This is a genomic window from Variovorax sp. Soil_C_12, assembly GCF_057657375.1.
The window spans coordinates 1-57671 of sequence record NZ_JBDGIO010000024.1; the positions used below are offsets into that span (position 1 = coordinate 1).

Sequence of the window (57671 nt, forward strand, 5' to 3'; positions counted from 1 at the left end):
ATGCCACCGGCTACGAGCGCGAGCTGGTGGTGGGGCAGTGGGGCCTGATCCCCTGGTTCGCCAAGGAGCCGAAGCTCACCTACCCGACGAACAACGCCCGCAGCGAGGAGCTGGCGGAGAAGGCCAGCTACAAGGACCCATGGAAGCGGGGCCAGCGCTGCATCATCCCGGCCATGAGCTTCGACGAGCCGTATTGGGGCCCCTTCGAACAGCCGTTCTCAAAGTGCGAGTGGTGGCGCTTCCGCCGCGCGGATGGCGCGCCCTGGGGCCTGGCCGGCCTCTGGAACGTCTGGACGGACAAGGCCACGGGCGACACGCACGAGAGCTACACCATGCTCACCCTCAACGCGGACGCGCACCCGCTCATGGGCCGCATGCACAAGCCCGAGGTGCACCCGGAGACGAAGCAGGTGCTGCCTCTCGAATTCCAGGACAAGCGTTCGGTCATCCCGATCGAGGCCGGCGACTTCGACCAGTGGCTTGAAGGGACCGTCGATCAGGCGCAGTTGCTGCTCAAGCTGGCGCCGGCCGAGATCTTCGACGCCGGCCCGGCGCCGCCGGATCCGCCCCGCTCACCGAAGCCAAAGCCGTCGCGGGCCAGGCCGAAGGAGCCGCCGGCGGCCGAAGAGCCTTCTCTGTTTTAGCGCCCTGGCCGGCCAGTAGGCCGTCGCGACGCGCGCCTCAGTGAACCCGCGTATCCGCCGGCTCTGGATCGTTGACTGCGAACACCTCCACCCAGCCTTCGAAGATCGCGTTGGGATTGCAGGTGCAGGGGGCGGCCGCACCGCCGCAGTCGCATCCGCCCTCAGTGACGACGTCGGAGGGGCGGTCCGGGTGGTCTTCGCAGACCCAACCCGAGCCAAGGCACTGGGCGCACTTCATTGGCGATTGGAACCTGGATACCCCGCGAGATACTTGCGCACCGCATCGACAGAGTGGCCCACGGCCATCACTGCGAAGCGGAGCTGATCCTCGGAGCACCCAAGGCTCATGGCCCAGTCGCGCACTTCGTAGTCCTGCTCGAGCGAGATTAACTTCCGGTCGCTGCCGATGCTTGGGTCGTCAGGCATGGTGATCTCCGTTCTGGTCTGCGCCGAGGGTTGCACGCCGACTGTAGGATGGCCCCCAGATCGAATCGCGGCACATGCCCACAGCAACCGCCGCTGGATTTGCTATTGAAGCGTCCTGCGCGGCAGTTCGATGGTGAAAACGCATCCGACGCCAGGTACGTCCCGCACTTTCAAGACACCCCCGTCAGCCTCGACATGCCGTCGCGCGATGGAGAGACCGAGGCCAACCCCGCTCCTGTCGTTACCGACCTGCATAAACGGCTGGAAGATGTTCGTGGTCCCTCCTGGAGGAAGCCCTCCGCAGTTGTCACTGACCTCAACCAGTACGTGATCTCCCTTGGCATAGGCGCTCAGCGTGACCTCCGTATGAGGGTGGGTGAACTTGAATGCGTTATGGAGCAAGTTCACCAAGGCCGCCAAGAGCTGTTCTCGATTTCCAGAGATGCCGAGCCTGGCGTCTACGTCCGGAACTGAGAGCATGCATCCTCTGGCGCTCGCGTCCAGTGAAGCCGCATTCTTGGCCTCTGCAACGAACGATGCGAGCGAAAAAGCCTCTGCATGCGGCGCTTCGGCTGTGACTCTGACTTGCGACAGAGACAGGTTGAGCAGGGCCGCCAAAGAAGCCAGGCTCCTTTTCAACAGGGCGCCAGTTGCACCACCGATTGGAACTTGTCCCGATTCCAGTGCCTTGAACGCCAGCGTTGCGGTATGCAAGTAGTTTCGTAACTCATGCACCAGCACGCCGAGACGCTCGTTCTCATCGGCGGACTGCTGAAGGGCTACGTTTGCGTCATGCGCGGCGCCGAACTCGGTAACTGCACCGGCGATTGCGTTGTCAAGACAACGATTCAACGTGCGGAAATCATCGACGGAGAACGGGGCATCCCGCTCGACCGCAAGGTCCGTGATGGCTTGGCAGAGGTCCCCATAGGCGTGAACTACTTGGTCTAAGGTGAACCCGAGCTCCAACAGCTTCTTGCCATGCGCAGCGGCGCTCAGGCCCATCTCGGACAGAGTGGTTGCGTCTCCGCCAGCGGCACCCGAAATCCGGAAGCTCTCGCCAAGATCCCCATCGTTCTGAGCTTCCAGCGTTCTCATCAACTGGTTCAGGAACAGCGGAACTCCGTTGGCAAGCTGCGCGTCGGTTGCGTCCCGCCTGGGCCGCAGCGCAACCTTCGCCTTGCAGCGCGCGATCAACTCCTCTCGGTTGTTGGAAAGAAACTTATGCATGCGGTCCTCCGTGAGTGGCCCCGGGTCCGCGGGACGCCGAACCGTTCAGCGGAGAGAACTCGGGCCCCGAGCACCTCACGAAGCCCGTACTCCCTCCGAAGTAGGCTCGCCCGCCATCTCTGGTTCCAGACGTTGGCCTGAAGCCAAAACGGTAGCGGGTCGCCACACCTCCCGCATAGGGGCGTATTGCCGCCTGATGACATCTATGCACTATCGCATAGAAGGCGGCCGCTCGCGCCGTACGAAGTGGTGAACTACGAAGGGCCCTCCGCCAACTTTCGTTCGTGCGGAGGGCCGTCGCGGTCTCGGATTGCCGAATAGGGTGCTGCCGAAATTTCGCAGACCCAACCCGAGTTAAGGCACTTAGCGCACCGCACGTTTGGCGCGCCTCGCCGAGAGGTGCTCGCGCACCTTGTCGGCCGAGTGGCCCACGGCCTCAACGGCGGAGCGCAGCTGCTCAGGCGTGCAGCCCAGGCTGTTCGCCCAATCTCTCACCTCGTAGTCCTCTTTGAGCGAGATCAACTTCCGGTCGCTACCGGTCTTGCTGGTGTCGTCAGGCATGGTGTTCTCCCAGTTGGCACGCCGAACGTCGCCGCGCCCGCGTGGGGGGCGTGTAGGCCCCCGTCATCATCTCGCGTCGGCTTCTTCGGATTGCCAAGCGGCCGCGGCGATCCAAGATGTCGGCATGGTCGACTTCGCCACGCTCTCCCCGATGCTGCTCGACGAGCGGCCGCTCAACCTGGATGAGCCGGGCTGGATCTACGAGCTGAAGTACGACGGCTACCGCATCCTGGCCGAGTTCGGCGACGAAAGCTGCCGGCTGAAGACCCGCAACGGCGCCGACGCGTCGAAGTGGTTACCTGAGGTCTGCCAGGGGCTCGCCGAGATCGCTGGCGGCCCCTACATCACGGACGGCGAGGTGTGCGTGCTGGATGAGTACGGCCGCAGCGACTTCGACGCCCTGCAGGACCGGGCGCGCCGGCGGCGCTGGTACACCGGGGCCCGGTCGGTCGCCTACCTGATCTTCGACCTGCTGGTCGACCGCGGCACCGACATCACCGGTTGGCCGCTGGCCAAGCGCAGGCCGCACTGGACCGGGTGCTCGAGGTCCCGTTGCCGAACCTGCTGAAGGTCGGCTACTTCGAGGAGGGCGCACGCCGGCTGTTCGACGAGGCGGTGCTGCCTCTGAAGCTGGAGGGCTTGGTGGCCAAGCGCCTGACAAGAAGGGGCGCGTCGGTAACCGGGGTTTGCCAGTGCGCTTCGCGCGCATGCAGCATGAGGTGCTGGGCGTTCACGCCCTGCACGGATAGAAGTTCGTCCGAGCACTGGCCCGAACGCTCGTCACCCCGACCTCGGATCAGGTTACCGCCCATCAATTCGTTGATCAGAAAGGCTCGACAGACGAGTCCTCATAGAAGCCGACCTTCAGCAAGCACAGTTCTTGGTCCGCTTAGTGCTGAACCAGCCGTTCGATTCTCCAGAATGCTCGGCACCGTCTGGCAAGCCGGATGCTGTGGAGCTTGCCGCGTTGCGTTGGCGGCGCATCAACGGCGCCCCTTGAACCGCTACCATGGAACGCCGGAAAGCATGCTCCGATGCGAAGCTTGATTACTTTTGCGCGTCATTCTCCTTGCGCTTCGGCCCCGGCCGGGCGCTTCGCAATTTCAGAACTACGTCATCTCCCAAATTCACATCTGGGTAGTTTTCAAAAGTGCGTTTCATCAGTTCACGTAGCCAGACCACGGCAGGGTCATGGTGAAACCGCGGATGCCAATGTTGAGTCAGAGCAAAGGGCGGGAGGGAAACGGGTGGCTGTGCGATCCGCACGACCCCATGGCGCTCGAACACCTTGGCAAGTTGCAAAGGCACAGTCGCGATTAGTTCGGGATGCTGCTCCATGAGCAGCGGTATCACCAAAAAATGCGGCGTCGAAAGGAAGATATTTCGCTTGATCCCTTGCTCGTCCAGCGCGCTGTCGTATGCACCGCCTACGCCACCGCGCAATGTGACGACTATCTGCGGCATCCGCTCGAACTGCTCGAGGGTTATTTGTTCCCCTACCTCTCGATTGAGGGAACTGACGATAGTGACGAACGAGTGCATGAACAGCCGCTGCTGGAACAATCCTTCGGGCGCGGAACGGATCGATCCGATCGCCAGGTCGGCCTCCCCGGCGCCTAGTACCGACTCGATTTGCTGAATCGGCACCTGCAGTGTTTGAAGAGTGCAGTGCGGCGCCGTGCGGCGAAGTCGGCTTATCAGAGGCGGCAGGAAGACAAGCTCACCCATATCCGTCATGCATAAAGCGAACCTTCTACGGGCGCGCGACGGATCGAAGCTAGCCTCCGAAAGGATTTGCTGCCGCAAGGTGGCCATAACGCTGAGGACCGTTCCCGACATGCCTTCAGCTTTGCGCGTCGGCATCATCCCTTCCGGCGTCTTTACGAACAACTGGTCATCGAAAAATTCTCTCAGGCGATTGAGCGCATGGCTCATCGCGCTCTGCGTAAGGCCGAGCGTCTGGGCAGCGCGTGTGACGCTTCGCTCTCGAAGCATTGCGTCCAAAACGCCTAGGAGATTGAGGTCCAAGGTGTCGGGTGTATGCATGGCGTACATTCCCAAGATGCAGTGAATGATGTTTACGCATACTGCCTCCGTCCATACCATTGCGTCAAGCCGAAAACGGCGCCCACGATGGAGACAGACATGAATACACGCCAGCACATCTTCAGCAACGGCTGAAGCCCACGAGCAGGTCGCTCGACTACCCCCGACATCTTTGCGTTTAAGCCCGCTGCCGAGCACTGGGCAGTGCGCCGTGCCGCCCGCTCGGGGCCGCCGTCTACGCCAATTCAGCTGCCCTACACAAAGGAGACTTCATGTTCATTAAAAACACCTGGTACGTGGCCGCCTGGGACAAGGAAATTCCCAGCGAAGGCATGTTCTCGCGGACCATCATCAACGTGCCGGTCGTCATGTACCGCAACGCGGACAACAGCATCGTGGCACTGGAGGATAGATGCTGCCACCGTGGCGCACCCCTGTCAGTCGGTCGCCGCGAGGGAGATTGCATCCGTTGCATGTACCACGGTCTCAAGTTCGACAGCAATGGCCAGTGCATCGAAGCCCCGGCTCAGGAACGCATTCCGCCGCAAGCGAGAGTGCGGAAGTTTCCGGTGGTCGAGCAGCACCGATGGGTGTGGATTTGGATGGGCGATGCCGATCGCGCCGATTCGGCGCTGATTCCGAATACACAGTGGCTGGATCACCCTGATTGGAAGAGTCTCGACGGCTATATCCACTACGACGTCAACTACCTGCTCATCTGCGACAACCTGCTCGACTTCTCGCATCTCCCGTTTGTGCATCCGACCACGTTGGGCGGAGGCGCGGACTACGCAGCCGTCAAACCCAAGGTTGAACGCATCGACGGCGGCGTGCGGATCACGCGCTGGGCAATCAACACAGAAGCTCCGCCATTTGCCGCTGCGGTCAAGGAATGGCCCGGCAAGGTTGATCGCTGGAACATCTACAACTTCACGATACCCGCAATCCTTCTGATGGACTCGGGGATGGCGCCGACGGGTACTGGCGCTCCTGAGGGCGAGCGGGTGGATGCGGCCGAATTTCGCGGCTGTCAGGCCATTACGCCGGAAACGGAAAACTCGACCCACTACTTCTTCGCCCACCCACACAACTTTGCGATCGATAGGCCGGAGGTCACCGCGTCGATCCACCAGTCAGTGGTGGCCGCGTTCGATGAGGACCGCGACATCATCACTGCGCAACAGAGAAGTCTTGCCCTGGCGCCGGATTTCAAGATGACGCCTTTCGCCATGGACGCTGGACTTTCTCAGTTCCGTTGGGCCGTCACCAAGAAGCTCGAGGAGGAAGCCGCCGAAATGGCGCGTAAGCAAGCTTCCCCGCAAGCCGCGCCCTAACAACGGCATCCCGACAAATCCACACTTGGAGACATACATGAAGCGCTTCCTCATTCCCGCCCTCTTGACGACGACCCTGCTACCGGTAGCTGCACTGGCACAGGAGCCGTACCCGAACAAACCGCTGCGCATGGTCGTTCCCTACGCCGCGGGGGGCGCAACCGATTTCGTGGCAAGGACGATCGGCGAACGACTGGCGAAGTCGCTTGGCCAGCCGGTTGTCGTGGATAACAAGCCAGGCGCTGCTGGAGGGCTTGGCGCTGGCGAGGTGGCGCGCTCCAAGCCTGACGGTTATACCGTCCTCCTAACGATCACGGACTCGCAGATCAACAATGCGGCGCTGTTCAAGACGCTGCCGTATGACCCTCAGAAGGACTTCGCGTTCGTAACGCAGGTTGTCCGCAGCCCGGCCCTCATTTCTGTCAATGCTGAAAGCCCGATCAAGAGCATGCAAGACTTGAAGCAGCAAGTCGCCAAGGAGAAAGGCAAACTTAGCTTTGCGTCATGGGGCATCGGTGGTCTGGGCCATCTGGCCGGCGAAAGCCTCAACCGAGATTTGCAGGCTGGCATGGTTCATTCGCCCCAGCGTGGTGAAGGTCCGGTGATCACCGACCTGTTGTCAAAGACGGTTGACGTCGGCTTCTCGTCCGTGGCGAGCGCGAAGCAACACGTTCAAGCGGGGAAGCTCACCCCACTGGCGGTGTTGGGAACGGAGCGCTCCACCGCATTGCCCAAGGTGCCGACGATGCGTGAGCTCGGCTTCAAGGACCCGATCTTCGACACAAACGTATGGATCGCCGTGTTGCTCCCGTCGAAGACACCGACGCCTATTGTTAAGAAGCTCTCAGAAGAGATCCGCGCCATTGTCGGTTCGCCTGAGATCACTGCTCTCTACGTGGACCGAGGCTTTGAGGTCATGAACACGACACCCGATCAATTCGCTACGAGCTATAAATCAGAGTTCGACATCGTGACAAAACGGATCCGCGACCTCGGCATCGAAGCCCAGTAAGGAACGAGATGCAAACCGACACGCTCGCGCTCAGAGTCAGCGCGATTCGCGCAGAGGCGCGGGACGTCATGTCGATCGAGCTTCGGGACCCTGCAAGAAAGGCGCTGCCTGCGTTTGCGCCAGGCGCTCATCTCGAGATTACATTGCCACCGCGTGAAGGCGAGGCGCACGGGCTGATTCGGCACTACTCACTTTGCAATACGTCCACCGAGTGCGACCGGTACGTCGTGGCAGTGGGCCGTGCAGAGAACAGCCGCGGCGGCTCCGTGGCTATGCACGAAGTGGTGCGACTGGGCACGATCTTGACCGTTCGCCCCCCTCGCAACAATTTTCCCCTGACCGCCACCGCGGGCCACTACAGGTTCGTTGCCGGCGGCATCGGCATCACCCCAATTCTGTCGATGATCAGATGGTGCGACGCTCACGGGAAAAGTTGGTCCCTATTGTATTGCTCACGCAACCGTGCGCGAACGACGTTCTACGAAGAGTTGCGTGCGTTTGGCGATCGGGTGACATTTCACTTCGACGATGAGTCGCGTGGTCAGCACGTAGATTTCGAGCGAGCGTTGGCCGAACCCCAGGATGACGAACACGTTTACTGCTGTGGACCACGTCCTTTGATGCTGGCGGTCGAAGCCGCAGGAATGAGCCGTCCGGAAGGCAGCGTGCACTTCGAGTGGTTCACCGCCAAAGAAGTCGCGCATGCGCCCCCGGTAGCCACAGACGTGTTCGACATCGTCCTGAGGTCCAGCGGTTTGCGCCTTCAGGTGGTTCCGGAGAAAAGCATCCTTGAAACGCTGGAGGACAACGGGGTCTCCATACCGTTCTCCTGTCGCGAAGGGTTGTGCAGGACCTGTGAGACTGGCCTCTGCGGCGGCGAAGCAGATCACCGCGATTTGGTGCTTACAGAAGATGAGCGCAATGCGCAGAAATCAGTGATGGTTTGTGTCTCGCGCTCCAAGACACCAACCCTCGAACTTGACCTCTAGCGGCTTAGGCCGCTCGCGATAGACCCCAACCAACCTTGGAACCACCATGAATAAAACCAAAACGTTCGCCAGCCAGGCCGACCTAGAGGAGAAGAAAGTCACCTTCAGCCAGATCTCGGAACACGCCTGGGCCTACACGGCCGAGGGAGATCCGAACACCGGCATCATCATCGGCGACGACGCAGTGCTGGTGGCCGACACGCAGGCGACGCCTTCGATGGCGGCCGACGTGATCCGCCGCATCCGCGAAGTGACCGACAAGCCCATCAAGTACGTAGTGCTGACCCACTACCACGCAGTGCGCGTGCTGGGTGCCAGTGCCTACGAGCCGCAACAGATCATTGCCAGCCAGGACACCTACGACCTGATCGTTGAGCGCGGCGAGCAGGACAAGGCCAGCGAGATCGGCCGCTTTCCGCGCCTATTCAGCAATGTCGAGACGGTGCCTCCCGGCATGACCTGGCCCACCATGACCTTCACCGGCAGGATGACCCTGTGGCTGGGCAAGCTCGAGGTGCAGTTGCTGCAGCTCGGCCGCGGCCACACCAAGGGTGACACAGTGGTCTGGCTGCCTGGCGAAGGCGCGATGCTGTCGGGAGACCTGGTCGAGTTCGGGGCGACGCCCTATGCCGGCGACGCATATTTCAAAGACTGGCCGCAGACGCTGAACAATGTAGCCTCCCTAAAACCGAAGGCGCTGGTGCCCGGCCGCGGCGCTGCGCTGACCACGCCCGAGGCAGTGGACAAGGGCCTGACGGAAACGCGCGACTTCATCGCTGACGTCTACGCCAATGTGCAAAAGGGCGTCGCCGCCGGCAAGGACCTGAACGCGGTCTACAAGGACACCTTCGCGGCGCTCAAGCCCAAGTACGGCCACTGGGTGATCTTCGATCACTGCATGCCCTTCGACGTGACGCGCTGCTATGACGAGGTCACGAAGTACGCCGATCCGCGCATCTGGACCGCCGAGCGCGACATCGAGATGTGGAAGACCCTGGAAGGCTAGGGCCTTCACAGAACCGAAAGACAAACATGCAGCTGAACGACCTCGCGTCGGTCGGCGGGGAACCGCTCGACTATCAGAAGCTAACCTTCGATTACGTCCGCCATCCGGACCAGACGGCCACCGCGCCGGCGCGCCACCCGGTGGTGGTGGTGGGCGCCGGGCCGGTCGGCCTGGCGCTGGCAGTCGACCTCGCGCAGCAGCAGGTGCCGGTGGTGCTCTTGGACAACGACAACCGCCTGTCGACAGGCTCGCGTGCCATCTGTTTCGCCAAGCGCTCGCTCGAGATCTTCGACCGGCTCGGTTGCGGTGACCGCATGGTGGCCAAGGGCGTGTCGTGGCGGCTGGGCCGCGTGTTCTTCCGCAACGAGCAGATCTTTGAGTTCGACTTGCTGCCAGAGCAAGGGCACGAACGACCGGCCTTTATCAACCTGCAGCAGTATTACGTCGAGGGCTACCTGGCAGAGCGCGCGGCACACCTGCCGTCGATCGACATCCGCTGGAACAACAAGGTAGTCGGCCTCGAGCAGCGTGACGATCATGCAGTGCTGACCATCGAAACGCCGGACGGCAACTATCGGCTCGCGGCCGACTACGTGGCGGCCTGCGATGGCTCCCGCTCCAGCGTGCGCCAGCTCATCGGCCAGGAGAGCAAGGGCCGGGTCTTCAAGGACCGTTTCCTCATCGCCGACGTGAAGATGAAGCTCGATCGGCCGGCGGAGCGATGGTTCTGGTTCGACCCCGAATTCCACCGCAACCAGAGCGTGCTTCTGCACATGCAGCCCGACAACGTGTGGCGCATTGACTTCCAACTTGGCTGGGAGGCCGACCCGGAGCAAGAGAAGAAGCCCGAGAACATCATTCCCCGCGTCAAGGCACTGCTCGGCGAGGACGCCCAGTTCGAGCTCGAGTGGGCCAGCGTCTATACCTTTGCATGCCTGCGCATGGACCACTTCCGACATGGCCGCGTACTGTTTGCCGGCGACTCGGCGCACGGCGTATCGCCCTTCGGCGCACGCGGTGCCAATTCGGGCGTGCAGGATGCTGAGAACCTGGCGTGGAAGCTGGCGGCCGTGCTGCGCGCCGAGGCACCTGACGCATTGCTCGACAGCTACGCTACCGAGCGCGAATACGCGGCCGACGAAAACATCCGCAACTCGACCCGTGCCACCGACTTCATCACTCCTAAGAGCGAGGTGAGCCGGCTGTTCCGCGATGCCGTCCTGGAACTCGCAAAGGAACATCCGTTCGCTCGCACCTTGGTCAACAGCGGCCGACTGTCAGTCCCGGCCACGCTGTACGGCTCGCCGCTTCTTACGGCCGACGTAGATACCTTTGCTGGCCCGATGGTCCCCGGTCGAGTAGCGGCCGACGCGCCAATTTCGCTTGCCGACGGTCGCCGCGGCTGGCTGCTGCGCGAACTCGGCCGCTCCAACTTCACTGCCTTGGTGTTTGGCGATGGAGAAGATGCGGAGCGCGTGGAGCGCGTGGCGCGCGCGCTGGCGCAAACGGACATTGCTTTGCGCATCCTACGCGTGCCGCTGCAAGACAACGCGCTGGCCGCACAGCGCTACGACGCGCAGCCAGGCACCCTCTATTTATTGCGTCCCGACCAGCACGTCTGTGCTCGCTGGCGCTCCCCTTCGGAGCAGGCGCTGCGCGTCGCCCTCGACCGAGCATTGGCTAAGGAATGAAGGGACATGCCATGTTGCAGCAACAACTGATCACCGCATCCAACCTCGATGCGCCCGACGACTTCTACGAAGCGCTGATCGAGGCGCACCAAGGCCTCACGACCGAAGAGAGCCATGCTTTCAACGCCCGGCTGGTATTGGTACTAGCCAATCACGTCGGCGCGCTGTCTGTGTTGCGAGCAGCCTTCACCGCGGCGCAGCGAAGTCCGCAAAAACGCAGCGGTGACTAGCGCTTGCCCTTGAAGGGGTCTGCCGACGATCGACTGTTGAAGGTCAGTGTTCGGAGGACGGCCGCTATCGCATTGCATAGCAGCCGTTCGCGCTACGCCCTCGCGGGGCAGCAATGGGCCCAGAGCCGGCTTACAGCGGATCCCAGGATCGCCGGTGAGCGGTCATCGGGCGACAGACCTTTGAGCACTGGCTCAACTGAGAAAACCCAGGCGATGCAACCGCCGCGGCTATCGTGATAAGTCTTCCTATCGCGGTAGGCACATCGCAGCACGACAGCGCGTTCAATCATCGTCGAGCATCCGGCTGACCTTGCTGCCCAGCGCGCTTTCGGCGCGGAAGTAGCCCATCACGGTCGCCACGCTGTGATGACCGGTCATGGCCATCGTCTCGGGCAGCGACATGTTCTGCCGGCCGGCTTCCGTCACGAACCCGGCCCTGAGCGAGTGCGCAGAAAACTTCCCCTCGACCCCCGCCATCGCGCATCGCTCCTTCACGATGTCGCGCACGGCCGCAGGCGCGAGCGGCTCCCCGAGATGCCCCCCCTTGCGAATGCGACGGAAGAGGGCGCCTTCCTGGATGCCGCTGGCGACGAGCCACTCCTGCATGGCCGCAGCCGCGCTGCCCACCAGGGGTTTCACGTCCTCGGGACGCTCGGCGCCGGCCTGGTTGGTCTTGGAGTGCGTGAGCGTGTAGAGATAGGAGCGGGCGCCATCTCCGCCCACGCGCTGAAGGTTCTCGAACGTCGCCGAGGCGACCTCGGAGCGCCGTCGCCCGCCGGTGGCCCAGGCGAACAGGAGGAGGGCGCGATCGCGCTTTCCGCGCAGGGTGTCGTCGCAGGTCGCCAGTACCGCCTGCAGCGGATCCTTGGTGAGCGCGCGCTGCTTGCGCGGGCGCGCGCCGCGCTTGGCGTAGGCGCGGCGCGTCTGGGCCAGGAGCTCGCGCACCAGCGGGTCTGCGCAAGGATTCGGCGCCTTGGCCAGCTGGTGCGCCTTGGACAGCACCGCGATGCGGTGCACGAGCGTGTTGAGCGCCGGGGCGCCGAGCCGCGCCTTGTAGCCGTTGGCCACCAGTGCCTGGTCGATGTCCGGCGGCAGTTCGCTGACCAATCCCGTCGACGGGCCGGCCTTGCGGTCGGGGTCTTGCGCATCCGCCTTGCGCGCGGCGTGGTCGACGATGAACTGGATGGCGACCGGCACGGGAACCGGCATTCGCAGCGCTTGGCCATAGCGCGCGGCGTACCAGGCGCACCAATAGCGCATCGCCGAGGCGTAGGAGGCGCGCGTGTTGGCCGACTCGCCCTCGCGCAGGAGCGCGCGCGCCGCGTCCTCGGTCGTCTGCGCAAGGCGCGCCGGATCCAGCGCCAGGCTGCGTTCGGGCAGGTTCGCGAGCGGGTGCGTTTCGGCTGCTTTCATGGTAATTATCTTACATATGATGTATGATTCGCGACATCATACATCGATAAGTCACGATAACATTCCCTTATCGATGGTAAAAGAGGGGCCGAAGAGTAGCTGAAGTCAGGAAGTTCGAGGGTGAAGTTAAAGTGGTTTGTGAGCTGTGGCGAATGGTCGCGGCAACGGAAGGATTGATATGAGCCAGGTCACGGAATTGAGAGGCCGCGGGATCCAGGAGGCGGACGTCTTCGCGGCCGCGGATGCGCTGCTGGCCGAGGGCAAGCGGCCTACCATCGAGCGCGTGCGGCTGAAGATCGGGCGCGGCTCGCCGAACACCGTGAGCCCGATGCTCGAGCGTTGGTTTGCGACACTCGGCGAGCGGCTGGTGAGCATGCAAGCAGCAGGTTCGCCGCGGCCGGCCGGCAATGATGCGGACGGGATGCCGGTGGGCGTGCGCAATGCCGCGCGGCTGCTTTGGGAGACGGCGCGCCGGGAGGCCGAGGAAGTTCAGCGCGGCGAGCTGGAATCGGTGCGCGCGGAGCTGCAGGCGCGCGAGGACGCTCTGGCCGAGGCCCAGACAGCGCTCGCGCAACGAGAGGAAGCCTTCGCCCAGGCCCGGATGAGCTTGGATGCCGCGCTGGCTTCGTCACAGCAGGCTCGCGAGGCGCTGGAGCGCCAACTCAAGGAACACGCTATCGAGGCTCACCGGGTGCGCACGGGCCTGGATGACGAAATCAAGCGGCTGACCGCCCTGCTCTCTCGGGCGGGCGAAGCCCAGGAGCGGATGCGTCGGGAGCACGCCGAGGCGATGGCAGCGCGCGATCAGGACCTGCGCGACGCCGAGGAACGGCATGCCGGCCAGGAAAGGCGGATGCTGGCCGAGGTCGACCGGGCCCGGCAAGCGGCCAGGGCACTCGAATCCGAACTGACCAGGGAGCAGCAGCGACGGGCCAAAAGCGAGGAAGCGGCGGCGAAGCGGCTTGAGGTGGAATTAAGCAAACTACAACAGGTGCGGGAGGTTGCCCGCGCTACCGAACTGGCGCTGCGTGACGAACTGGCCGCGCAAAGTGTCGAGCTGGCCAAGGCACGCGCTGAAGGCGCAGCCGCCAAAAATCAAATAGACGGCCTGCTCAGGCGCGCTGAGGCAGACGAGCTGGCGCATGAAGCTACCCGCGAGCTATTGGCTAGCGCTTTGGCAGGTCGGGGCAAGACGCCGGCAACCGCTCGGCCCAAGCGTTCGCGCGGCGCGAGGTGACCATGCGCATGTCATCGCGGTCATCCGAACTGGCTCAGGCCAATCCGCCCTGATAATGAAATACACCGGATCTTCCTACCGCTGTTCGAGAATTGCGGTACTCCGACCACGCGCGGCACGTGAACGGGCGCGAAACTTTTAGGATTATGGCTACAAAAAGCAAAGCTTCAGCTCAGGCTATGCCTGCTGCGCCGCCCCCCATCGTGCGGTTCAAGACCGCTGATTTGCATTTCGACCCCAAGAACCCGCGCTTCTAACGACTTAACAACGCGGGTGAAGATCAGCAGGTGATCGAAGAGATGCTTGATGACGAGGGCGTCCAAGACCTAATGGCCTCAATCGGGCAGAAGGGTTACTTTGAGGGGGAACCGCTACTTGTCACGAGAGAAGGCGGCAGGCTGATCGTCGTGGAAGGAAACCGGCGTCTCGCAGCGGTCAAGTTGCTAAACCGGCAGTTTGAGCCACCGACGCGTCGGAAGGCGAGTGTCCAAGAACTTCGAGAGGCGGCTGTTGTCCCGATTCCTGATGAACTGCCGTGCATCGAGTACCCTGACCGCCGGTCGTCGATGCGCTATCTGGGTTACCGGCACATTACCGGAATTAAGGAGTGGGATTCTCTTTCCAAGGCGCAGTACTTGATGGACCTCCGGCAGGAGTTCTACCGAGATTTGCCGAAAGTCGACCTGACGCGTACGTTGGCTCGAGACATTGGAAGCCGGGTTGACTACGTGGGCCAGTTGCTGACCGGTCTGCAGCTTTACCACACAGCGCAGGGTGCTAAGTACTTTGGCCTTCCCATGGAGGGAAAGGATATTGAGTTTTCGTATATCACCACCGCCCTCAACTACAAGAAAATAACCGACTGGCTCGGGCTTTCAGGACGGGACGACTACGAGATGCCGAAGTTGAAAGACGATCGGCTTAAGTTGCTATTCGGTTGGCTGTTCCCTAAGGATCAACAGGGTCGAACAATCGTTGGTGAGTCTCGGAATATCGGCAAGCTGGCTGACATCGTGAGCAGCAAACATGCAGCGGACATGCTTGCCAAAACGCGCGATTTACACACTGCCTATCTCTACAGCGAGGGTCCGCAACAGGCCCTTAACAATGCACTCGACGAGGCTCAAAGACACATCTCTCTAGTCTGGGGCATGCTGCCTGATACAAAGCCGTTGACACGAGAGCATCTAGCCCAGGCAGATAAGCTGGCGGAAGTTGCGCGCGATGTCCGTTCGTATCTGCGCGACAAGATTGAGGACTGATAGGGGATGCTGACAGCGCTGGAAGTGCCGCCCCACAGCGGCGACCCCTACCTGTGGGCTGATTTTGTTGAGTTGCGTGCGCTAGTTCATCCCGATCGCTGCTATTCGCGTGGCGACCTGGTGGGGCTTGCAAGACGGGTGGAAGCCACGGCAGCCAATCGAAAGTTTGACGCTGAGGCGCGGTGGCGCGACCTCATCTCCTTCGCCGCCGCGCGCCGCATCGAATTCGGAGACGATGCCTATCCCTTCGCAGTAACACCAGACGAGGATACGCTTGAGCTGAGAGGGGAACCCGAAACGCCGCAACAGCGCTCCTACTTGCACTTGCTTTTGGCGTCGCTCCTGCGTCACATCGATGCGATTCGTCAGCGTAACGAACTCGCACGGTACTTTGAAGCATTGTCCCTCGAAGTTTTTCGGCACCTCATGCCTGAAGGTGCAGAGGTTCATGCGACAGGTGCGGGAGGGGGCGTGGGAGCCCGTTACACAGGCACGTTGCTAAATAAGATGTCCAATTTGGCTAAGGACATTCGTGCGGAAGCGCGCTTCCAGGCTCGCGACTTTAAGCGCAATGACAGCGGAGATGGTGGAATCGACCTAGTCGCATGGCACCCAATGGCAGATGCTCGCAAGGGAATTCCGGCTGCCCTCGCACAATGCGGCTGCTCGAAGGAGGATTGGCGATTCAAGCAGCTTGAGACCAGCTACGCCAAGATCGGTTGGAAGATGCCCATCATGCATCCGTGGGCCAGCTACTATTTCTTGCCCTTGGACTTTCGCCACGCGGATGGTGGTTGGGCCAATGAAAGCGACTTGGGCGGTGCAATCATCGTAGATCGACTGCGTTTACTGCGGATGGCGGACGCTCACCACCTCCATGCCCTCGCACCACGCTGGGCGCCACTCCAAACAGTCATGAAGTTGAGCTATGCTTAACTGCGGCAAATTTGTAGTTATTCTTCTGTCTTCTGTCTTCTGTCTTCTGTCTTCTGTCTTCGATCTCCGATTGCTGGATGCCAGCGTCGGTTGATTCAACAAATAGCGATGCGCTGCTGGACGCCTGAACTTCTGGCGGACGCACGCGTTCTCGCGTGATGACCAGATAGCCTCTTGCAACCGGATTAGCGAGATCGGCGGGATCGTCCAAGGCCTGGCTAGATACCCAGCAAGTCTCTGACCTTCGAGTCCAAAATGCTCAGATCGGGTCACATGCCCGTCGCTGCTTGCCCCAACCCGCGGAAATCCGCATGGACACCCTTACACCGGAGGCCAGGTCCCGCCTCATGAGCCAGATCCGCGGCAAGGACACCAAGCCCGAACTTGTCGTCAGGTCGATGCTCCACCGAATGGGATACCGGTTCCGGGTACACCGGAAAGATCTTCCTGGGCGTCCCGACATAGTCCTTCCAAGGCATAAAAAGGTGGTGCTGGTACAGGGATGCTTTTGGCATGGACATCTCTGCAAGATTGCTCCGGGGCCGAAATCCAACACAGCATATTGGGCTCCGAAGATCGGAGGGAACCGCGCCCGGGATGAGCGCAATCGAGCCGCGCTCATTGGTTTAGGCTGGGATGTCCTCGAACTGTGGGAGTGCGAGATCCGCGACCTGCAAAGAACAGAGCAGCGCCTGCGCGTGTTCTTGCGCACCAGCACAGCAGCAGCCGCTCAGCCGCAGCGATAGCCGCACAGCGACACAGCGCCCGCCGCTGCTCTCCTGAGTTCGCAGGACGTTCACCACAGTGGTGTAAAATGGTGCAATTGCTCTTCTGTTCGGGGGAAAGCCATGCGGACCCAGGCAAAACGCCATGACAGCGGCGCGCATGAGCGCACGGTCCGCGCTTCCATCAGTTTCCCGGAGGAGCAGTACGAAGTCCTGGAAAGGATTGCAGCGGAGAACAAGGTCTCTCTTGCCTGGGTCGTACGCGACGCGATCGATAGTTACTTGAGGTCCAGATGGCCCCTTCTCCCGCAAGGCACCGATGCCGAAGATGCGCAGCAGAGAAGTGAGAGATCGTGAAGAAGATTTTCGAGAAGAACGGCGAAAAGATCAGGGTGCTATCCCTGTTTTCGGGTTGCGGCGGCATGGACTTTGGCGTGGAAGCGGCAGGTGGCCACGTCATCTTCTCGAACGACATCCTCGCAGACGCGTGCAAGACGCTGGAGAAGTACTTCCCTGGCGCGGATATTCGCAACGCAGACATCTCCGGCATCCAAGCGTTTCCCGACGCCGACATCGTCGTGGGGGGCTACCCGTGCCAATCCTTCTCCATGGCGGGCAATCGGGACCCCGAGAAGGACGAACGCACGAACCTATACAAGCAGTTCCTGCGGGTAGTGGGCATTGTCCGCCCCAAGTACTTTGTCGCGGAGAACGTCTCCGGGCTCAAGGCGCTGAGCAGCGGCACGTTCTTGAAGGAGCAGCTCGCAGCATATGGCAAGGCCGGCTACAACGTCACGTACAAGGTCTTGAATGCTAAGGATTACGGCGTCCCGCAATCCCGCAAGCGGCTCTTCATCGTAGGCGTCAGGAAGGACCTGAACCAGGCCTTCGAGTTTCCGAAGCCTACCCACGGCCGAACGACGAAGGCGTCGGGTCCGCTCAAGCCCTACGCTTCCCATGGCGACGCCATCAAGGGCTTGCCGCTCTGGCCTGAAGGGGAGTTCTACGAACGCCCGCACGATCCAGAAGGCCACTTCTCCTGGTACTACATGTCTAGGAACCGCAAGGCCAAGTGGGCGGATCCAGCATTCACCGTCGTGGCCAACTGGAGACACATCACCCTGCATCCAGCAAGCCCGGTGATGACACTCACATGGTCGAACCTTGCGGATGGCTGGAAGCAGCGCTGGGATTTCTCCGACCAATACGAACACATCGAAGCTGATCCCAAGCGCCAGGTGTTGGAGACGCCGCGCAGGCTTTCCTGGCGCGAATGTGCGCGGATCCAGACCTTCGGAGCCCGCTTTACCCCAGTCGGCGACACGGAGTCCAAGTTCACCCAGATCGGGAATGCCGTGCCGCCGAAACTGGCCGCAGCCATATTTTCCCACTTGTTCTCCGGTGCCGGCCTCGTTGCGCTTGACGTACAAGCCGTCCGAAAGTCGCCTAGACCTCAAATGCACCCGGCCGGTGAGTTTGCACAAGGATTGCTGTGAGCAGCGCAACTACTTTGTCCCTCGTCAGCGCTGTCGTCTCCGCAGCTGAAATTTCCAAGAACGAAGCGCAGCTGCGGCACGAGCTAGAAAAAGCGCTTGAGCAGGCCTGCTCGGAACTATCCATTCCTTGGACACCGTTCCAGTTGGAGCGGGCCCTCAAGGCAAAGGGCAAGCCCACCAAGTTCGCCGACGTGGCGCACGGTGCCGTGATCATCGAGTACGAGCCACCCAAGTCGTTCGGCGGGCGCGCCGGGAGTAAGGCAAACCATGCGCGCCTCCAAGCTGAGGAATATGCGGAGCTGATCTCTGCAGAAGAAGGACGGGCACTCCAGGAATACGTCTTGGTCGCCTGGGACGGAGCCCACATCACCTTTGGCCGCTTCGATGGCGCTACCGCCACCTGGGAAAATGTCGTCGAGTTCGACAAGATTTCGGCGGACCGATTGCTCGCCGCACTAGAAAGCAACGGCCGTCCGCTTGTCCACCCCCAGCTCTTGCAGGCTCTGGTGGGGCCTGACTCGGAGTATGGGACGGCACTGATTCCAGAGCTCTACGCCAGCATCTGCAAGGCGGACGCATCCTCCTCCACCACGAAAACCAAGATGCTGTTTTCGGAGTGGCGCAGGCTGTTCAGCCAGGTCGTGGGCTTCCAGCCTGCGCACATGAAGAAGCTGCTCGCCCGGCAGGAGATCTCGCACGACCAGCCGTACCAAGACAACCCTGCGGCTTACCTATTCGCGCTCAATACGTACATCGCCATCATTGCCAAGCTCGTGGCTGCATGCGCACTGCCAAGGGCCAGCCAAGATGTGCTGGAGCCCGGTGTTCCGGTAGCAGAGCGGCTGCGTGCCGTCGAGACTGGCGAACTTTTCGAACACGCCGGCATCCTGAACATGCTGAGCGGAGACTTCTTCTCTTGGTACTTGGACGACAGCGATTGGCCCCGCTACCAGCCCCACCTCGGCGCAATTCTAGGACGGCTGGGCGGCGTCGACTTCGCCGTCTCCAAAAAGCACGCGGATACGACGCGAGACCTCTTCAAAGGTATGTACGAACGGTTCATTCCCAGGGAGGTCAGGCATGCCCTTGGTGAGTTCTACACTCCGGACTGGCTGGCAGAACACGGGATGGACTTACTGGAATGGCAGCCGACTGATTCGTTGATCGATCCCACCTGCGGATCGGGCACGTTCTTGCTCGAAGCCATCCGGCGCCGGCGCAAGGCTAACAGCGGCGCGACAGCCCAATCGCTGCTCGCAGGCATCCACGGAATCGACCTCAACCCTCTCGCCGTTCTCGCGGCCAAGGGGTCGCTTGCCGTCTTCCTTTCTCCCCACTTGGACCCGGCACATCCCATCCGCCTCCCGGTGTACTTGGCGGATGCCGTTTATCCAGCTGCCGTCGATCTCTTCTCGAACTACAGCCACGTTCTGCATACGGAAGTGGGCCCCCGGGCGTTCTCCGTCCCAGAGCAGATGATCGGGCATCCCGATTTCTTCCGGATCTTCTCTAAGGTGCGGATGCTGATCGATGCGGACTACCCCGTAGCGAAGATCTGCAGTTCGATCCTTCCCGACCTTCAAGGAATGGGGCTCGCTCCGTCTGACATTTCCATCGTCAGCGCGACGGTCGCCAACCTGGTCGAACTTCACGACCAAGGATGGAACGGCATCTGGTGTTCAATCTTGGCCGACCGCTTTGCAGCGGGGGCGATCCCACGGTCGTCGCACATCTGCGGGAACCCGCCATGGGTCAAATGGAGCAACCTGCCAAAGGACTACGCCCAGTCGATCCAGCAGCACTGCCGCGGGCTTGGCGTGTTCAGCACCGACAAGTGGGTAGGCGGCATCGAGTCCGATATCTCGACGGTGATCACCTACCAGGCCGTGAAGCACTACCTCGCCAATGACGGGCGCTTGGGCTTTTTCCTTCCTGGTTCGGTATTCACCACCGAGTCCAGCGCAGGCTTCAGGCGCTTCTCAATCGACAACGGCAGCTTGCCGTGCCGGGTCCTGCTGGTTGAGGACTACCAGGAGATCAGGCCGTTCGACGGCGTAAGCAACCATCCGACTTTCCTGATGCTGCAAAGGGATGCAGCCACTGTGTTCCCTGTTCCATACTACTCATGGACCGCGGACGAGAATGGCGACGCCAACCAGCGGACCTACGCTTCTGCGGATCAGTTCCGCAGCACTGCCAAGCGTATCGACGGAATTGCAGTGCCAGTACCTGGCGGAGATGGCACACGGCCGTGGCTCGTCGGGTCGGCACAGGACCAGGCAGTGTTCTCGAAGGTATTCGCGGCAGGAGCGAAGCCCGAATACAAGGCGCGGAAAGGCATTACGACGGACCGCAATGGCATCTTCTGGGTCCACGCCACTGGCGCAGTAGGCCCAGACTTGGTGACGGTGCGGAACGCGGCAGACATCGGCAAGACGAGGGGCATTCCCCATATCACTGCAACGGTGGAATCCGAGCATCTGTTTCCGTTGCTGCGCGGACGTGGTGTTGCGCCATTCAATGCGGTGCCTGAAGTGGATCTCCGCATCCTCGTCCCACAGCGGGGCATGCACGGCGACCCGAACCTGCCGGCTGATAGTCCGCACACGTTCAAGTTTCTCAACCGCTTCAAGAGCCACCTCGAGCAACGGTCGAGCCTAAAGAGATTCCAGAAGGGGCAGGAGTTCTATTCGCTTTGGAGCACCGGGCCTTACACGTTCGCCCCCTTCAAAGTGCTCTGGCGGGAAATGGGTAACACGTTCGCTGCAGCTTACATCGGAAGCGCTTCTATCGAACATGCGGGCGAAAAGACCGTGGTACCAGACCACAAGCTCTATTTCATCCCGGTCGAATCGGAGCCTGAGGCGGCTTACCTGACAGGCTTCCTGAACGCACCCACCATCGCCAAGGCAGTGTCTGCGTACGCGGCCCAGCTGAGCCTTGGCGCCAGCGTTGCGGAGTACCTCAATATCCCCAAGTTCGACGAGGCAGATGGGCAGATGGCCGCCATCGGCAGCATCGCGCGAGACCTGACAAGTAGCGCGGGCAACGTCCAGCCGGCTGACTTAGAGCAACTCGATCTGCGGGTGCGGCAACTGCTATCGATCTAACCGGAAGTGCGGCCGTACCCAGGCCAAGTCCTGGGCCGCCCCCCGCGCAGCCCATCGCCATCAGCCAGGGCGACCGCAGCCAGGAACCGCTGCAACGCTGCAAGGCTAGCCTGTCCGTTGCGAGTACCACTGCAAGGATTCTTCTGACGACGCCATGATGGCAAGGCGGCCCGTAGCCCTGGTGCATGCAACGTACAAATCATCCGCGCTAAGTGCTGGAATCCTGCCCGGAATATCGGCGTGCAGCAGAACGACATTCTTTCCCTCAAGGCCTTTGAACGACCTGATGGTGGAGAAATAGACAAAGCCGGGCTTCCCGATCAAGGCGATGTCTTCGGTCACTTCCAGTCCGTGGGCCCGCCTCGCTGAGCTCAAGCAGGAATTCTCCAGCCGAAACGGCGACAGGAAGATCGATCCGCCTTCAGGGCTCAGTTCATGTGCAGCCGCCCAGGCAGAAGCTGCCGCCGTTCCGCCCCATCCTTTTTTCACGAGCGGTGCGGCACCCAATGGAACACCAGGCATATGCACCACTGCAAGTTCGCAGCAGCCATTCGTGGCAGCGTTCACCAGTTGGGTATTGCGGCAGTTGTGGTACAGCCGGAAGGTGACCTCCGCACCGAGCGGCTCCTGCTTGGCCGCTTGGTAGACGTTCTGGCCCCAGTCGGCGAAGAAGAGCCATTGGCCGGATGGCGTCAGGAGCTCAAGCAATGCAAGGAGGCGAAGTTCTCCGAAGTCCTGACCCTCGTCCACGATGATCGCCTCAAACTTCGAAGACAACGGTAGTTCTGAGGCGACGTCCTGCACACGCGAGGGAAGTTCTTCTGTGAAAAAGCGCTCGCCAACCTGGTGTCCATCGGGTATCTCGGCAAGCTGGTAGAAAAGCCGGTCGACGGACGTGATCGCCGCTGACATTTCCGGGTTGGCTTGCCTCAAGTGTTCGGCGAGAGCCTTGTTGAAGCAGACGTACAGCGCACGCTTTCCCTCTTCGAGTAGCGCATCAAGTTTCCAGAGCGCGAGCAAAGTCTTCCCCGATCCTGCAGGACCAACGATGGCGACCCGCGGCAACTCGAAGGCCCCCCGCAATGCAGCGAACTGCTGCCTGGTCAGCTCATCAATATCGACGGTGTCGTCGTCGGCATCAAGCGGAACATCCCGCGGTGCGACGCGGAAGGACGCGTTCGACAAGATGGCGGCAACCCTACCCGCCATATCGGTGGTGAACTCGTTTCCCGCCCGCGGATGCATACGCGCCTCAAGTGCGCCCCTTATCCTCCGCATCAAGCGCGGCATGTCCTGGGACGAAACCACCGTGCTGGGGTCATAGAGCGCGGAAGAGCCCTCCACCTGGCCGTTGGGATAGGCAACGACATACGCAAACGCGCCCGGGAATCCTTGCCGTGGCAGGCGGTCGCACACGACCTTCGCCAGCGTGTGCATGTTCCTGCAAGCCTGCTCGGGCGGCGGCTCGTCGATAGGCACCTCGGCTCCGACTTTCCCTGTGCGGCGGTTGGTTTCCTGCCGGTACCAAATCCCGTCGTCTCCCACCCTGACGGACCGAGACCCCTTCACCTCCAGGATGACCATTCCAAGGCCAGGCACCAGCACCACGAAGTCGCACTGGCCGTCCCGCACCAAGCCATGGTCATTCTGCATCGCCCAAGCCACGTTGCACACCACTATCCAATCTTGAGGCAATTGGTTCGTGAGCAGCCGGCGCACCTCGCGCTCCCAGCGGTCGACGCTGTTCTGGCCAAGGATCTTCGGCATGTCAGGAATTCCTGTCGTCAGAGCGGAGCGCGATCAGTGGCAGGCTCGCGCAAGATCGGCGGTCGAGGTATAGGGAGCCGATCACTTTGACCCGCAAGCCAGCTCCCGCAAAGTTGGATATGTTCACCTTCGTCGGCTGGCCATTGACGTCCGCGAGCCAGACCCCTGGCTGGGCTGCCCAACCATCGCCGCCGGCTACCCTGGTCCAACCCCACCCTTCGTGGACCAGGACGCCACCTTCTTGCATACCTATCAGTTCTTGCATCCAGGGATCTATCAGAGCGGGGTCCGCACCGGCCCATCCTCCCGCTGTATCCGCACGGATGTCGACCTTCGGGAACAGCTCCAGATGGCCCCGCACCCACGCCATCCGCCGCGACAAGTTGAATGAATCGACTAGGTAGATGGCCGTCGCGCCAATTGTGCGGGCCCATGTGACGAGTTCAGGATTGATCGGCCCTGAGTCAGTAACGGCAGCCGCCCACAGCGGATGGCTCACCAAGTAGAGGATTGTTGATTCCTGTCCGGCCATGGCACCCATGGCCGTCCAGCCGTGGACGCCCCCGGGCCCATGCTTCCGTGCTGACTTGCCCTTTTCATAAGCGGAGCAATAAATGTCAGCCAACCCCGATGCCTGGGTGCTCCAGCTAGGTAGTTCTACGCCCCAATCTTCAAAGAACCGGTCTCGGCCAGGCACAAAGCCAGGATCGTGCATGACACGCAGCAGCTCAAGCCCCAGGCGCCACTCAATCAGCCCATGGAGCTGCCTGTTCCGGAATCCTCGAAGCAGGATGTCTGGTGAGCGCCATACCTGTCCGCCTTCAGCTGCCCGCCGGCATTCCTCCCGAACCATCGAGCCAAGCCTTGCATGGTTCCCAGAGGCGTCAATGCAACCGGCCAACAAGGCTGACCAGTTGCGATTGGCCCAATCGACCAGCCCTGCGCCGTTCGGGTGGTCGTCTGCGAGATACAACTCGGCGCCGGACACACTGCTTTCCTCGATGTACCTGTGGACGGACGCGATCTCGATATCGAGGGAGTCGACGTCGAGTTCCAGCGCAATCGAGCGCTGCAAGATGGTCGCCGCTGAATACCAAGCCGCGCGCCTAGAGCAAAGTTCTTTCGCCTCGTCGAAGAATGCCAACCCACGTTCATCGAGAAGCCTGATGCTTAGCACGTCTGTGGTCTTGGGAGACGTAATGCATGCTGAAATGCCTGGATCATCATCTGTGGCCTTCCAGACCTCACCGTTCAGCCATTGCCGCCCCCTTTGCTGGAGAAGTGCCGCATCTTGGCGGAATCCAAACGGTTTGCCGCCTGGCCCTTGCGCGATCCGATAGACCCGCCCCTGGTGGTCTAGGGCCAGGAAAGCGCTGCCGACCTTGCGTGGCTGAGTCGCCCGCAGCGAAGGCGATGCTACAAACGACCTCGGGCCTCCGTTACGCGATGATTCAGTAGGCCTGACGGGCTTCTCGATGTCGAAGTCGGTGACAAAGCCGTTTGGGGCAACCGCCAGGCACAGGCGTGCGGCAACGCCGCAACGGGGACAGGGCTGCGACGGCGGATTCTTAATCCAGGAATCGTCCCAGCCCTGCAGGGGCTTCGTCGGCCGCAGCGTTGCCGGATCGGCAGGGTATACGGTGAAGTTGCGGCATCCTTCGCAGAAGAGCTGCCAATATGCGTTCCCTATTGGCCTGTCGATGGTCTCCCACTTATTGCTGCGGTCATGTGCGACGGACCCAGCAAGGCCAATGGGCGACAGGAGCCGCTTGTCCCAGACTCGTTCCGAGCCTGGCGCGAAATCGGTGATGGCATGGTCGAGGGTCCGGTCAAGAACCTTCGGCTCGCGCGATTGGCCAGCAGGCTCGGGCGGGAGGTGGAAATACAAGTTGCGTACGGAGGTCGGCATGCCGTACATCGGCAGCACACCCGCTTCGGCTAGCGCAGTAGCAAGCCCCCGGCTCGGATCAGGGTCTGAGCTTGCCACTTCCGCAAGGCGCGTAGGCAACTTCCTGGCTTCATCGGCAAGCCGGCCAGGATCGATGCTCGTGCCTCTCGATACAACCTGCGCGATGCTGGAAAGCTGTGCGCCTTGGTCCAGGAACCACTGCTCCACCAAGCCTCTACGTTGGTCGCAATAGTCGCGGACAAGCCCCATTTCGCCGTGCGTATCGACCGGCTTACCCGAATCGTGCCAAGTACAGCCCGCCGATCGGAATGCCCGGCGAAGACCCTCTTTAGCAACCAGGCGTTCAGCCAGTATCCGCTGGTCGTCAGTGGCCGACACGGTCGGCTGGGGCGGAATCCCTCCCGTCATTTCATCGGGATGGTCGAAGTGGATCCGGTCATGGGTCTGTCCGCGGCAGTAGGTAAGGACTACCGAGAAGGCTTGCCCTTTACGGCCAGCACGGCCTGCGCGCTGCTGGTAATTGAAGCGCTCTGGCGGCATGTTGGCTTGGAACACTGACTGGAGCGCACCGATGTCTACGCCAACCTCCATGGTCGTGGTCACGGATAGCAAGTCGATTGCATCGACTTCGGGTACCACTCCACGCAGCACGACATCCTCGATGCTTTCTCCGGCAAAAAAGACGTCGCGGAAGTGCCGTTGGCGCTGGGCCTGGTCGCTTGTCTGTCCGGTCAGTTCCTCGGCATGGATCCGGAATCCCGATCCGCTCTTGGCCGCGAGGTGCGCGTAGTAATGTTCCCGCTCGATATCTGCTGCGGAGCACTGGCCGTTCGGGGCCGCAGGCAGGTCCGCCGTGCAGCGCGAACAGACTCCTCCTGAAGGCTGCCAGTGGACCTGCCCGCAACGGTCGCATATCCAGGGCCGGACATCGCGTGGCGCGACCTTCACCCAAAGAGAAGAGAGGGACACGATGCCCCAGGCATCGCTACTGCCATGGCCAGCCGTAGCCAAGGCATCCCGCACACCATCCCTGAGCCCTTGCCAGTCAACACCGTGCCTGCGCGCGCAAGCGGCTAGGTACTTTGCGATTCGCGCTTTGTCCGTGCCCTCCTGGGGAATGCCACGCGGCTGGTCCCGGGTCCAAGGGTCTGGCGGCCAGTCTCCTTGGGCGGGATTCGTGCGCCTCTGTTCAGTGAGGATGCGAATGACGCCCTCGCAGATCCCGCGGAAAGCCCGTTCATCAACCCCATGGTGCTGAAGCTTGTCGGCCGTGGGTGGCAGGCAAAGGTTGCCTACTCCTTGCGCTTCAAGGTCGTAGAGCAGCCGTCCGGAAATAGCCCGCCAAGACTGCCGGCGCAACGCATCGCCGAACTGCTCAAGCTTGTCTGCTTTCGCTTGCGGAAAATCAGTTGCCGAAAGCTTGGGACTGCCGGTTGGAGAACCGAAGTCGAGCAATGATGTCCAATCCTCGGATTCCCCGACGCGCTTGGAATCGACCCCCGGTCCCGCTGGATTGACGCCCAGGCCTGCAAAGTACTCCCATAAGGGAGGGAGCGTATGCTTGGCGGGATTCGGACTGGAAAGGAACTCGTCAAAACGTACGAACCCCGGCTTCCAGTGATGCAGGCGGCTGACATTCGCTTTCGCTTCGTCCGTAGCGAGCTCCGGCTCATCTTGCACGGCTTTGGCGTCTTGCCAGAACGCTGCGAGGACCTGGAATTGGGCTGGCGAAAGCAAATCTTTGCTGGCTCGCAGGAGAGCTTGTCCTTTGGGTGCGTCGCCTCCAATCAAGGCATCGAGAAGCTGCCGCTTGATAGGTTCGATGCCTCCTGCCGCCCTCTGCCGGATTTCGCGCAGCACAGCGACTCGCAATAGGTGTTCCCATTGCTCGGATTCCACACCGTTGGCCAACCTAGCTGCTGACTGGCGGCTGTCAGAAAAAGCGACCAGCTTCCTGCCACCGCCAACGGGCATGACGCCCATGAGATGCTTCGTCAGCAAAAGGGATGTCTGGTTTAAGCCCGTCGCAAACGATCGGATTGGCGCTGGCCTACCGCCCTTTCGCACGGAGTAGTCGATCTTGCAGGACGGGCAACGCTGCGGCATCGCAGGCAGTAGGTCGCCGGATGCGTCCAGGCGGAACCAAAGGCATGGAACTTCGTCGCCTGCTGGGTCTTTTCCCACTTCTACGATGCCCGTCGACGGATCGAGGCAAGCGCGCCGCCAGCTCGCTGGGGCCGTGTGCAAAGGCCGCCGGGTGGTTTCATGGCGCTCTTCCGATCCCTGCGTCCACTTTAGGTCGGATGGATCGGACATCCCCTCCCAGTCGCCAGGCAGCAGGTGCACCACGCCCAGCTTGTCGTAGCGTTGTGCGTCGGTTCTCGTCTGGGGCGTCGACTCAGGCAAGCCTTCGATTGCTGGAGGCATCGGCGCAAGCTCGTACCGGTCAATGCTGCCGGGAATAGATGCCGAAGTCCTATAGCCTGCAAGTAACTGCGTTCCGCAGCATTCGCAATACAGCACTTCGAGGGCCCGTTTGCCCTCGACATCCATCCGCGCCTCGGCCAGCAAGCGGCCAACCCTCCTGCGGCGGTCTTGCCCTACGTGATGAGCTGTGGCCCACAGCCCATCGATGTTCTTGACCATCCAGTGGAACCGTATCCTTGGCAGAGGCAGCGGCGGCTGGACCTTTTCTTCTAATACGAGCTGTGCTGCTTTCCCCGCGGCCAAAAACAACCCACGTGCCGCGTGGCCAACCTCTGGCGGAGCCATGCGGGGGAACAGCTTATACAAGAGGCTGGGAAGCGATGCAGCCCGGTGTCGGCCACGCCCCGCATCCTCGCTCCAAAATGAGTCGGCGAGACGCCTCGCTGGACTGCCGCCACTGATGTCCAAAACAAACCCGTGCCCAAGAGCATCTGTAGGCTTTGCGGCATCGGCTTGCCGGCCAGCCTCCACGCAATCGTTCGCAAAGGAAGGCGGGATTTCGATGGCGCCGTCAGGATGCCCGTTTACGCTGACGCCTCCCTCTACATGGAAGCGGGCGCGCGCCATCCCTGCATCCATCCCGAAAAACTCCCCCAGGAACTTGTACGTGTTCTCTGACCCAGCATCCAGCGAAGCACTGGAGGCCAGGATTTGCAGTTGCTTGCTTCCAGGCTCCAGGCCGAGGCGTTCGAGCAATAGCCGGAGCAAGTATCCGACCTCGGTCCCGGCCGCGCCCCGGTACAGGTGTAGTTCGTCAAGAACCAGCTGGAAAACGTGGTTCTCCCGATCTTCCGCAAGCCAGCCGCGCGTGCTCTCGAAAATGTCTGCATCGGCTCGGTCACCAGCAATTGCCGGGCTAGGTTGGCGCATGAGCATGATGGAAAGCATGCTCACGTTGGTGATCAGCAGGTCAGGAGGCGCTGTCTGCATTTCCCAGCGGTGGAACATCTCCGCTGAGCCAGGAGACATCCTAGGAACGAACGATGCCTGCTCCTCCAGCTTGCGAAGCTGCCGCTTGGCTTCATCGACGTCGCCGCCCTTCTCTTCCACCGAGCTGAGATTGTCCTTTGCTGCCCGAGTCGCAACGACCAGCTTTTGGTATTGGTCGATGGCTTGCTTTAGGGCTACCTTGAGTTCGTCATGCTTAGGCTTATTCAGCTCCCGCAGGCCCTCAATATCCAGCCTCCATGGATGGCCAGGCACGGGGGTGGTGCCGTTGTAGCGGCCAAACCGTACGCGGTTAGAGCCCCAGTGCCTGTCAAGCGCATCATGCGCAGCATCGGAGTCGAGGGCACGCCGCAGGCGGGACATTTGGTCCTCCACCAAAGCGTTCATCGGGTACAGGAGCAGCGCCCTGACTGCAGGCTTGCGCAGTTCACCACGCGCAGCCGCCCGGGCGAAATGCCAAGCAGGCGCATTTTTCCAGTAAGGCGGCAACTCCGAAGAAGGCGCAGCAGGGGCCCACCCGCCAGAGGATCGCAGCGCTTCCCTTGCAATGGACGCGAATACCGGCAGCAGGAACGATTCCGTCTTACCAGAACCCGTTCCAGTGACGACCACGCAGTGTTTGCCTTGCATGGCGGCTTGGAGCATCCGCTGCTGGTGCACGTACAAATCCGCCCCAGCGGGCATTAACCCTGAACCAGCCAATGCGATAAATCCACGCCTCGCCGGCTCGTCCATGCCAGGTAAGTCCGTACCGTCTAGCTCTCCAAGCTTCTTGGCGGTGGCATAGGAAGGCAAGAGTTCGAGGTACGGCTCCTGGAATAGGACACCCGGCGTATCGAGTAGCGCTTCCCGGTCGGCCTCGAAGGAAGGCGAGTCAGTCCCGAATGCCGAGCGGATGTAGCGCTTCAGATGCCCCTTGAGCTGTTCCCAGGAACCGATTGGATCTTCGCCTATGGTTTCTTCCACTTTTCCCTGTCTCCTACACCGTCATAGTTTCCAAGCCATTGGCCGCGCCTACGGATGCGAATGGCTTTAGGTTGCACGCAAGTAGTCCAGCGATTTGGCGCGCCGTATCGGCTGGAACCCAGCTGTAGCGAAGCCAATAGCCCGGAACGAATTCCCCGTACACGGGACTGGCAGTTCCCACCACCCGTCCGGAACGATGGTCTATAAGGCGCAGCCCGTCGCCGACTCGGCCGCCGGGGGAAAGGAAGAGGACCTCGGGTCCTCTTCCTGAACAAAGTGCCAAGGCCCGCTCCAGCACAGCGGGCGGTCGTAGCCGCGCAGGTATCCATATGTCACGTGTTGCCGGTTCGTAGTGGAGCGGCCAAGGAAATGCGTCGATGCGGCCGTGCCTGTCCTTAAGCATTTCCGCAAAGGCCAACTGCGAGATCCACACGCCCCAGCGAGAATCGTGCACATGTGAATACCTGGAAGCTCCGTCGGCGCGGCGTACCCCCAGGACGTAGAGCTGCAGGGCGGTGGCCTGCGGGTCATCAAAGCGGAACAGCTGCGCGCCAGACTCCCGATCGACGACCATGTGCGGCTCACTGGCCGGAATAAACCGCGCCGAGTCCGGCTTCAGGCGGTGGAGGTGCCCCAGTTCAGCAGCAACCGACTCGGCCCCTCCCGATACTGCGGCCTCCCTCGCTTGCCTCAGGGATCCAGCCCAATAGGCCACGTCGCGTGCAGGACTGCACGCGAACTGGAAACCCAGGGTGCTGCATGCATCCTCAACTGCGTCAGCGTCAATTGCAGCCAAGCGCATCGCCGGCAAGTGGTCCGCGGAGCCGCCGTGGACACAGGGAAGGAAGTCTGCAATGCCCTGGAGCGCCGACCACTGCGCGAGCCGCAGGGTTCCGGCTACTCCGAATAGTGGCAGCCCATCTTGCTTGGCAGGCAATCCATAAAGCGTGGGAACTGCGCTATGGATACGGACAAAATGGCCCTTCCCATCGGTCTCAATTTCAAAGCAACCTCTTGCCCGGAGGTCCATCAGCAAGGAAATGGGATTGGCGCCGCAGGAGAGCCTTGAGAGCTGGTCCCTGGCCGCACCGTACGACATCGATCCGCGCGATGCCAGTGTGTTTAGGAATTGGGCAGCCCCCGAATCTGTGATGGATGCTTCTGTGCCGTCGATCAAGGCAGCAGCCTCCAGCATTTCGTCGTCGTACCAGCCGTCTGCAGGCAGATCTTGGCGCGAGCCTCCTATCCTGGCTCCACGCAGCCCTCCAAGGTCAGATCGAGGGAATCCAAGGAGGCCGAGTGAGAAATCCCGCATCTCGCCACGGCCTTCTCCATCTGGGTCGGCCACCCGCACCCCAACCGTCGCCAGTTCGGTCCCGTTCGACACGACCTTGATATCAAAGCTGCTGCGGCCGCCGTCAAGCGCTTCGATCACGAAGCGCCTGATTCCGGATCGTTCAGCACCAAGGGGACGTTGCGCGACTTCCGAAACCCGTAGTCCGGTAGCTTTAAGTAGCGAGCCGGGAGGGCCTTCAACTTCGATGTCGGGCAGGTCGTACGCAGCAAACAAGCGTGCACCGCCACGCAGCAGCCGGCTTCCACCCACAAGCCGGAGCTTAGCGGGCGGCACGTCGGTCGCTTCGGGAGCATCGGTCAAATGCTGCCTATGTTCTGCATCGAGAGTTTCGGCTCTATGGATGCAGGCCATCCGCCAGCCCTCTGGCAGCCCGCGTGGTGGCATAGGCTCGAAGGAAATCCTTTGTCGCTGCAGCCAGGATTCGGTCCTAGTCCAATCGGCCGGACTGCAAACCACATAGAAAGCGCCATAAAGCGGGATTTCGCGCTCTATGAGCTGCTGCCCGAACCTGGGATCGATAGAGTTCCAAGCCAGTATCCGGCGGGCCGCATGGCCGATCTGTTCTCTGCGGCATTGGTCGCCCCATGTTCCGTCGCCTTCGTCTTCGAACCGGATATCCACGTCGATACGCGCCGAGGACGAAGCGGAGAGGGCTGCTGCAGATTGGCGGACTGCAGAATCCGACAGATCCGTTTGAAAGCTGGCACTCGGGCGGTGGAGTAAAGCAGGCTGGCGTTGGCCCGCGATTTCAAAGGTACAGCTGGGCGCATCGACGATCGCTGGAAATTTCCAGAGGACGTTCCACCCGTTTGCGACTTCGTCGGAAGGCGACAAAACGAGGGTAACGGCCGCACCCGCCTCGCCTTGCTCCATGGCCGGCAGCCCGGCATAGCGTCTCTCGGTATCCACGTGCCCAGTCTTTGGTGGGCTTCCATTCCAGGATCCGAGAAGTTTTCTGAGCAGGGCTGCGAGGGGTGCCGCGTACTCGCTCCTCGCCATCGCAGAGCGAAGCGCGCTCGTCAGGAAGAGAGCGTCGCTACCACGCTCGAGCAGGGCTGCGAGGGTTGAGTCCAGCAGATTCTGGCCCGGCCGGAGCCTGAGCTCCCAGAAGAGCCTGTGAAGGTTCCGCTCGTCGTGTCGGCTGATCAGGCACTGGGAGCGCGGAATTCCGACAAAGCGGTGCTCCCCTAGAACTCGGCAGTAGAAATTTCCGAATCGGCCAGCGCACTCGGTGGTCGACCATGCTTCAAGATCCTCCCATGCTTTGGCCATGGCGTCGGTAACCTTCGGCCCGCTTCTGAACGGGCGGCCAAGCAACTCCTCAACTGAAGCGTAGAAACCTCCTTCCAGCTGCTCACCGGAGGCTGCTAGCACCCACAAGGCGAGGATGGGAAGGTATGCAGGTGCCTTCGCGCCGGCATACCCAGGATTCGATGCTCCAGGATCTTGGTAGGAAGGCGAACGTAGGGTCTCCCGACGCTGCTGGACCAGGATACGGGCTGCGTCCGAGCAATTAGCAAGGCCACCTGGTAGCCAAGGGGCCCCGGATGCGACAGCGTCAACCAGGCCTTGGGCGCCGCCGAGGTGCAAGGCGAACGAGTCTAGTTCTGCGCGCGTCGCACGAATCCACACGTCCTCGTTTTCGGATGCTGGCGAAAAGAACTCCTTCAGCAGCAGTTCGTTCCAGGCGATGAACCGGGACATCGGTCAGCGCCGGCTAGCAAGTAGTGGTCGCCAACGTCGCCTTCCGCCGAGCAGGAACGCCGCCACGCCAAGATTTTCTGCAGTTCTGGACACCTCCGGCTCATCGATATGCATTTAGTTCGCCGCTACTTTGATCTTGTAACTACATTCTGCGACATCCGTGCACCCTTACAGTGGACTTATTCCACGGGCGGCGGGTAAATCATCAGGAGCCACTCTGCGATCCTTTGCGGCAGGCGCGTGATCAGCTGGTACAGGGCATTCGCGTCGTCCGGTCGTCCGAAGAGGGTATGCGGTGACCCGGGACGGCAAGGAGGTCGACTATCGGGACATCTGCACCGACCTTGACCATGATCCACGCAGCGACGAGCAGGTCGTCGTCACCGAGAAGCTCGAGGGCCGGCGCTATCTCCGTCCACCGATTTGCTCGTGAGCGAGGTATCGGACTTACTGGACGAACTCGACCGCGAGACCCTACAGAGAGTCGAGACCCTCCGCTCACGGTTACGACTTCTCGACCATCACCATCAAGGACTATCCCATCGAGATGGCCTCTGGCCTTGAGCCAGAGCCGCAAGGGAGCCCCGTGTCCAGCTGTCCAGCTACCACCTGCGTTTCGTCGGCGCCGACCGGCGACCTGGCGTAGCCCTGCAATTCGTGTTCCTGCGCGCCAGCGGCCGACCGCTGGATCGTCTGGCGGTCGTTCCAAAGGCCCTGCTCCACTACCTGGTCGAGGAGCTCGGTGTCGCGCGCACTAGCATCGCGTCCCTGCGCTCGTCTTCAAGGCGATCGAAGCGCAGCGGCAGGTCATCGTGAAGGCGCGCTCGGAGACCCGGCTGAAACGTCGGGAGGTCCCCCATCGCAAGCCCAAGTCGCGCCCTCCTCCCTGGACGCCGCCCGGGAGTCTACGCGCAAGCAGAGGTCGACTACAGCAGGACGCTCAAGCCGTTCAACGTGGAAGTTTGGTGATGCCGTGAGCACCGCGGTCCTCGCGCACCTGCAAGCGTCCACCCGTGCGGAAGCCATGCTCGACGCTTCCGCCAGGATCCAATCGCCCAGGCGCGAGCGATGGATTGACTACCCCAGAGCAAGCCAGGCGCTATTGAAGCTCGAAGGGCTACTCGAAATGCCGCCCAGGGCACGAATGCCATGCATGGTGCTGCACGGCCACTCCAATATTGGCAAAACGCTGATCGTGGCCGAGTTATCCCAACAGGTTTGATGAGGCCAAGGGCGTGGAACGGCGTGACGTTGTTGGGATGCAGATGCGGGCGACAGCGGATGAGCATGGTTCTATTCCGCGCTGCTGTTCGAGCTCGGCGCGCCGCACAGCGCTTCCGCGAGCCTCTCGGTGCTCGAACGGCTGGCCCGGGAACTGCTTCGTCGAATCGCTCCGCGCAGACCAGACCTGCAGCTACCGCGCCGGTCATCATCGGAGTTCCTCAAACCACGGTAAGTTCGGGGTTTACCGTCTTGCCGCAAATCAGCTCAATTTGCTTCGCACGCCGGTCGCGGAAAGTGCGGTACATGGCAACATCAAACTCCAAGCGCTCCGGATTCGACGCGAAATCCGCGAGCAAGAGGTGTTTCTCGATGGGGGTGCCCCCGGCCTTCAAGCGACCGAAATAGCTGGCGGGAAGCTCAGCACGCTTTCTAATGTTGTCCGTAGCGCCTACAAATCGATAATTTCCCAGCGTGTTGACCTCGGCGCTGCCGAGACCTAGCTTTGTGAGCAAGGCGTGGCGAGGGTAAATGTGGTCGATGTGAGGCTCATTGCCCTTGAATTTGACGTCAAATGGTGAGCCGCCCATTTGGTCGACATAGACGAGATTCAACAGGATGAAACGAAGGCGACTCTGGTCGAGATGCCAGACCTGCAATTCGGTCGAGAGCCCGCGAGCCTGGAAGTGCTCCTTAACCTCAACCATGGGGAATCCTCCAAAGCACTTTTTGCCAACTACGTTGTGCAGCGTGTTGATGACGGAGTCCGTGCTCTGCGAATACCAGCCGAAAAGCTGAGCTTTGTAGTAATACCCACGCATCAAGGCCTTGCTGCGCTCATCGGGTTTGGGGTTGAAGTACAGGAAATCAAAGAGCGGAATAAAACTGTTGTAACTACGTACAACTTTGTCGGCATAGACCTTTAAATCTGACTTAAGAAAGTCACGCAGCTCCAAGAATGCCTGCTCGGCTCTGTCCCAGCTACCCTTCATATCTTTGAGGAGCTCAGCACCGTCAGCGCCAGTGAATTTTTCCGATGACGCCTCTGCCCCGCGGCCATGCACCACGAGCAAGCATTTGAGTGGAAAGGTCTTATCAAAGTCAAGATTAGTGCTGTTTAGGAGCTCTGTGGTTTCTTCGATTGCCTCTTCGATTTCGTCCCAACCTTCCTTCATCGCTGCAAACATCAGGTCCGACGCACCGAGCTTGGTACCGCCGGAGTTGACACGGACGAAGATGTCCAACACGGTGCGATAGGGATACTGATTGGCGACACCATCGAGTTCTTGCACCCAGAAATGCTTTTCTTCTCGTAGTAAGGACACCAACTGGCCGATGTTTCGGCGCAGACGCTTCTGCCTTGCCTTTTGTTCTTCGTCGCTCGGGCGTTTGCTTGGTTCTATCAATGCATCGTAGCCGTCCAGTCGGTCGTTAAAATCCTCAGAGAGTTCTTCAGCAACTTTTTGGGCATCTTTCCCCAAAAGGTCTGATACCCGGTACCAAGGCAACGGTAGAGGAGAAGGGGAAAACTTCAACGCATATAGCAGTCCGCCGTCAGTCGATAGTCCGCCGCTGGTGAGGTCGAAATAGGCCTCGGCGCGTTCGCCATTCTCAAGCACAACCGAACCGGCAAACGTGGCGAAAAGGGTCTGTAGTCTCTGTTGACCATCGAGCACAAATACTTTTTCGTGACCGCCTTTGCTGGCATTGGGCTCGTAGAAGTCGCTAAGGTCCGCATCCCAAATCAACTGAGGCATGAACCTTCGAGCTTTGATTTCGTCTTTGGTTCGCCAGAAAAGAAGCGTTTGAATGGGATAATTTCGCATCAGGCTATCAAATAGCCGGAGCATTTGCTCCTCCTCCCAAACGAACGGTCGCTGTATATGCGGAAGAAACAGCGATGTGTTAATGTCTTGAATAAGACGAAACAGCGTTTTTGGCTTATAGCTCATTTAACTAGAACCTTGGTCGACAGCGGCAGAAATTTCTTCAAGTCATGTCTAGCCGAGTCTATTTGGTGATACCTCAACTTTGTTCCTTGGATATTCAATAGTCCATGCCCTTGGCCTAGGTAGTAGCGAATAAGGGTTCTCTCGCAGAGTTCGAGCGCCCTTGCCACCTTTTGTCCCGGCTTGGATACGCACTCCGCAAAGACAAGTCGCCTCTGCCCGTTCGCTGCATCCTGTACGCCGGTCATAAGCCGCAGGTTGTTGAGTTGCTGCTTGAGTCGTCCTCTGAGGTTCATCCCTTTTCCGACATAGAGGGCCTCGGCAGTTTCCCCGTGGCACCGAAGGAAGATGTAGATGCCTGCGGTTGGGGGGATATCTTCAAGTGGGACTGTGTACGGAAACTTGCCAAGTCCAACTGAGTGGTGCCAGCTCAAATTCAGATTCATGCTATTAGTATTAAAGTTGTGCCGGCAGAGTATGGGGGAAACGGCCTCCGATAACCTATGAACTCCTTCACGGGGCGTGCCTCGGCGTGGGAAACGCCTTAAGGCACTGCCCGCCACATTGCGATTGCGAAGCTCATTATCGATTCCCAGAGCGCCGCTTACGGCTCCCACGGGTCGATACGAACACTCCGCGACCAGAACCGAAGCGTGTGCGACGACGTCACGGCCGTCCTTCGCCCGCGGCGACCGGATTCTGCACTGGCCGTGCGCGATATTAAGCAGCGTGCTTCGTCTGACTACGACCGCGGGCCATCGGGTTTTCAGGTTCAGAACAGCACCGCGTCGGCTGAAGCCAGGTCAGGAAGGTGCGTGGGGTCGACGCCGAGGCTGAGGCCTGGTCAAGGAAGTAAGCGAAGGGGGTCGTGGCTTGATACTTACAGCACGGGGGCCACAGCCTTGGCGACGTCTTTAAGATGAGCCGGCGCCCAGCTCGACCATCTATTCCAGGCCGGCAGAGCAAGGCTCGGCATCACGAAGACGGTCATGCCCTCGACTTGAAACGGCTTCGGCTCCTCTCGATTGCCGGCAACAAGTGGTAGCTTCGCACCCAGCACCTTGGCCAGCTCATCCCGGGTGCCGGCACCGTGGGCTATAAGCACCTTCGGCTTCAAGTAGTGAAGTAGTGCACGGAAGATGGCTGTGCCTCGTTCAGTGCCCCCTGCGTGCCGTGGCAACTTCAGCTGACTGCTCATTGGTGTCGAATAGCACACCACATTGGTCTCAAGCACGCTATTGACACCTTCGGTACGCAGGGCTTCCCGGAAGTGGTCGATATTCAGGCGGCTCTTGGACGGCGAGCCCACCGTGACTTCGTCGTAGATGCCTCGGCAGGTTTCCCCCGCGCGATTGAATAGCCCGTTAACGTGCCGCTTGTGAGTAGGCATGTCGTGGGATAGCCCCGTGCCTGGTTCTTTCCGATGATGAACACTCGGGCGTTGAGAGGGTTCGTCAAGTCGGACATCCAAGGTCTGGGCAGCTGCGCATTGAGCGGTTGCGTCAGTTGCACGATTACGTCCTCGAATTCTTGCTCGAGTGAAGACATGGTTGGGCAGAGCTCCTCTCACTGCTACGAACGGGCGCGATCATGTGGAAATTCTGCTGATACCTCGGACAACTTGCAATCGCTTGATCCGACGGCGTTCGTGGAAATGATGCAAAATGCGTTTGCCCGCGTCGAGGTACGCCGGAATCGCAGTTCAGACTTCTGCCTGGATGGAGCGCTCGAACACATCCCCTCACCTTGCGCTGGTTCAGCGTCGAGGTAGCCCCGACGGGACATAAGAATGGTCGCGGCCACGGCAGGACCAGAAACTTCCTTCGAAATCAGCGGCTTACGTAAGCAGCTCGTACGCAGAAAGTCAAGGCCCGTAAGTCTTTGTCGCATAAAGACGTTTTTGATCCAAGCGCACCGATCTGCAAGATAAGTACGATTGTCCGAAACCGAACGAAGGCACGAAGCACTTACGCAGCCACGCGACAGGTGGTCCGTCGTCTTTTGTGCGCTAGGTGAGTCGACCCTGGTGCGCCATCGACGACGGCCTCCCAGTTCACGCCGCCTCATCAAATTTGAAGGCGTACTGCATTAGCGAAATGTGATTACCTGTCTTGGGCATCTGAAGCGAGTAGTTGCCTGCTTTCGGCTCGATTACCTTGATATGCCAGTACGTTGCGCCGCTCTTCACCGTAGTCGTATTCAGTTCCTGAAGATGGTTACGCAGAAGTCCTACCGGCAAGGCAAACGCGAGATCAAGATCCACGCAGCCTAGGACAAAGAAGCCTTCAGTCCCTTCGGCCAGGAAGTCGTCCCACGCCGGGTGGTACGCAAACCAATACCGCGTTGCACCTTGGTTCTGATAGCGCTTTGATACTGTGCAAGCGAGCCGGAGTGCATGGTCGCTGCTCCAGAACAACGCGCGACTCTTCTTGATCAGAGCGGATGAACGAAGCGAAGCGAAGCTCTTGACGATTACCTCACGCTTTGCGTCCATCACCTTCACGTCAGTGAACTGCCACCCGGAGGTCACCGCAAGATCCGCGATTCCAGATGCCGAGTCCTCTTGCGTCGCAGCAACTTGGACACCAGCCTCAACGTCGTTCGCAGCAGCAAAGATAACATCAATCAACGGATCAAGTCGTGTGTATTCGCGCGGAATCAATAGACTCCGGATCTTCTTACCAGTGTCGGGCCCCTCGGTAGCTTGCTTCAGATCAACTAGCCGGACGAGCGCCTCGACGCTGATGAGTCGCATGTCCCATGCATGGCGCGAACCGCGAACCTGTGCCTCAAGTTCCCCTGTGTCCTCCCTGCCTACAACGATCAGAACAGAGTTCTCCTGAGATAACTTGCTCGCGCCCTTCAGCTTGTCTCGATAGGAGGCGATGGTGTCCAGTGGAACTCGATATGCATCAGTGGTCTTGACTTCCAACACGACGTCATTGCCCTCAGGAGCGTGCCAGAGGCCATCATTATTGATCGCGTTGGTTGTACCTTGGTAGCGGCCATTGGTGACTACGTATTCCAGCCTCCTGCCCAGTTCGTTCACTATGTCTTGCAGGACCATGCCGCTCTTCGGGAACGCTTCGGCAAGACACTGCTCGGCGTACTCTGCCAAGAATTCAATCTCCGCTTGAGAAAGGAATTCCCGGAGCTCTCTTGAGCATTCTGAGTCGTCGCGAAGGTTGCCGTCCCCGGCCGTGTTTACGATCTGCTTGATCGTCATCTTGAGGACGGATTTTGGTTCGGATTGCCAGAACTGAATGAGCGGCATTGTGGTGAAGGGCGTTGGACGTTGAGCAAGTTGTACTGTAACCGGCGGCCCACATCTGGCCTCCGAGCTTGAGATCCATCGCGACGTGGCATTAGAGCAGCGAGGTCAGGCCGATGGTGTTGAAAGCTCGGTTGCCCGCTCTTCGCGCTGGTTGCTGCCGAGAACCGAGCTGGCAGAATCGCTCAGGGGACGCGAACGGCGCTGGGCTCACGCGCACGAACGCCATTCCTTGGGGATCGTCCTGATGGAGACTCTGGGGTCAGGTTGACCAGGAATATCCCCGCCATGAACCACCACTCGCCCGAGGGCCACTGCGAGCTCGTCTTCAAGAACGTTTGAATTGCGGTGGCGAACCTCCTCGGCAAAGAAGGCAAGGATCTCACTGGCCACGAGCCGGCGACCCTCGACGCATGGCACGCCGGGGGTTGAAGAGCTTTGTATTTATCTACAAGGGCTTCCTCAAGGTGTCAAGCACTATAGATCCTGGCTCTTCTGGGGAGCCATCACCACCATCGGAAGCAAGGCGCCGATCAGCTGGGCGGCAGGAGGCTAGGAAGCGAAGGTGGGGACTGGCGACACTACAAACGGTCATGTTGCAACGTGTTGTTGCGGACCCTGATGAGAGCCGCACGCGGGGGCCTCATTCATGACTCGAGGTCGGCTGTCGCCGCCTCCGTCAAATCCACAGGCCCACCCCGCGGAGGTCCAACCTTGCTTCATCACTGCAGGCCGTCAAGCGGCGGAAAGATCATCTCGGTTGAGCTGTCAATAGCTTGGCACGGGTTCATGCGGGCAGCACGAATTTTCTCCGCGAGACAGCATGGCCCAGGCCATTCGTGCGTTCTTGGCCGCGATCGCCACAATTGCCCGCCAGTAACCACGACGCGCGGCAAGTGCGGTGGACCATCGGCTGATCACGTCGATTTTGTTTTGGGCGGCATGGAGGACAGAGCGAGCGCCGAGGATCAGCAGTGATCGCATGTAAGGGTCTCCGGCCTTCGTGATGTGACCCAGCCGCGCCTTGCTTCCCGAACTGCGTTGGCTGGGTACCAAAACCGAGCCAGGCAGCAAATTGGCGACCGCACTTGAAATCACGGCTCCCGGAGGGATCGGCTCGCGCTCTTGACAGGATCAAGCCATATCAGCGGGATGCTCGACGCTCTCGGTGATCGCCGCCGGCGGGCATGCGCGGGCCAGAGCCGACCAAGCCTCGGACGCATACCACCAACGGATGATGCGCAGAGTGAACAAAAGACCTATGGTTCACCCGGCTCGGCGAGCGAACGCCAAAGCCGTGACTTGCAACGAATGAGCTTTAAAGGAGCGCACCATGGAGTTCACTGCGACGACCAACGATCTCGCGATCGACTACAGGCTGACCGGAAAAATATACGGCGCGAACGAGGGAACGATCAAGGCCAAACTTGCCGCAAACCCGAACCTACTCATCACGAAAGATCCGTTCGACACCGAAACCATTTTGAAAGGAAACACCTGGGTGCTGCCAGCAAACGCCGAATGGCACAGAGAACGGGTTCTGTCCACGTAGCTGCACGTCTATTCGCCCCATTCTCGGCGGCCGGGACGCCGGGAGGGGCCGGGCCGAGGCATCGTGACGCTCAAGCCGAATGTCGCCTACTGCCTACGTCGCTTCCACCTCTCGTGCAGCAGCTGTCCCGCACGCATTCGGTAGACCGCGTCAAGGCGAATCGAAGAAACCACTAGACATGATGGTCGCTCGATAGGCGAAGGAAGGCTCGTCTCCGGTACCGTGGATTGCGCACTCTGAGAGTGTGCGAGCCACATGCGGCGGGTTTCCCCAGCCGCAATCCGTATGGAGACGAGCCATGGACAAGAGTATCAAGTTCTTCGTGGGGTCGGCTGACGCAGATGAGCGCTCAAGACACTGCCGCGCTCACGATAGCAGACCGTCGCCGCTGCCTGCCCGTCTACCCAAAGTTGTGGATGTTCCTAGGCCACCCCGATTCATTCTGCAGTTGACATCCAGTAGAAGGTCATTTCTTACCACGTGTCTTAAAACCTATGGGAGTGCGGCCCATGCAATCCGAGTTCGAGATCAAGACCCCCAGTCTCGCAGAGTCCACCGAGCTGCTGATCATGGCGCCCATTCGGCGCGGCTTCGTACCAAGCCTGGAAACGATCACATACAAGAGCCGGGTTAAGTTGCTGCTGAAGATGCTGCACGGTGGCCGGCAGAGCCAGCACGAATATCGCCCGCTGCGAGCCATGTCGGATGCAGTCGAACGTGTGGGCGTGATTCGTTCATTGCGCGCGGCGGTCGTCGAGGGGCGCAGTGATGTTGACGACCGCATACTGCTGTCGGTGCACTTTGACGGCTCATACGAAGCCTACGTGCGCACGATCTGGCAACGCGCTGCACGCTTACTGGACCTGATCTTCTGCAACGCCGAGGGCTACGTCATCGGCTGGGACAGCCCTTTTGACGACTGGAACGCCTGGATTCGCTCGGTGCAGATCAGCACGCCGTTCTTCTACGCCACGCCGGGACTAACCTATCCCGATCAGACCTATCTGCAGATGCTTGAGCGGCGCGACCGGGGCGGCAAGGATGACGAACTGTCTCGTACCCAAATCGCGGTGCCAACGGCCGAAGAAACTGCCTGGTCCATCGTCGTCAACAAGCGAGACCCCACAAAGCAAGCTGTCCCAGAAAGCGCGGCCGGGTCAATGGTAGAGACGGAAGTCTTCCGCCAGAACCTTAGCGCTCTGGCCGGTATTTACAGACTCGCAGAGTGGTACCGCCCCCGAACTTCTGACGGTAACGTCCTGCGAAACGCCGCGCATGAGTTGTTGCCGCAGCTTTGTGACATGTTCTTGAGCGATCCCAATGGGCTGGGCGCTGCAGCCGGAGCCGTAGGCGGCGATCGCTCGGCAAAGGCGCTGTCTTGGTTTATCGAAGAGCTCCAGGGTGTTCCACCTGCTCGCGCTGGAACTCCTTTACCGAAGCATGCCCCTTCTCCCCACCCCGACGGCGACGTCCAAGGTGGCATCCTCGAACCCTATGTCGGCGTCACCGACGCGGTCATGCTCCTGGTGGCCTTCGATAGCGCGCAAGGAGCGGCCACCCTGCTCGGCGGGCTAGGCACGACATCGGAGACATTCACAGCGACACCCACGGACAAGTTGCTCGTCAACTTAGCCCTGACTCACGACGGGCTGCGTGTGTGTGGGCTGACACAAGCAGAGCTCGAGCAGTGGCCGCTGGAGTTCCGCCAAGGCATGAGTGCCCGAGCCGGCCTGCTTGGCGACTTGCGCTGGAATCATCCGCGCCGTTGGACATTGCCGCCTTCCAACGGCGCCTTGGCCCTCGACCCGGATCGCGACGACAGCGCCCTGCCTCCGGTGCCATTGGAGTCTGTCCACGCGATCATTCAGTTGCGCTTGCGCCCGGCCGAAGTCAGTGAGCGACGCTCCGCCCGCGATCTGCTTGCCGATATCGTTCGAAAGTTTCGACTTCAGTCCGCCGGCATCAGGTTATTGTCGGTTCAGTGGCTGACGCGTCACATCGAAGCCAAGACGTTCGTCGATCACTTTGGCTACACCGACGGCCATTCACAACCGGAGCTTGGTCGCAACCCGGGTCAGACCTCGCTCTACTCCAATCAAGTGCACCTTGGTGAAGTGCTGGTCGGATACACCAACGCGGCAGACCGAGAACAAGATCAAGTCGTCAACCAAGATCCGCAGACTCGCGCGTTGATGCGCAACGGCAGCTTTCTTGCGGTGCGCAAACTGCGTCAGCGTCCGGCTGTATTCAGGGCCGCGGTGGCTGCGGCACAGAAGAACACAGGCATCGACGAGAAGGTCATTCGTGCCCACATGATGGGGCGCTGGCCCGCCGACGCCGGCCAGGACGCCGGCAAGCCGCTCGCGCCACTCGGCAAAGGGGGCATCAATGACTTCTCCTACCGCGAGGAGGATGAAGACAACATCACTCCTCTCACCGCCCATATCCGGCGCGCCAACCCGCGCGAGGTGACCGAGCCGAACGACTATCCCAAGCCTGCTCCAGGCGGCCGTATTCCCCGCATCGTGCGCCGCAGCCTACCCTACGGTCCCCCATTTGACCCGGGGAAGCCGAACAACGATGACCGGGGTCTGATGTTCATGGCCTACGGGTCCAGCCTTGCGCAGCAATTCGAAGTCATCCAGGGATGGCTTGCCGGTGGGAACAGCGCGCGCAGCTACTCTGGCGCCGGCTGCCCTTTCCTCGGGGTGCCTGAAGCGGGAAGAGAGCGCGACTTCCGATTCCTCGGCGTCGGGCAGAAGACCGTGCACATGTCACTGGACGGTTCCGACGATCTTGGCGCCGAGCCGGAGCCGTTGGTCACATTGCAGTGGGGGCTCTATGCCTTCGCCCCCTCACGCTCCGCACAGGCCCTGTTGGCAAAGCGAGCCGGCGGCGCAGTCGCCGCGGCCGCATTGCCTTGGTCGGCCAGCCGTGGTCAGGTGCTGATCGAGCAGCTTCGACACGTCGAGCACAACGAGGGTGCCGCTGCCGGAACGGTGGCCTGGAAAGCGGCTCTGGAGGACCCGGACTCGGCGTCACGTTTTGACAGTGCCTCGATCTGGGCGGCGGTGCGCGCGCTACACGATGGTGTCCTGCGCATCCCTTACGGCGTCTTGGTCGCCGCACCCGAACTCGTCGATGCCGTGTTGATGGACGAAACGCGCTACACAGTGGACGGCTATCGGCGACGCCTGGTTGCCGCGGGGATGGGTCCGATCTATCTTGGCCGCGACGCTTCCGACCCTGAGTACGCTCGGCTCTCAAAAGAATGCAATTCGGCGATTCAATCCATCCCGATGGAGGATGGCTATCGCCTCGCGCGCCAAGCGGCGAGTGATCTGCTCGGCGGCTGGATCAACTCCACGATCGCAATAGCCGAGCAGAAGGGCGAGAAGACTTGGGAACTCTCGCTCGACAGCCGTGACTTGATTGCCGGTACGCTGGCGACATTGGGCGAGCGGTGGTTTGGCCTGGATGACCAAACCACTTCGAAAGACGCGGCCGGCATCGAGCGAGTTCTCTTTCAACGTGGCGCCATGGACTGGCAGTGGCAACCTGGCGACCCGGTGTACTACCCTGGCCACTTCACAGCCGCGTCTCGTGCCACCTTCCAGGCCGAGCCGTCGGATCAAGTCACCGAACTGGCGGCCGTACACGGTGCCGCACTCTCAGCGGCGTTGCGATTGCTCATCGAGAAGAAGGGTGTTGCAGCGTTCGACCGAGCACGTGTCAGCAAGGCAGTATTGAAGTCCTTTTGGAGCACGGAACCCGAGGTCGCCGTGCAGAACATTGCGGGCGCCCTCATGGGGCTATTGCCCACGACCGAGGGCATTCTCAGGCGCGTGCTGCCCGAATGGACGCGGGCAGGCACGCTTCTGGAACTGGCTGGACGCGCAAGCGGACGTGACTTGGAGGATTGGACGGTCGCCCAAGAACTGCTGAGCGGCCCACTGCGGGAGGCCATCAAGTTCAGGCCCGTGCCCGAACAGGTCTGGCGCGAGGCCAAGGTGGCTCACAGGGTCGGAGGTGCGACGGGCGAACCTCTGAAGCCGGGAGAAAAGCTGATCATTGGCCAGGTATCGACACTCCACGCTCAAATGGAACAGGGCGACAACATGGACGTGTTTGCGGCCTTCGGCGGTGAGCGCGGCAAGGGGCACACCCATGCCTGCCCCGGGTACAACGCAGCGATAGGCGCCATGATGGGATTGATGTCGACAACCCTCGACAGAGACGAGGGTCAGCTTGCCCCATCGACGTCGCCTGGCGTGCTGGTGTTTCGTGGCAGGACACCCAATCCTGTAGAGGTCGTCATCTGGACGCCGCCGACAGACGTCAAGTTCTTGCCTGGGGCAGGCAAGACACTGCTGGCGTTCGGTGATTCATGGATTCGCTTCCACGAGGAAACTCAGGCGACCGGTAGCGACTTCCGGCGTGCGCTGGGCGCATTGGGTTACGACACCAGTGATTTCGAAAACAGAAACTACGCGTATCGCGGGCGCAAGTTGCAAGAAATGGCCGGATACCGACCGGCGGACAGTAAGTATGTCTACGCAAAGCTTCGGAAGCTGATCACGGCTGGAACGCCGCCCCTCGCCGTCCTCGTGAGCGGTGGCGGAAACGATTTTGTCGATGGCACGGTTCAATTGCCAAAGGTTGACTGCCCGAGACTCGCGGGCCTCAACTCGAAGCTCGAAGGTATTCTTAGAAAACAGAACCAATCCCCTCAGTACGATGAGGGGTTGCTCACCACCTTCCTGGATCAGATGAAGGGGTACATGACGACGATCGTCTCGAACCTGGCGGAGGCGGGCAAGACCGCCGATGGCAAGCAGCTGGTGCCCATCATCGTAGTGGCCTATGACTATCCAATTCCAGACGGCAGGCCGTGGGAAGCGTTGCTCAGTTGTCCTTGGCTCCGGCCGGTCTTCAGTCGCAAGAGCTACAACGCACCGGACGTCAAGGGGGAAGGCGAGTCAAGCACGTTGATGAAAACCTTCATCGCCAGGCTCAACAAGGCGTATGGCGAAGTCGCGGACGAACTGATCAAGCAGGGCATCCGGGTCAGTCACGTTCCGCTGACCGGCGTGCTTGCACGTTATCAGAACGAAAAACAACTTACGTACGACAAGGTTTGGAAGAACGAACTCCATCCGACCAAGGATGGATTCGACGTTCTGGCCATGTACCTGCACGAGCAGGCACTGCAGCCCTTGTTCATTAAGCCCTGACTAAACGGGGCCGCATCCTTTGATATTCATAGCCAGGCCCATCGCTGTCATTTGCTCGAGCGCAGCGGCCTCCAATTGCGCGCTCTCGTCAGGCCGCATGTCATCGCGCAAGAGTTGCGCCTTCAGCAGCAGGTTCAGTGCTGCTTCGCGCAATGACTGCCGCCGTTGCGCCGAGGTCTCAGCCCTCGCCAGCCGCCGCCAAGCACGCGAGTGGTCTCCCTGCTGCTGGGCCCATCGAGCCAACGCACGCCATACCACGGCCTCGCCAATGCATTCGCCGGCACGCGCGCGGCGCAAGACCACCACTGCCCAGTGCCGCGCTTCGTCTAGGCGGCCGGCGTCTACAGCCATTTCAACCAACCATCCGTAGTACAGCGGCGTATAGAAGTGGACTTGGTTGTTTTCCATCCAGCGCACCGCTTCGATCGCTTCATCGATGGCCCGAGGATTGCGCTCGAGTCGCCAGCGCGCGTAGCCCCCGACGGCCCGGGTGATGGCCAACGGCAGCAGGGCCTTCAGGCGGTGCACCAACTCCACCGTGGAGTCAACGCACTCCATGGCATCTTCCCAACGCTGCTGCCAAGCAAGGATGATCACTTCCCAATTGCGCACCGAGTACGCGATGGGATGATTTGGGTGGCCGGCAACCAGCTCGCGTGCTTGGGCTAGCGCGGCGTGAGAGGCGTTGAAGTCACCGCGATCTGCGTGAATTCCGGCCAAGCATGCCAGCGTATAGGCCGAGCCGATGGCCAAGGCGCCGCGGTGCTGCGCCTGTGCCTGCTTGACCTGCAACGCCAGATGCAAGGCTTCCAAGGCCTCGGGGTAATTGCATACCGCGGCAAGCGACTGACCCAGCGTAGCGTTGAGTTGCGCCAGCAGGCGTGTGCTTCCCGATACCTCGGCAAGCGCTTTAGATTCCTTTGCCAGCTCCACGGCGCGGCGCGGCTGACCAAAGACGAAACGCAGGTACGCCTCCCAATACAACGAGCGCGCCAGAAGCTCTCCCTCGCCAAGGTCGCGAGCCGTCTGCACGCAACGCTCCATCAACGGCAGCGCCTGTGGAAGCGGCAGTGGGTCAAAAGTGCAAGCCATCGCGAGGCGATGGATCAGCATGCACCAACGCACCCGGTTTACAGGTACTTCGACACCCAGGTACTCGGCTGCCTCGATGGCGGCAAAGAACTGGCGACGCGCGTTGTCGAACGCACCTAGCCGCATGGCATGTTCGCCGGCGGCCTCGCAGAACTGCATCGCCAGCGCCCAATCACTGGCGGCCCATGCGTGGTGAGCAAGCGCCTCCAGGCGCTCGGCCGGATCTGGGCGCCCCGCCTTGCCTTCGAGCAACGACAAGCTCTGGCGATGAAGCGTGGTGCGACGCTGCAGTGGAATCAAGTCATAAAGCGCGTCGCGCGACAAGCCATGGCGAAAACGCAGCGCATCCGGGCCATCGGGATATAGCAGGTCAGCATCGGCGAGTCGATTCAGCACTTGCTGGTCGAGGCCATCTGGCACCAGGTCTTCGAGTAGCCAGCGCGGTACCCGCAAGCCCGCAACGGCGGCTGCCTGGGCCGTGTTCCAGGCACGTTCGTCGAGGCCTTCCACCCGCGCAGCCATCATCGAGCGCATCCAGGCGCCCGAGCTCGAACGGGCGCGCGGTGCGCTGTGACGCAGGAACTGCCAACCGGCTTCGCCCCGGTCGCGCAGCATGTGGCACATCTCTTCAACGAACAAAGGGACGCCCCCGGCGTACTCGTGCAGTTCGTCAACGACGAACGGGTTCGTGCCTGGCACGAGCGCCTGCACGATGTGGTTGGTTTCCTCGCGCGTAAGGGGTTGCGGGGTGATCGCTGCGCGATCGTGGCTCACGCTGCCATCGACCTCGCGCGACGCGACAACAACAAGCAGCGTCGTGGTGGCATTCAGCACGTCGTCGAGCAACCTGCGGCTGGCATCGTCAGCCCAATGCCAATCGTCGAGCAAAACCACGCAGTGGCCACCGTCCTGCTTCGCAAGCAGGCCCAGGCTTCGCTCGCGAATGTCCGATGCGTCGCCGTCTGCCGCGTTTGCGCCATCGGATGCTGCGGCGTGAGTCTCCGAAGCCAACAGCTGGCGGAAGGGTTCGAGAACCGGTGTCAAGCCGTAGGATTCGCAGCCCCCGCGCAAGCTCACGACGCCCCTTTGTGAGAGCTGCGCCGCAAGCTCGTCGAGCAGCCTCGTCTTGCCGATTCCGGCCGAACCACGAATCTCGATCACCCGGCTCTTTCGCTCTGCTTGTGTACAGGCCTGCAGTAGCTCTGCCAGTGGCGCATCGCGTCCGAGAAACGGCGACAAGCCTCTAGAGTGCGAGGCGTCGATGCGCCTTCGCAGGCGGCTCAAACCTTGCACCCGCACTGCGCGCACAGGTCCGGTGTGGCCAGCCAGAACGAGTTTCTCGACCGGGCTCGTTTCGAAGAAGACCAGATCTGGGCCAAGCGAGTCGGCATCGGCGAGGATGGCGCCGCGCGGCGCGGTGCTGGACATCCGTGCCGCAGTGTTGACGGCATCGCCCACGACGTCGAGCTCGCCGCGGGCTCGATCCCCTGGCAGCACATACACCAGCCCCGCGTGTATCCCGGTGTGCAAGGCGAGCCATTGCGGCCCTCCGGGTAGCGACAGCGCAGGCCATGTCGCCACCTCGGCATGAGCCTCCAGCGCCGCTTGGCACGCATGCCGCGTGTCGTGCTCACCCGGGTTGGAATGGCCGAAGACAGCAAGGCTACCGTCGCCTTGGGTTCGGATGATCTGTCCGCCATGGCGCGACACGGCCGTCCATACGGTATTTCGCACCCGCTCGAGCAGTTCGGCCAGTACCTCGAACTCCAATTGGCCGGCCAGCTGACTGGAGCTGCTGAGGTCACAAAACATCAGGGTCAAAAACTGGCGTTTTGGTGCCTGCGGATCGACTTTGGCGGTTGAGTTCATCGGGTGGACGCCCTCCTGGCGATACCTTGTTGGGCTGGTCGACGGTCAACGGTACACAGCCTCCCGCTCGCAGGAGGCTCGGCCTCCTTAGCTTATTTACCATCGTGACACACATTTTGGCTTCGGCACTGATCGAGGACCAGAGGTTATGGGGCAACCGCCGGGAGGCGCCGGTTTGCTGCCTGGTCGCCTTTGGGGCTCCGCTTGTCACCTTGAATCGCTCGGTGCGAACTCATCCGCGCGTCCACCCCAATGAGGCCGGTTGCCGACGGAAAGGAGTCGCTTGGACTTTCGCTACGTCTGAAGCTTCAATAGAGCTTTTCTGGTGTTGCGCCGGACTGAGTCAGGATGGACCCCAAATCTCGCCCTTCATATCGATTGAAAGACCGCCGAGTTGGCCGCCTGCTGCCCTTGGGCATTCTCGAGCGCCAGGATCACGCCGCGCAGGCGCTAGCACTCGCGCTCCAGCGCGGCGACCCAGGCGCGGGCGTGCTGCGCTTCGTTGAACGCCTGCGCGTGCAGGGCGGACATTCCCCAGCGGCTCTCGAACCACAGCGCCAAGTAGACTGAGCGTGGTGCGTTGCCGCTGGCTTGGTAGCGTTGCAGGGTACGCAGGCTCACGCCCAGGTGGCGGGCAATGTTCTTGCGCGATTCCGTCTGGTCGGCGAGCAGATGGGCCAGGGGCGGCAGCCGTGCGAACGAGGGGGCGAGGAATGGCATGGCAAAGCTTCTGCGAGATCCGAGACGGCGGTCGTGCCGATCCTGCAAGGCCGTGTCAACTTGTCGCGGTGCCAATGGCGCTTTTTTTGCCCTGCTCTCTCCCCTGCCCCACTGGCTTTTCAGGCGGTGGAGGGGCCATTGACATAACGGCGCCTGGCGTGCCGGCGCTCTGTCGCTGTTGAGACAATGCAGCCCTCATGCCGAAAACCCCAGCGGAGTCCCTCGAAGCCTTTGTGCATCGTCAGCCGGCTTCGACGCTGGCGGCTGTTCTGCTCGAACTGGCAGAGGTCGGTAAGCGTCCGGGCATCACGTCCTTGACGTGAGCCGCGATCAGGCCACCGAGTTCGCAGCTCGCCAGCGGTGCGGCAATAGCTCGCCGACGAGTCGAACCTTCTGCGTCGGTAGGCGCTGCAGCACGTCCTTGAGGTATTCGTACGGGTCGAACCCGTTCAACTTGGCCGACTGAACCAGGCTCATGATCGCGGCCGCACGCTGGCCCGCACGCAGCGATCCCGCGAACAGCCAGTTCGAGCGCCCGAGCGATCGGTCGGATCTGGTTCTCCACCCAGTTGTTATCGATCGGCAGTTGCCCATCGTCGATGTAGCGCGTGAGCGCCGCCCAGCGCTTCAGGCTGTAGTCGAGCGCACGAGCCAGGGCTGTCCCGTCCGTCGCACGCAGCCGATGCGCAATCATCCCCGCGCCGATTGCCAGCCTGGACAGGGCTGAAGTTGGGGATTTGGTCTGAGCGACAGCGAGCGACGTTCCGAGCGAATCCTGACTGGGCTGCCGCGCCATGGGCTACAGCAACCTGTTGCGGCCTGACCCGATGCATGGAGACCATGGTCCGAAAGCGGCTGAGAATCAAGACCGACCAACTCGGGAACGCCGAGCACGATGCGATAACGTCTTCCCGGCTGAACAAGGCGGTAAACACGGTCCGCAATTCAACTGAACACGGACTTGCGCCCGCTCAGGGAAGCCGTGGGCATCATCAACGCGTCTCCGACGCGTTCGGCACCGCTGGCCTGCTGGGCTGAGCGCACAATCAGAAACTCCAGCCGCCCTACTACGTCAGGAAGGCATTGGATGCGGCCCGCGAGTAGCTCTCTCAGCGGCTCGCAGAGCTGATCAACTGATTGACGCAAGCTGCGAAGGAACCGGGCAAAACGCCGCCGACATGGCCGGTGAGTCGCGGCTGCGGCCCGCTGAGAAATCGCGTCTCCGCGCTCTACCCAAGCTGGTGGATTCCATACCTTTCGTTGGCAACTATGCTGATTGAACCAACCCAGAGAGGAGAAGAGCATGGTCAAGGAAGCGTCCAGTCAGGCTGGTGGCGGGAGCGGAGCCAGCAACGACGCGTGCGAGTGCCGCTCAGGACCCTTGTTCGGGTCGGCGATGATAAACGGCGCCACCTTCACCGGCAAGTGGCTTCACTATGCAGAGGTCGAAGGCAAGGCGATGTTCGAGGGCGACATCGTGCTTGGGTCGATCGCCGACATGCAGGCCGACGCCGCCGGCAACCCCGTCTTGTTTTCGGTGGGAATCACCGGGCAGCAGTTCCGCTGGCCCAACGGCCAAGTGCCCTTCGAGATCGATGCGGCACTGCCCAACCAGCAGCGCGTTACCGATGCCATCGCCCACTGGCACGCGAACACCCAAATCCGCTTTGTCGCACGCACCGCAGCCAACGCTGCCCAGTTCCCGGACTTTATCGCCTTCGTGCCCGGCGGCGGCTGTTCGTCGATGGTCGGTCGCCGCGGCGGCCGGCAGGAAATTACCCTTGGGCCCAACTGCACGACGGGCAATGCGATCCACGAGATCGGGCACACGGTGGGCCTGTGGCACGAGCAGAGTCGCGAGGACCGAGACACCTTCGTGCAGATCGTCTTTGCCAACATCGACCCGGCGATGCAGCACAACTTTAATCAGCACGTCTCCGACGGCGACGACCTGGGCGGCTATGACTTCGGCTCGGTGATGCACTATCCGGCGACGGCGTTTTCCATCAATGGCCAAGCGACGATCGTTCCCCGTCAGCCGCTGCCGCCTGGCGCTGTCATGGGGCAGCGTAACGGCCTCTCGCCGGGTGACATCGCTGGCGTCCAGGCCATGTACCCCAATCTGGGGCTCACGATCAAGGAAGTGCCTAAGGATCCTGTCACCGACCCCACCCCCACCATCAAGGAGATCCGGAAGGATCCGATTCGCGATCCGATCACGATCAAGGAGACCCGCAAGGATCCGATCAGCGACACGATCAAGGAAGTTCGAAAGGATCCGATCCGCGATCCGATCACGATCAAGGAGATCCGTAAGGATCCGATTAGGGATCCGGTCACGATCAAGGAAGGAGCGCTCGACCCTGGCCCCGGACCGGGACCCGGGCCCGGCCTCCTGCGTGTCGGTTTAGACGCCGGCGTCGCGCCGTTCGTGCTGGCAGGGCAGAGTCGGTATGCCCCGCAGGATCCGCTCGTCGTCGCCGCGGAACAGGTCCAGCAGCTCGCCGAGGCGCACACGCAGGCGCAGCTGCAAGCGGACGAACTGGCCGAGGCTTACGAGCAGGCGGTGCAGGTACTTGCGGCGCTGCAAGGCGAGCAGGGCGGCCAGTGAACGGCACGCGGGCGGCGCGATGATCCTGATCGTTTCCTATCCCGGCGACGAGCACACCGAGCTCGTTGTTGGGCATCTGGAACGCGCCGGCCGCGAGGTGATTCAGATCGACCTGGGCGAATTCCCGATGCACGTCGGGGTGCAGGCGCATTGGGACGAATGCAAGCCGCGCTATCTGATCGAGCATCGTGGGCGCTTGGTCGATCTCGCGAGTGCAGGGGTGGTGTGGTGGCGTCGCGTGCGCCCCTTCGAGATTGACGGTGCGATCGCGCAGGAGCAGCGGCGCTCCTTCGCTTTCAGCGAGACCTCCCAGGCCGTCTACGGTTTGCTGGATGCGCTCTCCTGCCCCTGGATCAACCCGCGCTTGGCGGACGAGGCGGCGCATCGCAAGCCTTACCAGTGGACGGTGGCGCGCGAACTGGGCTTGAAGCTGCCGCAGACGCTGGTGACGACTCAGGCCGATGCAGCGCGCAAGTTCGTCTCGCGGCTGGGTTTGCGCAAGGTCGTGTTCAAGGCATTCCTGGCCTCCATCGAGGAATGGCGAGAGACCCGGCTCGTCGAGCAGGAGGACGTGGACCGGTTGGAGCTCGTTCGCTATGCACCGGTGATCTTCCAGGAATACGTGCAGGGCGTGGACCTGCGCATAACGGTGGTCGGCGAGCAGATCTTTGCCGCCGAGATCGACGCGCGTCAGACCTCCTACCCCGTGGACATGCGCATGGTGGTCGGCGAGGGAATCGTCAAGGCCGTCGAACTGCCGCTCGAGGTTCGCCAGCGCCTGCTGGCGTTGCAGCGCCGGCTGGGTCTGCGCTACGGGGCGATCGATATGCGCCGCACCGACGATGGTGAATACGTCTTCCTCGAAGTCAACCCCGCCGGCCAATGGCTGTTCGTCGAGCGCCGTACGGGATTGCCCATCTCGCAAGCTCTTGCGGATGAACTGTGCGTCCTGGAGAATCTGAACCCAGGAACAGCACAGGAGCAGCGGTCATCGGTGCAGGTCGGCGAATCAGCGGTGTGCTGAAGTTCCCTCCCTCGGCTAAGCCGGGGCTGGCTGATCGCATTCTTATCGAAGTGCGCGACGTTTCGCTGGCGGACCAGCCGTCGGTGGTGGTGGCATCGTGCGAGTTGCGCCGCGTGCAGGTGGCGCCAGCCGCTTCGGTGGCGTTCGACCTGCTTGCGCCAAGCGCGCCAGCGCAACGCAGCTTGTCGATGCGCGTTCAGGTGGACATGTCACCTGGACCGAGGACCCCTGCCGGCGACTACCTGACGACGGCAGCGATGCCCCTGCCGTCCGGGGGCGATGTCAGTGGTCTGGTCGTACCGCTCGCAAACCTCATGCCGTAGTGCCCCCTGCCGCCGGCTGTCACCATGCTTGAAACGTCGGTGCGACCTGCGTGCCCGGCAGTGCGACGGCGCGGCCTGCCCTCGTCGAGCTGCGCGGTCGGCTGCTGGAGGGGACCAGTTGCGCAGGATTTGCGGCAAGGGCAAGCGCCGCAGGCTACGTGAGGATAGTGTGCTGGTCAATCAACATTGCACTCTGAATCTTGCTCACCCGAATGCATCCTCCGTTGTGTGGAGGCATGACCTGAACGCCAGCAATTAAAGTCAAGACCTCCAGAACCTTGGGGATCAGAATGCACCTCGCTAACGCATTCAAGACGTCGACTGCGCCCGATGCAGCGATCGATGGTTCGCGCGGAGACGCCTCCAAACCAGGCGTCAGCGATTTCATCACTGTTCAGTCGTTCACAAATTTCGCTGCGATGACTGGCGCGATCACAGTTGCCTGGCATGCAGCCAGCCAGCCAGGTGATACCAGCGTCCAGCGGGAAATGGTTCCCTTACATCTGTGCCTTCGCCTGGGCGATCATCTCCTACCTAATTTCGCGTGCTGGGTTGGTGGAAACAGCGAGCGGCGGAAAAGTGTCCTTCGGCACGTCGCTGCAGGCTCTGTTCATTGGTTTCCTCAACGCACTCGTCCTCGCGGGCGCTGTCGTGGGCACCGCCAACGTCACAGGCTCGCCTCGGGACCAGCGGCAGGACTCCGGAATAACAACGAAGACAGCTCCTACTCCCCAGCCGTAGCCGTTGCGCGCGCCCATTCGGAAACGCAATAGCCGTCCCGTCGGGCCGCCGGCGGTAATTTGCAAACTCCGCAGAGGAGGAACCATGAGCGAAGCAAATCAACCGCACACCGGCCGCTACTTGGCGGATGCTGCCGACGACGCACCCCTGGAGTCTCTGCAAATGTGCTCCATGGAGGACATGCCCCGCCGGGTGCTGCCCCCCGTGCTAGACCCGCACCGCGAGTTCGCCATCGTGGAGAACGAGTTCAAGTGGGTGCTGGGCACCGTCATCCACTACTGGTTCCTGGACTCCCCGGAGGCCACCGATGCGCAGAAGAACGTCGTCCGGCGCGCCTTCAAGCATTGGAAGGACCTCGGCATTCGCCTCGACTTCATCGAGGCGAAGAAGGAAAGCGAGGCCGAGATCCGCATCCTGTTCGACTTCGACAGCGGCCGTTCCAGCTCCTACATCGGCACCTACTGCCTGAAGATCGCGCGGCCGGCGCCCACTATGCGCTTCGGCTGGGACCTGCAGTCGGCCTGGGGCGGCGCGACGGCGATCCACGAGATCGGCCACGCGCTGGGCCTCAAGCACGAGCACCAGAATCCCCGCGCCGGCATCGTCTGGGACGAGCCAGCCGTCCTGAAGCGGTACCGCGAGACGCAGCGCTGGACGGACGACGAGATCCGCCACAACGTGCTAGACAAACTCGACCCGGCGGACATCATGAGCACCGATTGGGACGTCACCTCCGTGATGCACTACCCCATCGAGGCGGGGCTAATCCGCAAGCCCGAGAAGTACCGGAAGGAGCGGACGCCCACCAATCACGGCCTATCGGCGCAGGACAAAGCGCTGATCCTGAGCGTCTATCCGCCCCAGTCGGCGATCGAAGACGTGCTCGAGCCCATGGCCCTGCGCCGCCTCGATCTCGTGCCCAGCGCCCAAGCGGACCTGGCGCTGAAGCTCGACGCCACGCGCGAATACGAGATCCAGACCGTGGGCAAGAGCGACGCGCGCATCGTGCTGTTCGAACGCCGTGACGGCGAATGGCGCTTCGTCGCCGCAGACGACGACTCGGCCGAGGAGCGCAATGCGCGGCTCGCGATGCGCTTGGTGGAGGAAAACGAGTACATGCTGCGCGTGCGACTGCACTACGCCTACGGCGGCCACGGCTTCGGGGTCATGCTGGTCTAGGCCGCCGCGGTGCCCCGGCGCCACTGTCTTCGAGGAGGTCCACGGTGTCACTTGTCTTCGATACTCCCAGGGCCGGTCCCTGCTGCCATGCACTGGTCGTCGGCGTTGGCGACTATCCGTTGCACGGGTGGGGCGTGGGGCTGATCGATTCGGCCGCTCATTCGGCGCTTGCTTTCGCGCAGTGGCTGCAGGGCGAGTTCCCGGGTAACGCGCAATGGCCGCTCGCCACGCTGGACTTGCTGGTCTCCCTCCCGGGCGCGCCCTCGAACTTCGGCGGTGCCCAGGTCGATCGCGCCACGACGGAGAACCTGTTCCCGGCCATCGGGGCCTGGTTCAACCGTTGCAACACGAGTGAGAACCACCTGGCGATCTTCTACTTCGCCGGCCACGGGGTCGAAAAGGGCACGGTCGGCTCCCTGCTGGCGCAGGACTTCGGGCGCAACGCCGCGGACATCGGCGACGATGCGCTCAATCTCAACGTCTTCACCGTCGGCATGGACCGCTGTCTCGCGCGCAAGCAGTGGTTCGTCGTCGACGCCTGCCGCAACATGCCGCCGCCGTTGCAGGGTACGCTCGCGCAGTTCGGGCGCGCTGGCGTGGCGCCGGATGTCAACGACCAGCCCTCAGCGGAAGCGCGAGACCACGTGATCCTCAAGGCCACCGCGGCGTCGCAAGTGGCCTACGGCAGGCCGGGTGAAGCAAGCCGCTTCACGCGCGCGCTCATCAAGGCGCTCGACGGCGCCGCCTGGGACGACGACGAGCAGCAGTGGACTTCGTGGTCCGTCCGTTCGGAGCGCCTGGTCACCGTGGTGAATCACCTGCTGGAGAACGAGGAGCGGCTACAGCAGGCGCCCGCGCAACGGGCACGCGCCGGCGGCGACAACGGCGGGTACGTCCTGTGGAAGCCGCAGCGCCCGCCGAAGGTGCCCGTGTATGTTACCTGCGCGCCCCAGGACCGGATGCAGGAGGCGGCACTGCGCGTGCGGCGCAACGGCGCCGATGTCGGGCAGCGCATGGCGGGGGACCACAGGCCGTGGGAAGTGGCGCTGGAAGCGGCGCAGACCCCCTACGAGATCAGCGCGGCTTTCGCCGCGGCGGACCAACCGGTGCTGGAGCAACTGGTCGTCCGCCCGCCGTCGCGCAATCACCAGGTCAAGGCACCATGAACGCAAAGCTGAATCTGGGCGTCCAGAAATGGCTGGACGGCGACTCCCTGGATGCCCAGAGCTCGCCCTTCCCCACCGGCGTGTTCGCCGAGGTTGTGTCGCTTACGAGCGCCGGCAAGCCGATCCGGACGCTCGTTCCGATCGGGCCGAAGCAAGCCACGAGCGCCATCGAGGTGCCTTCGGGAAGCCTGAACGTGCAGGTCCGGCTACCCTCCGGCGAGATCCTCACTGAGGACGTGGAGCTGGGTGAAGGCGAGGAAAAGACGCTGCTGATAAAGCCCCGTCGGTCCCCTCACGAGTGGATGAGCTGGCCGGGCCTCGTCAGCCCCATGGCGGCCCAGCACGTCGATACGCAACGCGCCGACGCGCGCGTCAGCCAGATGCAGCCGCAACTCTGGGTCCGCGACGCGAGCGGTCATCTCACCGTGTCGCCGGAACGTCGCTGGCAAGCGGATATCGACAGCCAGCTGGGCCTGCTCAGCTGCACCTTCACCGGAGGCGCGCCGGACGGGGTCGAGGCGTTCGGCAAGCGCCACTATCTTGCCTTCGACGTCCCAGGGCCGCAGCAGGTGCTGGCGACGGTGCCGGTACCGTGGAACACCTACCACCCGCAGCCGAACGTTCAGGTGGTGCTGAAGCTTTGCCATGGCGAAAGCGTGCCCTCGTCCGCTGACGTCGACGTGCTCGTTCAGGACGAGTGGCTGGCGCCGATGCTTGGCTACCTCCACTCCGGCGACCTCGCCGCGGCCCGCCAGTTCGCGCCCTCGGTGCGGAACGCGGCGGAGAACATGCTGTTCGAGAAGATGCTCAGTCCCCTGGCGGCTGCCGCCGGCGGCTATCTGTTGCTGCAGACGCGATCCTTCGAGCAGTTGCACGACTGGCCCAGGAACCTCGCCGAGCGCTTCGAGTGGCTACCGGACGGCGCGATCATCCGTGCCACGCAGCTCCTGCGCGATCGCTCGCGCAAGCGCGACCTTGATGAAATCCGACAGTTGCTGCACGCCGCCGCGCGGCGCGGCGTGCCCGTCTTCACGGAAGGCGTGCGCCTGCTAGGCGACGCCGTGCGGCTGCTGGGGAACTGGGACGAGCCGGACAGCCAGGAGCGCCGCAAACCCAAACCGGGCCCCTTCGACTCGCTCAAGGAATGGGCCGAAACGCTGGAGTCGGCCACCCGACCCGACGCGCTCTTCACCATCCTGCAGGCTGACGACGGACAACTCCGTTCACTCGTCA

Annotated in this window: 41 protein-coding genes and 2 pseudogenes (1 of these 43 running past the window's edge); 27 read left to right on the forward strand and 16 right to left on the reverse strand. The window is 61.6% G+C overall.

All coding sequences use genetic code 11. The annotated features are described in order from the left end of the window. Positions 1-644, forward strand: a 644-nt coding sequence (locus tag AC3A6X_RS34330; protein ID WP_487846357.1) for an SOS response-associated peptidase, incomplete at its 5' end; no start/stop codon positions are given. 234 nt (positions 645-878) lie between these two features. Here AC3A6X_RS34330 and AC3A6X_RS34335 read toward each other — a convergent pair. From AC3A6X_RS34335 to AC3A6X_RS34345, 3 genes are all read right to left on the reverse strand, one after another. Beyond that, a complete protein-coding gene (locus AC3A6X_RS34335; protein ID WP_487846358.1) occupies positions 879-1070 on the reverse strand; it encodes a DUF3606 domain-containing protein in 192 nt (63 codons plus the stop codon). Between the two features lie 102 nt (positions 1071-1172). Beyond that, entirely contained in the window at positions 1173-2300 is a 1128-nt protein-coding gene (locus AC3A6X_RS34340; RefSeq protein ID WP_487846359.1) for a sensor histidine kinase, read from the reverse strand. 363 nt (positions 2301-2663) lie between these two features. Next, the gene (locus AC3A6X_RS34345) at positions 2664-2861 is read right to left on the reverse strand and encodes a DUF3606 domain-containing protein (protein ID WP_487846360.1); all 198 of its coding nucleotides are present in this window, start codon (positions 2859-2861) and stop codon (positions 2664-2666) included. Positions 2862-2985: 124 nt separating this feature from the next. Here AC3A6X_RS34345 and AC3A6X_RS34350 point away from each other — a divergent pair, with 124 nt between their 5' ends. After that, a complete protein-coding gene (locus tag AC3A6X_RS34350; RefSeq protein ID WP_487846361.1) occupies positions 2986-3429 on the forward strand; it encodes an ATP-dependent DNA ligase in 444 nt (147 codons plus the stop codon). A 479-nt stretch (positions 3430-3908) separates the two neighbouring features. Here the strand turns inward: AC3A6X_RS34350 and AC3A6X_RS34355 are convergent, their stop codons facing one another. Beyond that, positions 3909-4967 carry a LysR family transcriptional regulator gene (locus AC3A6X_RS34355; RefSeq protein WP_487846362.1) on the reverse strand — a complete coding sequence of 353 codons (1059 nt, stop codon included), beginning with the start codon at positions 4965-4967 and terminating at the stop codon, positions 3909-3911. Between the two features lie 212 nt (positions 4968-5179). Between AC3A6X_RS34355 and AC3A6X_RS34360 the strand changes: the two genes are divergently transcribed. From AC3A6X_RS34360 to AC3A6X_RS34385, 6 genes are read left to right on the forward strand one after another with little or no spacing between them, the layout of a single operon-like run. After that, complete coding sequence (locus tag AC3A6X_RS34360) at positions 5180-6241, forward strand: aromatic ring-hydroxylating dioxygenase subunit alpha (protein WP_487846363.1); 1062 nt, start codon at positions 5180-5182, stop codon at positions 6239-6241. Between the two features lie 37 nt (positions 6242-6278). Further along, positions 6279-7253, forward strand: a complete 975-nt coding sequence (locus tag AC3A6X_RS34365; RefSeq protein ID WP_487846364.1) for a Bug family tripartite tricarboxylate transporter substrate binding protein — start codon at positions 6279-6281, stop codon at positions 7251-7253. A gap of 8 nt (positions 7254-7261) precedes the next feature. Continuing rightward, complete coding sequence (locus tag AC3A6X_RS34370; RefSeq protein ID WP_487846365.1) at positions 7262-8242, forward strand: PDR/VanB family oxidoreductase; 981 nt, start codon at positions 7262-7264, stop codon at positions 8240-8242. Between the two features lie 46 nt (positions 8243-8288). Continuing rightward, positions 8289-9248, forward strand: a complete 960-nt coding sequence (locus AC3A6X_RS34375; protein WP_487846366.1) for an MBL fold metallo-hydrolase — start codon at positions 8289-8291, stop codon at positions 9246-9248. Between the two features lie 26 nt (positions 9249-9274). Then, the gene (locus AC3A6X_RS34380; protein ID WP_487846367.1) at positions 9275-10939 is read left to right on the forward strand and encodes an FAD-dependent oxidoreductase; all 1665 of its coding nucleotides are present in this window, start codon (positions 9275-9277) and stop codon (positions 10937-10939) included. A gap of 11 nt (positions 10940-10950) precedes the next feature. Next, positions 10951-11169, forward strand: coding sequence for a DUF2783 domain-containing protein (locus tag AC3A6X_RS34385; protein ID WP_487846368.1), 219 nt, complete (start codon positions 10951-10953; stop codon positions 11167-11169). Positions 11170-11451: 282 nt separating this feature from the next. Here AC3A6X_RS34385 and AC3A6X_RS34390 read toward each other — a convergent pair whose 3' ends face one another. Then, positions 11452-12582 carry a site-specific integrase gene (locus AC3A6X_RS34390; protein WP_487846369.1) on the reverse strand — a complete coding sequence of 377 codons (1131 nt, stop codon included), beginning with the start codon at positions 12580-12582 and terminating at the stop codon, positions 11452-11454. 178 nt (positions 12583-12760) lie between these two features. On the opposite strand from AC3A6X_RS34390, the gene AC3A6X_RS34395 reads away from it, so the two are divergent. The 3 genes from AC3A6X_RS34395 to AC3A6X_RS34405 all read left to right on the forward strand — a co-directional run bounded on the left by AC3A6X_RS34395 (position 12761) and on the right by AC3A6X_RS34405 (position 16017). Further along, a complete protein-coding gene (locus AC3A6X_RS34395; RefSeq protein ID WP_487846370.1) occupies positions 12761-13819 on the forward strand; it encodes a DNA-binding protein in 1059 nt (352 codons plus the stop codon). Positions 13820-14106: 287 nt separating this feature from the next. Beyond that, positions 14107-15081, forward strand: coding sequence for a ParB N-terminal domain-containing protein (locus AC3A6X_RS34400; protein ID WP_487846371.1), 975 nt, complete (start codon positions 14107-14109; stop codon positions 15079-15081). Between the two features lie 6 nt (positions 15082-15087). Further along, complete coding sequence (locus AC3A6X_RS34405) at positions 15088-16017, forward strand: hypothetical protein (RefSeq protein ID WP_487846372.1); 930 nt, start codon at positions 15088-15090, stop codon at positions 16015-16017. Here AC3A6X_RS34405 and AC3A6X_RS34410 read toward each other — a convergent pair. Beyond that, positions 15995-16228 carry a hypothetical protein gene (locus AC3A6X_RS34410; protein WP_487846373.1) on the reverse strand — a complete coding sequence of 78 codons (234 nt, stop codon included), beginning with the start codon at positions 16226-16228 and terminating at the stop codon, positions 15995-15997. The two genes, AC3A6X_RS34405 and AC3A6X_RS34410, sit on opposite strands and share 23 nt — an antisense overlap. Positions 16229-16328: 100 nt before the next feature. Between AC3A6X_RS34410 and AC3A6X_RS34415 the strand changes: the two genes are divergently transcribed. From AC3A6X_RS34415 to AC3A6X_RS34430, 4 genes are all read left to right on the forward strand, one after another. Then, positions 16329-16763: a very short patch repair endonuclease gene (locus tag AC3A6X_RS34415; protein ID WP_487846374.1), complete on the forward strand. Its 435-nt coding sequence runs from the start codon at positions 16329-16331 to the stop codon at positions 16761-16763. A 102-nt stretch (positions 16764-16865) separates the two neighbouring features. After that, positions 16866-17099 carry a ribbon-helix-helix protein, CopG family gene (locus AC3A6X_RS34420; RefSeq protein WP_487846375.1) on the forward strand — a complete coding sequence of 78 codons (234 nt, stop codon included), beginning with the start codon at positions 16866-16868 and terminating at the stop codon, positions 17097-17099. Beyond that, the gene (locus AC3A6X_RS34425; RefSeq protein ID WP_487846376.1) at positions 17096-18238 is read left to right on the forward strand and encodes a DNA cytosine methyltransferase; all 1143 of its coding nucleotides are present in this window, start codon (positions 17096-17098) and stop codon (positions 18236-18238) included. The genes AC3A6X_RS34420 and AC3A6X_RS34425 overlap by 4 nt, the downstream gene beginning before the upstream one ends. Then, entirely contained in the window at positions 18235-21348 is a 3114-nt protein-coding gene (locus AC3A6X_RS34430) for an N-6 DNA methylase (RefSeq protein ID WP_487846377.1), read from the forward strand. The genes AC3A6X_RS34425 and AC3A6X_RS34430 overlap by 4 nt, the downstream gene beginning before the upstream one ends. Before the next feature lie 105 nt (positions 21349-21453). Here the strand turns inward: AC3A6X_RS34430 and AC3A6X_RS34435 are convergent, their stop codons facing one another. The 3 genes from AC3A6X_RS34435 to AC3A6X_RS34445 are packed head-to-tail and all read right to left on the reverse strand — an operon-like array spanning position 21454 to position 32486. Further along, positions 21454-23115 (reverse strand): nuclease-related domain-containing DEAD/DEAH box helicase, encoded by a 1662-nt coding sequence (locus AC3A6X_RS34435; protein ID WP_487846378.1) that lies wholly within the window; start codon positions 23113-23115, stop codon positions 21454-21456. Between the two features lies 1 nt (position 23116). Then, complete coding sequence (locus AC3A6X_RS34440) at positions 23117-29425, reverse strand: DEAD/DEAH box helicase (RefSeq protein ID WP_487846379.1); 6309 nt, start codon at positions 29423-29425, stop codon at positions 23117-23119. A gap of 13 nt (positions 29426-29438) precedes the next feature. After that, positions 29439-32486: a hypothetical protein gene (locus tag AC3A6X_RS34445; RefSeq protein ID WP_487846380.1), complete on the reverse strand. Its 3048-nt coding sequence runs from the start codon at positions 32484-32486 to the stop codon at positions 29439-29441. Between the two features lie 295 nt (positions 32487-32781). Between AC3A6X_RS34445 and AC3A6X_RS34450 the strand changes: the two genes are divergently transcribed. From AC3A6X_RS34450 to AC3A6X_RS34460, 3 genes are all read left to right on the forward strand, one after another. After that, the gene (locus AC3A6X_RS34450; protein WP_487846381.1) at positions 32782-32919 is read left to right on the forward strand and encodes a hypothetical protein; all 138 of its coding nucleotides are present in this window, start codon (positions 32782-32784) and stop codon (positions 32917-32919) included. Between the two features lie 176 nt (positions 32920-33095). Continuing rightward, positions 33096-33302 (forward strand): DUF4158 domain-containing protein, encoded by a 207-nt coding sequence (locus tag AC3A6X_RS34455; protein WP_487846401.1) that lies wholly within the window; start codon positions 33096-33098, stop codon positions 33300-33302. A gap of 157 nt (positions 33303-33459) precedes the next feature. Continuing rightward, a complete protein-coding gene (locus AC3A6X_RS34460; RefSeq protein WP_487846382.1) occupies positions 33460-33708 on the forward strand; it encodes a TniB family NTP-binding protein in 249 nt (82 codons plus the stop codon). A gap of 220 nt (positions 33709-33928) precedes the next feature. Here the strand turns inward: AC3A6X_RS34460 and AC3A6X_RS34465 are convergent, their stop codons facing one another. The 4 genes and pseudogenes from AC3A6X_RS34465 to AC3A6X_RS34480 all read right to left on the reverse strand — a co-directional run. Beyond that, entirely contained in the window at positions 33929-35659 is a 1731-nt protein-coding gene (locus AC3A6X_RS34465) for a GmrSD restriction endonuclease domain-containing protein (RefSeq protein WP_487846383.1), read from the reverse strand. Positions 35660-36536: 877 nt separating this feature from the next. Continuing rightward, on the reverse strand, positions 36537-37046 hold the full coding sequence (locus AC3A6X_RS34470; RefSeq protein WP_487846384.1) for a hypothetical protein: 510 nt from the start codon (positions 37044-37046) through the stop codon (positions 36537-36539). A 663-nt stretch (positions 37047-37709) separates the two neighbouring features. Further along, positions 37710-38882: a hypothetical protein gene (locus tag AC3A6X_RS34475; protein ID WP_487846385.1), complete on the reverse strand. Its 1173-nt coding sequence runs from the start codon at positions 38880-38882 to the stop codon at positions 37710-37712. An 813-nt stretch (positions 38883-39695) separates the two neighbouring features. Continuing rightward, positions 39696-40023, reverse strand: a pseudogene (locus tag AC3A6X_RS34480) (transposase); the annotation flags it as partial. A gap of 237 nt (positions 40024-40260) precedes the next feature. Here AC3A6X_RS34480 and AC3A6X_RS34485 point away from each other — a divergent pair. Continuing rightward, a complete protein-coding gene (locus AC3A6X_RS34485; protein WP_487846386.1) occupies positions 40261-40479 on the forward strand; it encodes a hypothetical protein in 219 nt (72 codons plus the stop codon). A 509-nt stretch (positions 40480-40988) separates the two neighbouring features. Next, positions 40989-45713 carry a hypothetical protein gene (locus tag AC3A6X_RS34490; RefSeq protein ID WP_487846387.1) on the forward strand — a complete coding sequence of 1575 codons (4725 nt, stop codon included), beginning with the start codon at positions 40989-40991 and terminating at the stop codon, positions 45711-45713. Here the strand turns inward: AC3A6X_RS34490 and AC3A6X_RS34495 are convergent, their stop codons facing one another. The 3 genes and pseudogenes from AC3A6X_RS34495 to AC3A6X_RS34505 form a co-directional block, all read right to left on the reverse strand. Then, positions 45714-48674, reverse strand: coding sequence for an ATP-binding protein (locus AC3A6X_RS34495; protein WP_487846388.1), 2961 nt, complete (start codon positions 48672-48674; stop codon positions 45714-45716). Between the two features lie 450 nt (positions 48675-49124). Further along, the gene (locus AC3A6X_RS34500) at positions 49125-49394 is read right to left on the reverse strand and encodes a hypothetical protein (protein WP_487846389.1); all 270 of its coding nucleotides are present in this window, start codon (positions 49392-49394) and stop codon (positions 49125-49127) included. A 330-nt stretch (positions 49395-49724) separates the two neighbouring features. Beyond that, positions 49725-50058 (reverse strand): annotated as a pseudogene (locus AC3A6X_RS34505) (IS66 family transposase); the annotation flags it as partial. 167 nt (positions 50059-50225) lie between these two features. Here AC3A6X_RS34505 and AC3A6X_RS34510 point away from each other — a divergent pair. From AC3A6X_RS34510 to AC3A6X_RS34540, 7 genes are all read left to right on the forward strand, one after another. Further along, positions 50226-50432: a hypothetical protein gene (locus AC3A6X_RS34510; protein ID WP_487846390.1), complete on the forward strand. Its 207-nt coding sequence runs from the start codon at positions 50226-50228 to the stop codon at positions 50430-50432. Between the two features lie 265 nt (positions 50433-50697). Then, a complete protein-coding gene (legP, locus tag AC3A6X_RS34515; protein WP_487846391.1) occupies positions 50698-52005 on the forward strand; it encodes a Dot/Icm T4SS effector Zinc-dependent metalloprotease LegP in 1308 nt (435 codons plus the stop codon). 19 nt (positions 52006-52024) lie between these two features. After that, positions 52025-53029 (forward strand): MvdC/MvdD family ATP grasp protein, encoded by a 1005-nt coding sequence (locus AC3A6X_RS34520; protein WP_487846392.1) that lies wholly within the window; start codon positions 52025-52027, stop codon positions 53027-53029. Beyond that, positions 53023-53352, forward strand: coding sequence for a hypothetical protein (locus AC3A6X_RS34525; RefSeq protein ID WP_487846393.1), 330 nt, complete (start codon positions 53023-53025; stop codon positions 53350-53352). The genes AC3A6X_RS34520 and AC3A6X_RS34525 overlap by 7 nt, the downstream gene beginning before the upstream one ends. Before the next feature lie 825 nt (positions 53353-54177). After that, on the forward strand, positions 54178-55272 hold the full coding sequence (locus AC3A6X_RS34530) for a M12 family metallopeptidase (protein ID WP_487846394.1): 1095 nt from the start codon (positions 54178-54180) through the stop codon (positions 55270-55272). Between the two features lie 44 nt (positions 55273-55316). Continuing rightward, positions 55317-56438: a caspase family protein gene (locus tag AC3A6X_RS34535; RefSeq protein WP_487846395.1), complete on the forward strand. Its 1122-nt coding sequence runs from the start codon at positions 55317-55319 to the stop codon at positions 56436-56438. After that, on the forward strand, positions 56435-57671 hold the 5' end (the start) of the coding sequence (locus AC3A6X_RS34540) for a phospholipase D-like domain-containing protein (protein WP_487846396.1). The gene runs 3200 nt beyond the window's last position; the window shows 1237 of its 4437 coding nt (coding positions 1-1237); it begins with the start codon at positions 56435-56437; its stop codon lies off the right edge, out of view. Before AC3A6X_RS34535 ends, AC3A6X_RS34540 begins: the two co-directional genes overlap by 4 nt.

Bases quoted from the DNA above. Each gene is read 5' to 3' on its own strand.
- AC3A6X_RS34335 (WP_487846358.1), bottom strand. From the start codon at position 1,070: ATGCCTGACGACCCAAGCATCGGCAGCGACCGGAAGTTAATCTCGCTC.
- AC3A6X_RS34340 (WP_487846359.1), bottom strand. From the start codon at position 2,300: ATGCATAAGTTTCTTTCCAACAACCGAGAGGAGTTGATCGCGCGCTGC.
- AC3A6X_RS34345 (WP_487846360.1), bottom strand. From the start codon at position 2,861: ATGCCTGACGACACCAGCAAGACCGGTAGCGACCGGAAGTTGATCTCG.
- AC3A6X_RS34350 (WP_487846361.1), top strand. From the start codon at position 2,986: ATGGTCGACTTCGCCACGCTCTCCCCGATGCTGCTCGACGAGCGGCCG.
- AC3A6X_RS34355 (WP_487846362.1), bottom strand. From the start codon at position 4,967: ATGGTATGGACGGAGGCAGTATGCGTAAACATCATTCACTGCATCTTG.
- AC3A6X_RS34360 (WP_487846363.1), top strand. From the start codon at position 5,180: ATGTTCATTAAAAACACCTGGTACGTGGCCGCCTGGGACAAGGAAATT.
- AC3A6X_RS34365 (WP_487846364.1), top strand. From the start codon at position 6,279: ATGAAGCGCTTCCTCATTCCCGCCCTCTTGACGACGACCCTGCTACCG.
- AC3A6X_RS34370 (WP_487846365.1), top strand. From the start codon at position 7,262: ATGCAAACCGACACGCTCGCGCTCAGAGTCAGCGCGATTCGCGCAGAG.
- AC3A6X_RS34375 (WP_487846366.1), top strand. From the start codon at position 8,289: ATGAATAAAACCAAAACGTTCGCCAGCCAGGCCGACCTAGAGGAGAAG.
- AC3A6X_RS34380 (WP_487846367.1), top strand. From the start codon at position 9,275: ATGCAGCTGAACGACCTCGCGTCGGTCGGCGGGGAACCGCTCGACTAT.
- AC3A6X_RS34385 (WP_487846368.1), top strand. From the start codon at position 10,951: ATGTTGCAGCAACAACTGATCACCGCATCCAACCTCGATGCGCCCGAC.
- AC3A6X_RS34390 (WP_487846369.1), bottom strand. From the start codon at position 12,582: ATGAAAGCAGCCGAAACGCACCCGCTCGCGAACCTGCCCGAACGCAGC.
- AC3A6X_RS34395 (WP_487846370.1), top strand. From the start codon at position 12,761: ATGAGCCAGGTCACGGAATTGAGAGGCCGCGGGATCCAGGAGGCGGAC.
- AC3A6X_RS34405 (WP_487846372.1), top strand. From the start codon at position 15,088: ATGCTGACAGCGCTGGAAGTGCCGCCCCACAGCGGCGACCCCTACCTG.
- AC3A6X_RS34415 (WP_487846374.1), top strand. From the start codon at position 16,329: ATGGACACCCTTACACCGGAGGCCAGGTCCCGCCTCATGAGCCAGATC.
- AC3A6X_RS34420 (WP_487846375.1), top strand. From the start codon at position 16,866: ATGCGGACCCAGGCAAAACGCCATGACAGCGGCGCGCATGAGCGCACG.
- AC3A6X_RS34435 (WP_487846378.1), bottom strand. From the start codon at position 23,115: ATGCCGAAGATCCTTGGCCAGAACAGCGTCGACCGCTGGGAGCGCGAG.
- AC3A6X_RS34445 (WP_487846380.1), bottom strand. From the start codon at position 32,486: ATGTCCCGGTTCATCGCCTGGAACGAACTGCTGCTGAAGGAGTTCTTT.
- AC3A6X_RS34465 (WP_487846383.1), bottom strand. From the start codon at position 35,659: ATGAGCTATAAGCCAAAAACGCTGTTTCGTCTTATTCAAGACATTAAC.
- AC3A6X_RS34470 (WP_487846384.1), bottom strand. From the start codon at position 37,046: ATGCCTACTCACAAGCGGCACGTTAACGGGCTATTCAATCGCGCGGGG.
- AC3A6X_RS34475 (WP_487846385.1), bottom strand. From the start codon at position 38,882: ATGACGATCAAGCAGATCGTAAACACGGCCGGGGACGGCAACCTTCGC.
- AC3A6X_RS34485 (WP_487846386.1), top strand. From the start codon at position 40,261: ATGGAGTTCACTGCGACGACCAACGATCTCGCGATCGACTACAGGCTG.
- AC3A6X_RS34490 (WP_487846387.1), top strand. From the start codon at position 40,989: ATGCAATCCGAGTTCGAGATCAAGACCCCCAGTCTCGCAGAGTCCACC.
- AC3A6X_RS34495 (WP_487846388.1), bottom strand. From the start codon at position 48,674: ATGAACTCAACCGCCAAAGTCGATCCGCAGGCACCAAAACGCCAGTTT.
- AC3A6X_RS34500 (WP_487846389.1), bottom strand. From the start codon at position 49,394: ATGCCATTCCTCGCCCCCTCGTTCGCACGGCTGCCGCCCCTGGCCCAT.
- AC3A6X_RS34510 (WP_487846390.1), top strand. From the start codon at position 50,226: ATGGAGACCATGGTCCGAAAGCGGCTGAGAATCAAGACCGACCAACTC.
- legP (WP_487846391.1), top strand. From the start codon at position 50,698: ATGGTCAAGGAAGCGTCCAGTCAGGCTGGTGGCGGGAGCGGAGCCAGC.
- AC3A6X_RS34520 (WP_487846392.1), top strand. From the start codon at position 52,025: ATGATCCTGATCGTTTCCTATCCCGGCGACGAGCACACCGAGCTCGTT.
- AC3A6X_RS34530 (WP_487846394.1), top strand. From the start codon at position 54,178: ATGAGCGAAGCAAATCAACCGCACACCGGCCGCTACTTGGCGGATGCT.